We start from the raw sequence: 55,675 nt of genomic DNA, 5'->3' as shown, positions 1-55,675 counted from the left end.
CGCCCGGACGCGTTCTCCCGCTGCTCGTTCGACTCCTGCGTTCCCATCCGCGGCCTCCCTGCCGTCGTCCCGCTTGCCCGCACCGGCTCGGCGCCGCCGGTGCGGGCCGATCGTAGGGGCGCGTACATGACGGGTGGGAGACCCGCGGCGGAACACGCGGGTGACGCTGGATGTCGCAAGGGACCTGTGAGCAGGAAGCGATGACGACGCGTCGGGCCGGGACCGGTTCGTCCGGCGCGAACGGGGGACCCGTCCGGCGCGTCCCGGGCGATGTCGGTCACATCGTGGCGGCCGCGTCTCGCGCCGCCCACGGCACGCCACCGCAGGTAAACGTGTGTCAACAGTACGTAATACCTCGGTGAATCCGTATCGCCCGATGTGCGGGATCGCCTGGGCCGCGAGTAATGTCCTCACCTGCACAGACTCATACGGCATCCATCGACGGCTTCTACACCGGAGGGCCCGTTGTCCCGCTTCGCGCTCATCAAGGCAGTGCTCGGCCCGATCATGCGCCTGATGTTCCGCCCCCAGGTGGAGGGCGCGGAGCACATCCCGGCCGACGGTCCCGTGATCATGGCGGGCAACCACCTCACGTTCATCGACTCGATCGTGCTGCCGCTGGTGACCAAGCGGCAGGTGTTGTTCATCGGCAAGGACGAGTACGTCACCGGCAAGGGCCTCAAGGGCCGGCTGATGGCCTGGTTCTTCACGGGCGTCGGCATGATCCCCGTGGACCGGGACGGCGCGAACGGCGGTGTGGCCGCGCTGATGACCGGCCGCCGGGTGCTGGAGGAGGGCAAGGTGTTCGGCATCTACCCCGAGGGCACCCGCTCCCCCGACGGCCGGCTGTACCGCGGCCGGACCGGCATCGCCCGGCTCACCCTGATGACGGGCGCGCCCGTGGTGCCGTTCGCGATGATCGGCACCGACAAGCTCCAGCCGGGCGGCCGGGGCATGCCGCGCCCGGGCCGGGTCACGGTCCGCTTCGGCGAGGCGATGGAGTTCTCCCGGTACGAGGGCATGGACCGGGACCGCTACGTGCTGCGGGCGGTGACCGACTCGGTGATGGCGGAGGTCATGCGGCTGTCCGGGCAGGAGTACGTGGACATGTACGCCACGAAGGCGAAGAAGGCCGCGTAAGGCGCGGGGTTCCGGCAGGGGGGCAGTCCCTGGGCCTGTCACCCGGGAGCCCGTTGACCGGCCTCCGACACGGCGGGCCGCTCCTTCTTGGAGCGGCCCGTTCTCCGTGCTGGGGCGTTCCCCTGGCATGCCACGGCCGCGCCGCCGCCCGGGGCCCGTGCCTCAGGGGTGCCGGCTCCCGCCCTCCAGGCGCTGCCCGCGCAGCAGGAACCAGGCCGCGACGGCCGTGGCCAGCAGGACGGCGGCGCCCACGCCCGCCGCGAGCGTCAGCCCGTCGACGAAGGACTGCCGGGCCGCGTCCAGCAGGTCCGCGGAGGTGTCCGCGGGCAGGTGCGCGGCGGCCTCGACGGCTCCGCCCAGCGACTCGTGTGCCTGCGCCGGGGTGCCCGCCGGGCCGGTGAAGCCCCGGTAGACGCCGGTCACCACGGAGCCGAGCAGGGCGATGCCGAGGGCCGCGCCGAGTTCGTACGCCGTCTCCGACACCGCGGACGCGGCGCCCGCCTGGTCCCTGGGCACGCTGGAGAGGATCACGTCGGCGGTCACGGTGAAGGAGAACCCGGCGCCGATGCCCACGACCAGCAGGGACAAGCCGAGCAGAGGGTAGCCCGTGGACTGGCCGACGACGGTCAGCGCGGCGAGCGCGAGGCCGACGGCGGCGAGGCCCGAGGAGACCACGGCCCGCACCGAGAACCGCCGTGCGGCCCGGCCCGCGACAAGACCGGCCGCCACCGCGCCGAGGGCGGCGGGCAGTTCGGCGAGCCCCGCCTCGAGGGGGCCCCGCCCCTGGACGAGTTGCAGGTACTGGGAGAGGAAGAACACCAACCCGGACAGTCCCAGGATGGTCAGCAGGTCGGCGAGCACCGCCCCGCTGAAGCCCCGGTTGCGGAACAGCCGCATGTCCAGCAGCGGGGCCGGGAGTGTGAGCTGACGGCGTACGAAACCGTGGAGGGCGGCGATGCCCAGCAGTCCGGCGGTCAGGGACGTCCAGGTCAGGCCGTGGGCGGCGGCCTCCTTGACGGCGTACACGACACCGACCATGCCGGCCAGGGACAGCAGGACACTGGCCAGGTCCCAGGGGCCGGGGTCCGGGTTGCGGGACTCGGGCAGCAGCCTGGCGCCGACGACGACCAGGACGGCCATCACGGGCAGGTTGATGAGGAACACCGACCCCCACCAGAAGTGCTCCAGCAGGAAACCGCCGGCGATCGGGCCGACCGCCGTACCCGCCGACGCGGTGGCTCCCCAGATGCCGACGGCGAGGCTGCGTTCGCGCGGGTCGGGGAAGAGGTTGCGGATCAGGGCGAGGGTGGCGGGCATCAGGGTCGCGCCGGCGACACCGAGCAGCGCCCGGGCCACGATCATCAGCTCGGGGGTGGTGGCGTAGGCGTTCAGCACGGATATCGCGCCGAACGCCGTGGCGCCCACCAGCAGGATCCGCTTGCGGCCGACCCGGTCGCCGAGGCTGCCCATGGAGACGAGCAGACCGGCGATGACGAACGAGTACACGTCGCCGATCCACAGCAGCTGAGCGCCGGAGGGCCGCAGGTCCTCGCTGATGTACGGGGTCGCCAGGCCGAGGACGGTCGCGTCTACGGCCACCAGCAGCACAGCGAGCACGAGGACGCACAGCGCGAGCCAGCGGCCCGGGCGCTGCACCGCCTCGGCCGGGCTCGCCGGCCGCACCGTACTGGTCATGATTCCTTCCTTCGCCGGGCGCCGCCGAGCAACAGCTCGACGATCATGTAGGTGAAGTCCTTGGGCGCGACCCTGCCCTCCGCCACGGCCCAGGCGCCGGAGGCCAGCAGGCCGTACAGCGCCTCGGTGAGCCAGGCCGGGGTGAGGTCGATACGGAACTCGCCGTCGGCCTGGCCGCGCCGGAACAGGGCGGCGATCCGCTCGTCGGTACGGGCCCAGCCGGCGTTCTGCTCCTCGCCCTCGAACAGCTGGTTCTCGCTGTAGAGGAAGGCGAGCAGCCCGGCGGCGGGCTCCATTTCCCGGACCAGCCGGTGCACGGCCTCGCTCGCGGTCCCCTCGTCCAGCCGGGCCGCGTCCAGCGCGGCCTCGCACTCGGCGATGCCGAGCGACTCCAGCGCCCGGACGAGCGCGTCCCGGCCCGCGAAGTGGCGGTGCAGGGTGGCGCGGCTGATCCCCGCAGCCCTGGCGACCTCGTCCATGGTCGCGGTGGATCTACGGGTCAGCAGGGCCGCGGCGGTGCGCAGCACGTGGTCACGATCGACAGCCATGAGACGAGGGTAGCCCATATGAGACGTGAGTGTCTCATCATGGGCATGCGTGACTCATGCGGCCTGGTGCGCGGGGGACGTGGGTGGCCGGTGCGGATCAGTGCCAGGGCAGCCTGCTGCGCCGCTCCCAGTAGGCGCGCGGCTCCTCGGCGAGGGCGGTGAGCCGGGCGAGCTGGTCGTCGTCGAGGTCGACGGCGGCGGCGTGCAGGTTGGAGGCGAGCTGGGTGACGGTCGCGGCGCCGGAGAGAACGACACCCGCCCAGGGCTGCCGCAGCACGAAGGCGAGGGCGACGGCGTCGCAGCCCAGTCCCGTCTCGCCGGCTACGTCCTGCAGTACCTGGGGCGCGTGCGGCCCGGCGAGCCGCCCGTTGGCCATGCCCTCCTTGACGAGCACGGTGAGCCCGGCGTCGTGCGCCTCGGCCAGGGCGGGGCCGGCGGAGGTCTCCAGGAGGTTGTACGTGGACTGCACAGTACGGAAGAGCGGCTCGCCGTCGACGGTGATCTCCAGGGCGGCGCGGATGGCGTCGGCCTGGGCGGGGCCGCTGGTGGAGAACCCGGCCGTGACGCCCTGGGCGGCGGCCTCGGCCAGCCGGGCGTGCAGTTCCTTGTCGGTCAGGGCCGGGCTGTCCGGGGTGACCGAGTGGATCTGGTAGAGGTCGAGCCGGTCACCGAGCAGGGCGTCCGTCTCGGCGCGCTGGCGCCGGTAGGTGGCGAGGCTGTGGTCCTTGACCTCGTGCTGCTCGGCGTCGGTGGACCAGCCTGCGGTGTAGGTGTAGCCCCATTTGCTGCCGACCACGACGTCGGTGACCTCGGGCCGGGCCGTGAGCCAGTCGGCCAGGAACTCCTCCGAGCGGCCGTAGGAGCGGGCCGCGTCGATGTACCGGACGCCCTGGGCGTAGGCGGCGTCCAGCAGCTCGTGGGTACGGGCACGCAGGGCGTCGACGGTGCGGTCGGCCGGGAGGTCCCGGTCCCGGCCGAGGTTGATGTAGCCGGGCCGCCCGACGGCGGCGAGCCCCAGCCCGAGGTGGCAGGTCGGGGTCGTCACCGAGGCGAGACGGGCGAAGGGCATCGCGGGCTCCGTTCGATCGACTGCTGTGGACCAACGTAGCGGGGGTGCGGTGGCTTGACGCGCGGGCGTCGCCCACCCACCCACCCGACACGGCCTGCCGACAGGTCGAACTCGCCCCGGGGCTCCGCCCCGGACCCCGCTGCGCCCCTGCACTCCACCGGCGGAGAGCCGGCCTCACCTCGGGAATGGGGTCCGGCGGCGGGCACGCCGAGGAGGTCCCCGGCGCCCTGCCGGCCCTCGGGGACGGGGGCCGGTACCGCGCAGGGCGTCCGCCCAGGTGCGCAGCCGGGCGGCGCGTAGGCCTCCGTAGACACGGCGAGCGCGATCTCGGCGCAGACGACGAGGCGTTGGAGGAGTGTCCGGCTCCGGCCCCGTGCCGGGTGTCGGGCCAGGGCACGCCGAGGCGGGTCGGCCTGGTCCTGGGCATATCGGGGAGCGGGCCCGGGCCCGGGGCAGCCGCCCGGGTGCAGAGGGGAGGGATTCCGTCCGGCCGTTCGGGCGGACGGGTGGGCCAAGCTCCGGCGGCACGCGAGGCGCGGTCCTCCGTGGCGGCCCGGGCCCTACCCGTCGAGAACCGCGTCGGACAACCGGGAGGGCGCCACCCCTGCCGCACCCCGTGGGCCGACAGCCCCACCGGTCATGGACCGACACCGGGCGGGGTAGCCCGGGGCGAGGCACGTCGGACAGCCGGGCGGGGCCCCCGCAAGGTACGCGCACCCCCGCGTTCAACTGCTGCCCCTCATCACGCCGAACCAACGGCCGGGACGACACCCACCGCGGGGCGCAGGGGGCGCAGCCCCGCCGGGGTCCGGGGCGGAGCCCTGGGGCGAGGTCGGCCTCTCGGCAGGCCGCGTCGGGTGGGTGGGTGGGCAAAAGGACCCCGCCGGCCTACCGCTTCGCGTTCGCCCACGCGTGCTGTGCCGCCACGTCCGCCTTCACCTCGGCCAGCTGGACGGCCACCGCACTGGGCGCCGTACCGCCGCGGCCGTCGCGGGAGGCCAGGGCGCCCGGGACGTTGAGGACCGAGCGGACCTCCGGGGTCAGGTGGGCCGAGATCTTCGCGAACTGCTCGTCGGTGAGCTCGTCGAGCTCCTTGCCCTCGGCCTCGGCGACCTTGACGCACTCGCCGGCCACCTCGTGCGCGACCCGGAACGGCACCCCCTGCTTGACCAGCCACTCGGCGACGTCCGTGGCGAGGGAGAACCCGGCGGGGGCCAGCTCCTCCATGCGCTCCCGGTGCACGGTGAGCGTGGCCATCATGCCGGTGAAGGCCGGCAGCAGGACCTCCAGCTGGTCGATGGAGTCGAAGACCGGCTCCTTGTCCTCCTGCAGGTCGCGGTTGTAGGCGAGCGGGAGGGCCTTCAGCGTGGCCATCAGCCCGGTCAGGTTGCCGATCAGACGGCCGGACTTGCCGCGCGCCAGCTCGGCGATGTCCGGGTTCTTCTTCTGCGGCATGATCGACGAGCCCGTCGAGAACGCGTCGTGCAGGGTCACGAAGGAGAACTCCTTCGTGTTCCAGATGATGATCTCCTCGGCGATCCGCGAGACATCGACCCCGATCATCGCGGTGATGAAGGCGAACTCGGCGACGAAGTCGCGGGAGGCCGTGCCGTCGATGGAGTTGGCCGCGCTGCCGTGCTCGAACCCGAGGTCCTTCGCCACCGCCTCCGGGTCCAGGCCGAGCGAGGATCCGGCCAGGGCGCCGGAGCCGTACGGCGACACCGCCGTGCGCTCGTCCCACTGCCGCAGCCGCTCCGCGTCCCGGGACAGGGCCTGGACGTGGGCGAGGACGTGGTGGGCGAAGAGCACCGGCTGGGCGTGCTGGAGGTGGGTGCGGCCGGGCATCGCCACGTCCGGGTGGGCCTCGGCCAGGCCGATCAGCGCGTCCTGCAGCTCGGCGATCAGGCCGCCGATGATCCGGGCGTGGTCCCGCAGGTACATCCGGAAGAGCGTCGCCACCTGGTCGTTGCGGGAGCGGCCCGCGCGCAGCTTGCCGCCGAGGTCGGGGCCGAGCCGCTCCAGCAGGCCCCGCTCCAGGGCGGTGTGGACGTCCTCGTCGGCGACGGTGCCCACGAAGGAGCCGTCGGCCACGTCGGCCTCCAGCTGGTCGAGCCCGGCCAGCATGCGCTGGAGCTCGTCGTCGGTGAGCAGCCCGGCCTTGTGCAGCACGCGCGCGTGCGCACGCGAACCGGCGATGTCGTACGGCGCGAGCCGCCAGTCGAAGTGGACGGACGCGGACAGCTTGGCCAGGGCCTCGGCGGGGCCGTCGGCGAAACGGCCGCCCCAGAGCCGTACGTCACCGCTGTTGCTGCTCACTTGGGTTGCTCCTAGAGAGGTACGGATGTGCCGCCGCCTCCCCACTCAGACGCAAGTGAGGAGGCGGTTGTCAGGCTAGTGCGTGTGAGGTGACCCGGCGGGTCAGGCGAGGTCGCGCTTGGCGGCGATCTTCGACGACAGGCTGTAGATGTCGATGAAGCCCTTGGCCGCGGACTGGTCGAACGTGTCGCCGGTGTCGTAGGTGGCGAGGTTGAAGTCGTACAGCGACTCCTCGGAGCGCCGGCCGGTGACGACGGCCCGGCCGCCGTGCAGGGTCATCCGGATGTCGCCGGAGACGTGCTGGTTGGCCTCGTTGACGAAGCCGTCCAGGGCGCGCTTGAGCGGGGAGAACCACAGACCGTCGTAGACCAGCTCGCTCCAGCGCTGCTCGACCTGCCGCTTGTAGCGGGCCAGCTCGCGCTCGACGGTGACGTTCTCCAGCTCCTGGTGCGCGGTGATCAGGGCGATCGCGCCGGGGGCCTCGTAGACCTCACGGGACTTGATGCCGACCAGGCGGTCCTCGACCATGTCGATCCGGCCGATGCCCTGGGCGCCGGCGCGCTCGTTGAGCTGCTGGATGGCCTGCAGGACGGTGACGGGCCTGCCGTCGATGGCGACCGGGACGCCCTCCTTGAAGGTGATGATCACCTCGTCGGCCTCGCGCGGGGTGGCCGGGTTCTGGGTGTACTCGTAGATGTCCTCGATCGGCGCGTTCCAGATGTCCTCGAGGAAGCCGGTCTCGACGGCACGGCCGAAGACGTTCTGGTCGATGGAGTACGGGGACTTCTTGGTGGTCGCGATCGGCAGGCCCTTCTCCTCGCAGAAGGCGATGGCCTTGTCGCGGGTCATGGCGTAGTCGCGGACCGGGGCGATGCACTTGAGGTCGGGGGCGAGGGCGACGATGCCGGCCTCGAAGCGGACCTGGTCGTTGCCCTTGCCGGTGCAGCCGTGGGCGACGGTGTCGGCGCCGTGCTTCTTGGCGGCGGCGACGAGGTGCTTGACGATCGTCGGCCGGGAGAGCGCCGAGACCAGCGGGTAGCGGTCCATGTAGAGGGCGTTGGCCTTGATCGCCGGGAGGCAGTACTCCTCGGCGAACTCGTCCTTGGCGTCCGCGACCTCGGCCTCGACGGCCCCGCAGGCGAGCGCGCGCTTGCGGATGACGTCCAGGTCCTCGCCGCCCTGGCCGACGTCGACCGCCACGGCGATGACCTCGGCGCCCGTCTCCTCGGCGATCCAGCCGATGGCGACGGAGGTGTCCAGACCGCCTGAGTAGGCGAGTACGACGCGCTCGGTCACGGGGTTTCTCCTCACAGTGCATTCGCTGACATGCATGAGTATGCAGGAGTCCGCATGATTCGTCAATCCGGGTCGGCGGGGCGGGTGCGATGAAGGGGGCGCGGAGAAAAATCCGGCTCCCTTTGAACATGGGCAACCGCTTTCCCGTACCTCTCGCCGAACGCAGGCGCCGCGTTTGGAAACCGACCACACCCCTGACCCGAGTGAGGCATCCGCATGTCCAGGGCTCTTCCGAAGTACAACAAGCGTCGCGTCGCGTGGATCGGCGGCGCCGCCGCGGTGGCGCTGTCCGGCACGGCGATCGCGGGCTTCGCCCTCGCCGGGGAGACGTCCAAGAGCAGCGGGACCACCGCCCGGACGCTGGCGAGCCCCGGCACGATCACCTGCCCGGACGTCAGGTCGAAGCTGCCCGCGGTCCCGGCCTCCGCCAAGGCCGAGGTCGACCGCAACCTGACCCTCCTCGACACGCAGATCCAGGAGGCCAACACGCGGCTGAAGAACACGGTCGGCCAGGGCGGCCCCAACTTCGTCCAGAACGCGATCCTCGGCCCGCTGAAGGACAAGCGCGTGGCGACGGTCAACCGCATCGCGACGGCGATCGGCCGTACGGCGGCCAAGCCGCAGGGCCTGGACGCGCTCGCGCCCTGCACCCTCAACGGGGCCGGCGGCAACGCGGGCGGCGCCCAGAACTCCGGCAAGGCCCCAGGTTCGGCCGCCGGCGGGAACAAGGGCAACGCGGGCAACGCCGGCAACGCCGGCAACAATGCGGGCAACGCCACCGCGGCCGGGACCATCACCTGCCCCGACGTGAAGTCCAAGCTGCCCGCGGTCCCGGCCTCCGCCAAGGCCGAGGTCGACCGCAACCTGGCCCTGCTCAACACGCAGATCCAGGAGGCCAACACGCGGCTGAAGAACACGGTCGGCCAGGGCGGCCCCAACTTCGTCCAGAACGCGATCCTCGGCCCGCTCGCGGACAAGCGGAAGTCGACCATCGACCGCATCGCCATCTCCATCGGCCGTACGGCGGCCAAGCCGCAGGGCCTGGACTCGCTGGCCGCCTGCACGCTCACCAAGTGACGTGACAGGCGCCGTGGCCGCCCCGCGCGAGCGCCGGCCGGGGCGGCCACGGGCGGATCCGCGCACCGGATCCCGCAATTCCTTAGACAGGCGAACTAATTGAGCTCATCATGTGGGCATGGGAAAGACGTATGAGCGCATAGACGGCAGGCTCCGTTCCTTCATCGAGGCGCAGCCCCTCTTCTTCACCGCCACCGCTCCCCTGTCCGCCGACGGCACCGTCAACCTCTCCCCCAAAGGCCTCAAGGGCTCCTTCGCGGTGCTCGACGACCGCACCGTCGCCTACCTCGACTTCGCCGGCTCCAACGCCGAGACCATCGCCCACCTGCGGGAGAACGGCCGTATCACCCTGATGTGGTGCGCCTTCCAGGGCCCGCCGAACATCGTCCGGGTGCACGGCCGCGGCGAGCCGGTCTTCCGCGACGACCCGCGCTTCGCCGAGCTCCTCGCCCGCTTCCCCGGCATCGACCCGAGCCCGCACGGCCTGCGCGCGATCATCGTCGTCACGGCGGAACTCGTCCGGGACACCTGCGGATACGCGGTGCCCTACATGGCGTACGAGGCCGAGCGCGATCTGCACGGCAAGCGCTTCTCCCGCGAGGACGACGCCTCGCTCAACGCGTACTTCACCAAGAAGGAGCACATCGCGACGAGCCTGGACGGACTGCCCGGGCTGCCGTTGCCGCTGCCGCCCTCTACGGTCTGACGCATGCGCCCCGCTGCCCTCGCCCTCGCCGTCTCCTCGCTGCTCGCGCTGGGCGGCGCTTTGCCGTCCAGGCCGCTGCCGGCCCGGATGGCGGACACCGGGGGCGGGACGCAGCTGATCACCGCGGTGGCCCCGGGACCCGCCGCCACCACGGGCACGGTCACCTGGTGGGACCTGCGGGACGGCCGGTGGGTGAAGGCCGGTTCCGCACCCGCGCGCTTCGGCGCGAAGGGACTCGTCGAGGGCACCGCCCGCAGACAGGGCACGAACACCACCCCGGCCGGGGTGTACGACCTGCCGTACGCCTTCGGCGTCAAGGCGGCGCCGCGCGGCACGACGTACCCCTACCGCCGGGTCCGGCAGGACTCCTGGTGGTGCCAGGACAACGACTCCCGCCGCTACAACCGCTGGAGCGAACCCCGGGCGGCCGACTGCCGGGCCGCCGAGGCGGAGCACCTCGTCACCTACCGCACGCAGTACGCGTACGCGTTCATCACCGGTTTCAACTACCACCGTCCGGTGCGGGGGCGCGGCGCCGGCATCTTCCTGCATGTCAACGGGCGGGGTGCGACGGCCGGTTGTGTGTCGGTGCCGGAGAAGGCCATGCGGACGATGCTCGCCTGGGCCCGTCCGGCGCGGCGGCCGCACCTCGCGATCGGCACGGTGGGCGGGGCCACGGCGATCACCCGCTACTGAGCCGCCGGTCTTCGCCGCGAGGCGCTGAACACTCCCCGGTTCCGGCACGTATCTGTGGGCCAAGGGTCAAGTCCCCACGGAGGAACCGTGACCACCACGCTCGCCGGCGGCCGTGCCGCCCGCCGACAGACGATGCGCCGCATCCGTCCACGCCGCTCCCCGGCCGTTCCGCTCGTCATCGCCCTCTGGGCGGGCGCGGCGGGCGTGCTGTGGCTGTGGTGGGACAACACGCCGTCCCTCGCGGACACCCCGAGCAAGATCCTGGCCGCGGGCCGGATCACCGGCCTGCTCGCCGGCTACCTGATGGCGCTCGTGGTGCTCCAGATGGCCCGGGTGCCCGCACTGGAACGGCGGGTGGGCTCCGACCGGGTGGCCCGCTGGCACGCCATGACCGGCCGGTACACGCTCTGCCTGGTCCTCGCCCACGTCTTCCTCACCATGTACGGCTACGCGCTGCAGGCCGGCAAGACGCTCAGCGGCGTCGTGCAGCAGACGATCGACTCCGTCAACCAGCTGCCGGACATGGGCAAGGCGGCCATCGGCACCGGTCTGCTGTTCGTCATCGGGATCCTGTCGATCGGCGGGGTCCGCCGCATGATCGGCTACGACACCTGGTACCACGTGCACCTGCTCACCTACGCGGCGGTGTACCTGACGTTCTGGCACCAGATCACCACCGGCAACGAGTTCGCCGTCGAGCCCGCCGCCAAGACCTTCTGGTACGGGCTGTACGGGGCGGTCACCGCGCTGGTGCTGTGGTACCGGATCCTCACCCCGATCCGCCTCAACCTGCGGCACCGGATGCGCGTGGAGGCGGTCTACGAGGAGACCCCGGGCATCGTGTCGGTGCTGATCGGCGGGCGGAAGCTGCACCGGATGGGCGCCGAGGCCGGGCAGTTCTTCCGCTGGCGGTTCCTCGCGCCGGGCATGCGGTTCAGCTCCCACCCGTACTCGCTGTCGGCGGCCCCCCGCCCGGACATGCTGCGGATCACGGTCAAGGCGATCGGCGACCACAGCTCCCGGCTGCGCGAGCTGACGCCCGGCACCAGGGTGTGGGCGGAGGGCCCGTACGGCGCTCTGACCGCCCAGCGCCGCAGCCGCGGCAAGGTGCTGCTGGTCGCGGGCGGCGTCGGGATCACCCCGATGCGGGCACTGTTCGAGACCCTGCCGGGCGCGGCCGGTGACATCACGCTCCTCTACCGGGCCAACAGCACCCAGGACCTGGCGCTGTGGGACGAGCTGGCGAAGATCGCCGACGAGCGCGGCGCCCGGCTGATGTACGCGGTCAACAGCCCCGACGGGGAACGCCCGGACATCTCCGCGGAGTCCCTGCAGCGGAAGATCCCGGACATCGACCGCCACGACGTGTTCATGTGCGGGCCGCCCGGCTTCGCGCAGTCGGTGTACGAGGCACTGCGCGGCGCGGGAGTCCCCGCCCGCCGTATCCACCACGAGTCGTTCGAGATGTGAGTCGCTCCCGAGGGGAGCGGCGGGACATCGACGGGCCATCAGGAGCTTGAGAAGCGATGAGGAAGAGTCACCCTGTCCGGCGTGCCGTGCTCGCAGGCGCCGCCACGGTCTCCGGGATCGTGCTGCTGCTGTCGCTGAAGCCGGCGTCCGACCCGGGCTCCGCGCAGGCGGTGGGCGGCCAGGTGCCGCCGGCCGCGGCGCAGTCGCCGCAGGGCGGTGCCCAGGCCGCGGGGTCGTCCACGGTCACCGGCGACGCGGCGCAGACCCAGTACGGCGCGGTGCAGGTCCGCCTGACCGTCAGCGGCGGCAAGATCACGCAGGCCGAGGCCGTGCAGGCCCCCAAGGGCGGCCGCAGCGACCAGATCACCCAGACCGCCGTACCCCGGCTCAACCAGGCGGCCGTCGCCGCGCAGAGCGCCGACATCGACGCCGTGTCCGGGGCGACGTACACCAGCGCCGGGTACAAGCAGTCCCTCCAGTCGGCGCTGGACAAGGTGAAGGCGGCGGCCGGGTCGGGGTCCGGTGCCCAGCAGGGGTCCGGCTCGGGTGCGGGGAGCGCGCAGGCCCGGACCGTCACCGGGAGCGCCGTGCAGACCGAGTACGGCCCGGTCCAGGTCCGGATCACCGTCAGCGGCGGCAAGGTCACCCAGGCCGAGGCCGTGCAGGCCCCCAAGGGCGGCCGCAGCGACCAGATCACCCAGACCGCCGTACCGCGGCTCAACCAGGCGGCCGTCGCCGCCGGCAGCGCGGACATCGACGCCGTGTCCGGGGCGACGTACACCAGCGCCGGGTACAAGCAGTCCCTCCAGTCGGCGCTGGACCAGGCCGGTGGCTGACACGGTGACCGACTCGGCACAGGCTCCCGCCGCGGTGCGTCACGCGGAGGAGGCGATGGGGACCGTCTTCTCCCTCGACGTCCGCGGCGGGGAACCGGGCGCGGTGCGCGCGGCCCTCGACGAGGCGGTCGCCGGGCTGCACCGGGTCGACGAGGTGTTCAGCACCTACCGCGAGGACAGCCAGGTCTCCCGGCTGGCCCGCGGGGAGCTGACCGTCGGGCAGTGCGATCCCGAGGTCGCCGAGGTGCTGGAGCTGGCGGCCGAGGCCGAGCGGACGAGCCAGGGCTGGTTCAGCACCCGCTACCAGGGCCGCCTCGACCCGACCGGCATCGTCAAGGGCTGGGCCGTCGAGCGGGCCGCCCGGCACCTGGCGGGGATCCCCGGGGTGAGCGGCGTCAGCGTCAACGGCGGCGGCGACGTCCAGCTGCTCGGCACGCCCGGCGGGCAGCGGCCGTGGCGGGTGGGGATCGCCGACCCCCTGCGCCCCGGCGGCCTCGCGGCCGTGATCTCCGCGGCCGGCACCCGGGAGCTGGCCGTGGCCACGTCCGGCACGGCGGAGCGCGGCGCCCACATCATCGACCCCCGCACGGGCCGCTCCGCGGTGACCGACCTGGTGGCCGTGACCGTGGTGGCTCCGAGGCTGACGTGGGCGGACTGCTGGGCGACGGCGGCCTTCGCGATGGGCTCGCGCGAGGGCCTGGCCTGGCTGGAGTCCCTGCCGGACGTGGAGGCCCTGCTCATCACGGCGGGCGACGAGGTCAGGTGCACGGGGGGCCTGGCCTCCCGGCTGGGCTGAGCGGAGGGCGGCCGGGCGCGCCGGGCGGTGTTCCCCCGCTCAGTGCCCGTTCTGGGCCAGCCGCAGCAGATGATCGGCCAGCGCCTGGCCCCCCGTGGGGTTACGGCTGATCAGCAGCACCGTGTCGTCACCCGCGATGGTCCCCAGGATGTCGTGCAGCTCGGCCTGGTCGATCGCGGAGGCCAGGAACTGCGCGGCACCGGGCGGCGTGCGCAGGACGACGAGGTTCGCCGAGGCCTCCGCGGAGATCAGCAGCTCCTGCGAGAGCCTGCGCATCCGCTCCTCCTTGGCCGACTCCCCGAGCGGCGCCCGGGGGGTCCGGAAACCCCCCTCGCTGGGCACCGCGTAGATCAGGTCGCCGTCGGTGTTGCGGATCTTCACCGCGTTCAGCTCGTCCAGGTCGCGGGAGAGCGTGGCCTGTGTGACGCTCAGCCCGTCGTCGGCGAGCAGCTTCGCCAACTGGCTCTGCGAGCGCACCGGCTGCCGGTTGAGGATGTCCACGATCCGGCGGTGGCGTGCGGTGCGGGTCTGCGGCACGGCAGGCCCGGCGGTCCCGTTGGTCCCGTTGTGCCCGTGGTCCTGCGCCTGGCTCATCGTCGTCTCATTCTCCGGATCGTCCGTCCCCGTTGACCGCGTCGAGGATGCCGGGCAGGGCCTGGAGGAAGGCGTCCGCCTCGTCCTCGCGGAGGTTCAGCGGCGGCATGAGCCGTACGACCTCGGGGGCGGGCGCGTTCACCAGGAACCCGGCGTCCTGAGCCGCCTTCTGCACCTGCGGCGCGAGCGGCTCGGTGAGCACGATACCCAGGAGCAGGCCCGCGCCCCGGACATGGTCGATCAATCCGTGGCCCAGGGACTCGATTCCGTCGCGCAGCCTCTCGCCCTGCCGCTTGACGTTCTCCAGCAGGCCCTCGTCGGCGATGGTGTCGAGGACGGCGAGCCCGGCGGCGCAGGCCACGGGGTTCCCGCCGAAGGTGGTGCCGTGCTGCCCGGGCTGCAGCAGCTCCGCCGCCCGCCCGAAGGCGACCGTCGCGCCCAGCGGCAGCCCGCCGCCGAGCCCCTTGGCGAGGGTGACGACATCCGGCAGGACACCCTCGTGGGCCTGGTAGGCGAACCAGTGCCCGGTACGGCCGACGCCGGTCTGCACCTCGTCCAAGACGAGCAGCGCGCCCGCGTTGGCGGTGATGGCCCGGGCCGCCTTCAGATAGCCGGCCGGGGGCACCACGACCCCGTTCTCGCCCTGGATCGGCTCGATGACGACCAGGGCCGTCTGCTCGGTCACGGCCGCCGCGAGCGCCTGGGCGTCGCCGTACGGCACATGCGTGACGTCCCCCGGCAGCGGCAGGAACGGCTCCTGCTTGCCGGGCTGGCCGGTGAGGGCCAGGGCGCCCATGGTGCGGCCGTGGAAGCCGCCTTCGGTGGCGACCATGTGGGTGCGTCCGGTGAGCCGGCCGATCTTGAAGGCGCCCTCGTTGGCCTCGGCGCCGGAGTTGCAGAAGAAGACCTTGCCGTCGCGGCCGAAGAGCTGCAGCAGGCGTTCGGCGAGCGCGACCGGCGGCTCGGCGACGAACAGGTTGGAGACGTGCCCGAGGGAGGCGATCTGCCGGCTCACCGCCTCCACGACCGCCGGGTGGGCGTGGCCGAGGGCGTTGACCGCGATGCCGCCGACGAAGTCGACGTAGGCGGTGCCGTCGGCGTCCCACAGCCGGGCGCCCTGCCCGCGCACCAGGGCCAGTCGCGGGGTGCCATAGTTGTTCATCAGCGCGCCCTGCCAGCGCGCCGCGAGTTCCTCGTTGCCCGTCATGCCTCGTCCCCCTCCTGCGCGTCGGGCACGACCATCGTGCCGATGCCCTCGTCCGTGAAGATCTCCAGCAGGATCGAGTGCTGGACCCGGCCGTCGATGACCCGGGCGGTGTGGACGCCGTTGCGCACGGCGAACAGGCAGCCCTCCATCTTCGGCACCATGCCGGAGGACAGCTCCGGCAGCAGTTTTTCCAGCTGGGACGCGGTGAGGCGGCTGATCACCTCGTCGGAGTTCGGCCAGTCCTCGTAGAGTCCCTCGACGTCCGTGAGGACCATGAGGGTCTCGGCGCCCAGTGCAGCAGCGAGTGCCGCAGCCGCCGTATCAGCATTGACGTTGTAGACATGGTGGTCGTCCTGGGAGCGGGCGACGGACGAGACGACCGGGATCCGGCCGTCGGCCAGCAGCGCCTCGATCGCGCCCGTGTCGATGTGGGTGATCTCGCCGACCCGCCCGATGTCGACGGGCTCGCCGTCGATCTCGGGCTGGTGCTTGGTGGCGGTGATGGTGTGCGCGTCCTCGCCGGTGATGCCGACGGCCAGCGGCCCGTGCCGGTTGAGCAGCCCGACCAGCTCGCGCTGCACCTGCCCGGCCAGCACCATGCGGACGACGTCCATGGCGTCCTCGGTGGTGACGCGCAGGCCGGCCTTGAACTCGCTGACGATGCCGTGCCGGTCGAGGGCGGCGCTGATCTGTGGGCCGCCGCCGTGCACGACGACGGGCTTGAGGCCGGCGTGGTGCAGGAAGACGACGTCCTGGGCGAAGGCGGCCTTCAGCTCCTCGTCGACCATGGCGTTGCCGCCGAACTTGATGACGACGGTCTTGCCGTTGTGCCGGACCAGCCAGGGCAGCGCCTCGATGAGGATCTGGGCCTTGGGGAGGGCGGTGTGTTTCCGCGTGGGAGTGGTCATGAGGAGTAGGCGCTGTTCTCGTGGACGTAGTCGGCGGTGAGGTCGTTGGTCCAGATGGTCGCGGTCTGGGAGCCGGCGGCGAGGTCGGCGACGATGTGCACCTCGCGGTAGCGCATGTCGACCTTCTCGCGGTCCTCGCCGACGCCGCCGTTCTTGCAGACCCACACGCCGTTGATGGCGACGTTGAGCCGGTCCGGCTCGAAGGCGGCTTTGGTGGTGCCGATCGCGGACAGCACGCGGCCCCAGTTGGGGTCCTCGCCGTGGATGGCGCACTTGAGGAGGTTGTTGCGGGCGATGGAGCGGCCCACCTCGACGGCGTCGTCCTCGGTGGCGGCGTTGATCACCTCGACCTTGATGTCCTTGCTGGCTCCCTCGGCGTCACGGATCAGCTGCCGGCCGAGGTCGTCGCAGACCTGCCGTACGGCGTCGGCGAACTCCTCGTAGTCCGGGGTGATGCCGGACGCCCCGGAGGCGAGCAGCAGCACGGTGTCGTTGGTGGACATGCAGCCGTCGGAGTCGACCCGGTCGAAGGTGACCCGGGTGGCGGCGCGCAGGGCCTTGTCCAGGGCGGCGTTGTCGAGGTCGGCGTCGGTGGTCAGGACGACGAGCATGGTGGCGAGGCCGGGGGCGAGCATGCCGGCGCCCTTGGCCATGCCGCCCACCGTCCAGCCGTCCTTCGTCACCACGGACGTCTTGTGGACGGTGTCGGTGGTCTTGATGGCGATGGCGGCCTTCTCCCCGCCGTGCTCGGACAGCTGGGCGGCGGCCGTCTCCACGCCGGAGAGGACCTTGTCCATCGGGAGCAGCACCCCGATCAGCCCGGTGGAGCAGACGGCCACCTCGATGGCGCCCCGGCCGAGCACCTCGGCGACCTTCTCGGCGGTGGCGTGGGTGTCCTGGAAGCCCTTGGGGCCCGTACAGGCGTTGGCGCCGCCGGAGTTGAGGACGACGGCGGAGACCTGGCCGCTCTTGACGACCTGCTCGGACCACAGCACCGGCGCGGCCTTGACGCGGTTGGCGGTGAAGACGCCCGCGGCGGCGCGGCGGGGCCCGTTGTTGACCACGAGGGCCAGGTCCGGGTTGCCGTTCTCCTTGATGCCTGCTGCGATGCCACAGGCGGTGAAGCCCTTGGCGGCGGTGACGCTCACGGCGCGACTCCGATCGTGGAAAGTCCGGTGGTCTCGTCGAGACCCAGGGCGATGTTCATGCTCTGGACGGCACCGCCCGCGGTGCCCTTGGTCAGGTTGTCGATGGCGCTGATCGCGATGATGCGCCCCGCGGCGGCGTCGTGGGCGACCTGCACCTGAACGGCGTTGGACCCGCAGACGGACGCGGTGGCGGGCCACTGCCCCTCGGGGAGCAGGTGGACGAAGGGCTCGTCGGCGAAGGCCTTGTCGTAGGTCTCCCGCAGTGACTCGGCCGTGACGCCGTCCCGCGCCTTCGCACTGCACGTGGCGAGGATCCCGCGGGGCATCGGCGCGAGCGTCGGGGTGAAGGAGACGGCGACCCGCTGTCCGGCCGCCGCGCTGAGGTTCTGGATCATCTCGGGGGTGTGCCGGTGCCCGCCGCCGACACCGTACGGGGACATGGAGCCCATGACCTCGCTGCCCAGCAGGTGGGGCTTGGGCGTCTTGCCCGCGCCGGAGGTACCGGAGGCGGCGACGATCACGGCCTCGGGCTCGGTCAGGCCCGCCGCGTACGCCGGGAACAGCGCCAGCGAGACGGCGGTCGGGTAGCAACCGGGCACCGCGACGCGCTTGGACCCCTCCAACGCGGCGCGGGCGCCTGGCAGTTCGGGAAGGCCGTAGGGCCAGGTGCCGGCGTGCGGGGAGCCGTAGAACCGCTCCCAGTCGGCGGCGTCCTTCAGCCGGAAGTCGGCGCCCATGTCGATCACGAGCACGTCCGGCCCGAGCTGCTCGGCGACGGCGGCGGACTGCCCGTGCGGCAGCGCCAGGAAGACCACGTCGTGCCCGGCCAGGGTGTCGGCGGTGGTCTCCTGGAGCACCCGGCCGGCGAGCGGCAGCAGGTGCGGCTGCAACGCGCCGAGCCGCTGCCCGGCGTTGGAGTTGCCGGTCAGGGCGCCGATCTCGACCTCGGGGTGCGCCAGGAGCAGACGCAGCAGTTCCCCGCCCGCGTATCCGCTCGCTCCGGCCACTGCCGCACGTACCGCCATGGAATCCTCCTCTAGACGGCATGACTATACGTTTCGCTGCACGTTTATGCAATCAGTGGAGGCGGCTGCCTCTGCCCGCAGGCCCGGGGCGGACGTCGATTCCGCTTGCCCGCACGACGATCACGGGTTACGGTCCCCGGGCACGTCTCAGGGGAGCACGGCAAGCGGGGGAACATGTCGGAGAACGCGGACGGGCCTGGCAAGGCACCGAGTGCATGGGGGCAGGCCGTCGCGGCCCTCGTTCTGGTCGGGGCGCTCGGCGCCGGCCTGTGGGCCGTGCAGCAGACGTCGTCCTCGGACACCGCCGGCAGTGCTCCGCCGGCCGCCACCTGCTCCGACGGGGAGTCCCCCAAGGCGTCCCGGCATGTCACCGGGGCGCAGCTGTGCGAGGCGCTGAACCGGACCGACCTCGCCGAGCTGCTGGGCACCCCGGGGCAGGCCGCGAAGTCCGCGAGCGGCGGCGACTCCTCCTTCACGTCGGGCGGCGGCAAGGAGATCGCCACCCCGTCCGCCCAGGTCGAGTTCGACACCTACACCGTGACGCTGGCGGCCACCTACGACCGTTTCCCGGTGGCCGGGTCCGCGCGGCTGCTGGGGCCCGAGGCGCGGCAGCGGACCCTGCTGGGCCGCCCGGCCGTCCTGTACTCGAGTCGCACCGTCAGCATCGCCTTCCGCCTCGACGGGGGCGACTCCCGCAGCGAACCGGGCGTCCCGGCGCGTGTGGTGTCCGTGGCGCAGGACGCCAAGGACAGCGGCGGCTCCTTCGAGGTGAGCCTGTGGCGCGCGGACGGCGCGGTGCCGGACGACGCGGTGCTGCTGCGCGTCGCCGAGAAGGTGCTGCCGACGGTGCCGCGGTGGTCCGCCGGCGGCTGACCGCCGCGCGCCGCGCCCGGCATGATGACCACCATGACTCCGATCACCGCCCTGGATTTGACCGGCTTCACCGCACGTGAGCCCGGCGTGTGGACCGACCAGCAAGGGCTCGTCCTCTCGGTGCACTTCTTCCCGCTGGTGCCCGACCTGCCCGCCCGGCTGGACGGGCCCGAGCGGCTCAGGGCCGGTCTGGCGCGGGGCGTGGCCCGGGCCGACGGGGGCCTGATCGAGGCGGAGCTCGGCCGGGTGGACGGTGTCCCGGCGGTGCGGCAGCTCGTGAAGGTGCCGCGGCCCGGCGGGCACGGCCAGGTGTTCCTCGGGTCGTGGACGGTGCCGAAGGCCGGGTGCAGCACCGTGCTGAAGGTGCAGGCGGCGGAGGGTGCCACGACCGGGATGCGCGAGGCGATGGTCATGGCGCGGGTCGGCCCCGCCGACTACTTCCGGCCGCACCCGTACGACCCGGGGGCGGGCGGCGGGCTGCCGTACCACGTGGGCGATCACGAGGAGTGGGACGCGCAGTTCCCGGATCACCCGCTCACCCTCGTCCGGACCGCCCTGCGCCGGATCACGCCCACCGTCACGCTCGACGAGCGGTTCAAGGCCCTGCCGCCCTTCGGCGGCTGAGGCGCCGGGAGCCCTCGGGGGGCCGCCGCCCTCGGACGGCGGCCCCCCGGTCACCCCACCGTGGTCACCTCTCCTTGATCCGCAGGAAGGTGACGGAGTTGGCCGGGAAGGTGTACGTGAACGTGTCCGCGACCCCCCGGAACGTGGACGTCACCGGCGTCACCGGCGTGTCCGTCTCGGTGTTCACCGCGTCCTCGTCGGCGGCCAGCGTGGTCACCCGGGCCGTGCCGGCGACCTTGGCACCGCCCAGGTCGATCGCCGTGCGGGCCTCGGACGGCTGGGCGTTGACGACCTTGACGATCAGCTCACCGGTCCTGGTGTCCCGGGTGACGACCTGGCGGAACGGCTCGGCCGGCTTGTCGTCGGTGAAGCTGCCCCACTCCTTGCCGTCGAGGAAGAGGGTGACCTGGCGGCCGCGCACCTTGATGTGGATGTCGTAGGCGCGGCCCGTCTCGACCGAGCCGGGCTTGGAGATCAGCGTCGACTTGCCGCCGTCCACGGCCTGCTCGACGGCGGACTGGGTGTTGTTCCAGCCGCCCAGGTTCCACCAGTAGTAGTTCCCGGTGTCCTTGACGCCGAAGGCGACGAGGAAGCCCTCCTTGCCGGACTTCTTGGTGGCCTTCACCTGCAGGTCGTAGTCGTGCCAGGCCGGGTCGCCAGCGGTGACCAGGGTGTTCTCGGCGGCGGCGTCCGTCTGGACGTACTGCCCGTCCTGGACGCTCCAGCTGCCGCCGCCCACGTGCTTCCACTGGGAGGCGTCACCGGAGAAGTCGTCGCCGAGCAGCGTCGAGCCGTCGGCGGCCGTGACCTTCACGTCGTCGTACGCGGCGCTGGTCGCCCAGGTGGACAGGCCGACGGCGCCGCTGATCGGGCCGCTGACGTCCGGCGTGGTGGACGCCCTGGAGGGGACGACCCGGGTGCCGACGTTGTTCATGAACAGCTTCTGGACCTCGTAGTTGGCCGAGTTCCAGGACGCGCGGTTGTTGAACCAGATCAGGTCCGGCCGCCACTGGACGTAGTCCTCGTTGGCGAGCAGCGGGGCGTAGGAGGCGAGCTTGACGACGTCCGCGTTGCGCTCCAGGCCGGTCATGTACGCGGCCTCCGCCAGGCCGTTCTTCCAGGCGTTGCCCTGGGAGGCGTACTCGCCGAGGAAGACCTTGGGGCCGTTCCTCTCGTAGGAGTCGTAGCGGTCGTTGTTCTGCAGGAACCACTGCGGGCTGTTGTAGTAGTGCTCGTCGACCATGTCGACGTTCGCCTCGCGGTTCAGCTTCCAGGCGGTGTCGAAGGTCGCGCCGGAGTCGTCCGGGCCCGAGTTGGAGATGACGGTGATGTCCGGGTACTTCGCCTCGATCGCGGCCCGGAACTTCTGGAAGCGGGCGAAGAACTCGGCGGGCAGGTTCTCCTCGTTGCCGACCTCGATGTGGGTGAGGTGGAAGGGCCTGGGGTGGCCCATCTGGGCGCGGACCTTGCCCCACCTGGAGGTCGCCGGGCCGTTGGCGAACTCGATGAGGTCCAGGGTGTCCTGGACGTGCCGCTTCAGCAGGGCGTCGTCGTCGACGGCCTTGTTCTGGCCGCAGCCGGTCACCAGTGCCGGGACGACGGGCAGCGGCATCGCGCCGATGTCCTCGGCGAAGCGGAAGTACTCGTAGTAGCCGAGGCCGTAACTCTGGTTGTAGCCCCAGAAGTTGGCGTTGGTGGCGCGCTGCTCGACCGGGCCGATGGTGTCCTTCCACTGGTAGCTGCGCTTGCGCTGCCAGTGGGAGGCCTCGCTGTAGTCCTCCATGGAGCCGGTGTTGACCAGGCAGCCGCCGGGGAAGCGCACGAATCCCGGTTTCAGGGCGGCGATCTTCTCGGCGAGGTCCTTGCGCAGGCCGTTCGGCTGGTGCTTGTAGGTGTCGCGCGGGAACAGCGAGACCATGTCGAGGGCGGCCGCCTGTGTGGTGGCGACGGTGAGGCGGCCGCGGTTGCTGGTGCGGGTCGCGGTGAAGGTGGCCCGGTACTTGGCCCAGCCGCCCTGCACGGCCACCTGGCGGGCGGGGGCCAGCGCTCCCGCGGCGTCCTTCAGGGAGACGGTGAGGGTCGTGCCGGCCTCGGCGCGGGCCCACACCGAGAAGTCGTACGCCTTGCCCTGCTCGACGCGGATGCCGGTGTTGTAGCCGGCGTTCGTGACGGACGCGCCGGCGCCCAGGGAGAGGTAGCTGCGGTTGCGCTCGTTGAGGCGGCCGGAGTCGTCGGCGACGCGGGCCGTCCCCGTGACCGTCCAGGAGGTCAGCGGGGTGTAGGAGCCGTTGTCGGCGGTGGAGTACTCGAAGGACCGGTTCTGCACGAGCTCGGCGTACAGGCCGCCGTCGGCGGCGCGGTTGATGTCCTCGAAGAACACGCCGTACATCGTGCGGTCGATCGCGGCACCCTTCGCCTGCGGATCGACGGTGATCGTGTAGTCGGTGACGGACTCGGCGTGCGCGGGGACGGGGACGAGGGCGGCGGCCGTCAGGAGGGCGGTGGCGGTGAGGCCGAATCTCCAGCGGGTGCCGGTGGTGCGTGACATGGATACTCCGCGGCTCGAGGGAGTGGAACGCGAGTCGTTCGATATATCAAACATTGGTCAGCACTTCGAACGGCAAGATAGGGAGGGGGCCACGGGGAGTCAATGGGGCGGACGGCGGCGGACGAGGAGAAGTGCGAGGCGCGATGGGCGAGTTCTGGCCGGTGCCGGATGCGCTGGCGTATCTGGCGGGTACCTGGCAGGTCGAGCGGACGGTGCGGGACCGGGCGAGCGGGCAGCGGGGCACCTTCCGCGGGACGACGGTTTTCGGCCCGCTGGAGGGCGGCGGCCTGCTGCACCGGGAGTCCGGCACGTTCGTCTGGCAGGGCGTGGCCCGCCCCGCCGAGCGGACCCTGCGCTTCCTGCCCGGCCCGGGCGGCACGGCCGACGTGCGGTTCGCGGACGGCCGCCCCTTCCACGACCTGGACCTGACCGCGGGGCACCACACGGCCGACCACCCCTGCGCGGCGGACCTCTACCGCGGGGAGTTCACCGTCCTCGACCAGGACCACTGGCGGACGGTGTGGCGGGTGCGCGGCCCCGCCAAGGACCTGGTGCTCACCACCGGCTACGCGCGGGCGGGCTGAGCGAAGGCCCCGTCGAAGCGCAGGTTCCAGCGGCCCGCCCGGCCGGTGACGGTGGTCGTCGACAGGGGGCGCACATCGATGTTCCAGTACGTCAGGGGCGGTGCCTTCAGGACGTACACCAGGGCGGCACGGATCACCGAGGGCTCGGCGACCGCCACGATCCGGCAGCCGTCCTCGACGGGCCGGGTGTCGAGCCAGCCGCCGACCCGGGCGATGAAGGCGTGCAGCGACTCCCCGCCGTGCGGGGCCGCGAGCGGGTCGGTGAGCCAGGCGTCCACCTCCTCCGGCTCCCGGGCCATCGCCTCGCCCAGCGTCAGCCCGCGCCAGCGGCCCATGGCGCAGTCGCGCAGGGCGAGTTGCGCGAGGGGGGCGTAGCCGAGGGCGTCGCCGGTGGTACGGCTGCGCGGAGTCGGCGAGCAGTACCGCAGCTCGGCGGCGGCGAGGGGCAGCAGGTCGCCGGCGGCCCGCTGCACCTCCTCCCAGCCGGCCTGGTCCAGCGGCCGGTCGTCCTCGAAGCGCTCGGCGAGCTGGGGGGAGCTGCGCGCGGCGGCGACGAACGTGACCCGAAGTGGCATGCGTGGATGGTGCGGCGCGACAACTGCGCAGGTCAAGAGGCGTTACCGGGGAGTTACCCGGGTCGCGTCCGGCCTCACTCGCCGAAGTGCAGCGCCATCCACCGGTCGGGACGCTCCAGCGCGCGGAAGCCGACCTGCTCGTACACCCCGTGGGCGTCGTGCGTCGCGAGCAGGACGCGCCGCAGTCCGTACGGCCGCAGGTGCTCCCGTACGGCCGCCACCAGCGCCGTACCGAGCCCCTTGCCGCGCACGCCCGGGTCGACGTAGACGTCGCACAGCCAGGCGAAGGTCGCCCGGTCGGTGACGACCCGCGCGTAGGCCACCTGCTCCCCCGACACCGACGCGTACACCCCGAAGTTGAGCGAGCCCTCGATCGCCCGGTCCTGCTTCTCGCGGCTGCGGCCCAGCGCCCAGTAGGCGTCGGTGGACAGCCAGTGGTGCACCCGCGCGGCGTCGATGCGGGCGGGGTCGGCGGAGAACTCGTAGCCGTCGGGCAGGCTCGGGGTGTCGTTCATGCGGGGATGGTGGCAGCGCGGGCCGCTCACGTCGAACGATTTCCGCCGAGCGCCTCGTCGCAGGCCTCACGCAGCCGCCGTACCCCTTCCGCGATCTCCCCGGTGCCCGCGACCGCGGCGAAGCTCAGCCGGACGTGGGCGGCGGGGGGCTCGGCGCTGAAGTACGGGCGGCCCGGGGTGATGGCCACCCCGGCGCGCAGAGCGGCGGCCGTCAGGGCCGTCTCGGCCATGCCCTCGGGCAGCCGCAGCCACAGGTGGTAGCCGCCCGACGGGACGTGCGGCAGGGCGAGTTCGGGCAGGCGGAGCCGGAGCGCGGCGGTCATCGCGTCGCGCCGGGCCTTCAACTCGGCGGAGATCGCGCGCAGATGACGTGGCCAGGCCGGCGAGCCCACGAGCTCCAGGGCGGCTTCCTGAAGGGGCCGGGGCACGAAGAAGGTGTCGACGACCTGGATGGCGCGCAGCCGCTCCAACACCGGCCCGCGGGCGGCGAGCGCGCTCACCCGGAAGCTGGGCGAGGTCGCCTTGGTCAGGGAGCAGACGTGGACGACGACACCGTCGGGGTCGTCGGCGGCGAGCGGGCGCGGCAGAGGCCCGGCGTCCTCGTGCACGAGCCGCCGTACGAAGTCGTCCTCGACGACGAACGCCCCGGCCTCGCGCGCGATGCGCAGCACCTCGCCGCGCCGCTCGGGGACGAGCACGGCCCCGGTCGGGTTCTGGAACAGCGGCTGGCAGACCAGGACCCGGGCGCCGGTGGCCCGGAACGCGTCGGCGAGCAGCTCCGGGCGCAGCCCGTCGGCGTCCACGGGGACGGGCACCGGGCGCAGTCCGGCGGCGCGGGCGATGGCCAGCATGCCGGGGTAGGTGGGCGATTCGACGAGGACGGGCGCGCCGGGCGGGGCGAGCGCGCGCAGCGCGGTGGTCAGCGCGGACTGGCCGCCCGCCGTGACCAGCACCTCGGCGGCCGTGACCGTCCCGCCGGGTCCGCCGATGCTCCGCGCGAACCACTCCCGCAGCTCCGGCAGCCCCTCCATGGGCGGCCGGCCCCAGGCACCGGGACGGCGTCCCGCCCGGGCCAGGGCGGCCGACATCGCCCGCTCCGGCTGCAGGGAGGGGTGCAGATAGCCGCCGTTGAACTCGATCACCTCGGGCGGCGGCGCGGCGAGCGAGACCAGCACGCCGGAGGCGTCCACCGAGCGCGGGACGAGGTCGGCGGCGCCGTCGGCGCTGAGCGCGACCTCCTGCCAGGAGGTGTCACCGGCCGGGGCGGCCGCCTCGCGGGGCCGGGCGCGGAACGCCCCGGCGCCGGGCCGGGTGACCACCAGCCCCTCGGCGGCCAGGTGCGCCAGGGCCCGCGAGACGGTCACGGGACTGACCCGGAACCGTTCGACGAGGGCCCGGCTCGACGGCAGCTTTCCTCCCGGTGGGTAGCGGTCGAGCTCCCGCCGTAGCCGTTCCGCCAGCTCACCCACACTGCTACGCTCGTGCATGAGAGCACAGAGTAGCGCTACTGCCCCCTCGCCGATAGCGGTCACCACCGGCTCGGAGTCGGCCCGTCCCCGCTTCGGCACCCTCCAGGCCGCCCTCGGCGTCACCGCCTTCTCCCTCACCTTCCCCGCGACGGCCTGGGGGCTGGAGGGCTTCGGGCCCTGGTCCCTGGTCGCCGTGCGCAGCGTGCTCGCCGCCCTCGTCGCGGGGACCTGCCTGCTGGCGCTGCGGGTGCCGCTGCCCGCCCGCCGGCACTGGCCGGGCCTGGCGGTGGTCGGAGGGGGCGTGGTCTTCGGTTTCCCGATGCTGACCACCCTGGCGCTGGAGACCTCCACCGCTGCCGCTGACCACGGCCCTGCTGTCCGCTCTGCGCGTCGGCGCCCGCCCCTCGCGCACCTTCTGGGCGGCGGCCCTCGCGGGCGCGGCGGCGGTGCTGACGTTCACGGTCCAGGAGAGCGGCGGCGCCCTGACCACGGCCGACCTGTACCTCTTCGCCGCGCTGCTGGTCTGCGCGGCCGGCTACACCGAGGGCGGCCGGCTGGCCCGGGTGATGCCCGGCTGGCAGGTCATCGGCTGGGCGCTGGTGCTGTGCCTCCCCCTGGCCCTGCCCGCCGCCGCGCTCGCGCTGTCGCAGGAGCCCGTACGGCTGACCGCGCACAGCGTGGCCGGAGTGCTGTGGGTGGCGGCGGGCTCGCAGTTCCTCGGCCTGGTGGTCTGGTACCGGGGCATGGCGGCCATCGGCATTCCGAAGGCCAGCCAGATCCAGCTGGCCCAGCCCCTGCTCACCCTGGTGTGGTCGGTGCTGCTGCTGGGCGAGCACCTGACGGTGGCCGCCCCGCTGACGGCCGCGGCGGTACTGGTGTGCATCGCCGTGACCCAGCGGGCACGCGGCTGAGCGGGCCGGCCGACCCCACCGGTGGTACGGAAGCCTTTCCCGGCCGGGCCGGACGCCCGGCCGGCCACCCACCCGCCCGCCTGCCGACCCGCGCCCCGCGCCGTAGACTCAAGGCCACGGACCGCTGCTCCCGCACATGGTGAGGAGGCCCCACACGATGCGTGCAACCGTGGGCGACCAGCTTGTCCAGCACGGCAGGGTGGTCGGACAGCACGACAAGGTCGGCGAGATCGTCGAAGTGCTGGGCCAGGAGGGCAACCCGCCCTTCCGCGTCCGTTTCGAGGACGGTCACGAGGGCATCTGCTCCCCCGGCCCGGACACCGAGATCCGCCACAGGGCGACGCAGCCGCAGCAGTAGATCAGCGCGGGGGCCTCGCCGGCTGCCGGTAGTGGTCGGCGACCACCCGCGCCATCGCCCCGATCCGGTCGGCCGCCACGTCCTTGGCGGCGAAGTAGACGTGCCCGCGCACCTGCGGGAGGTCCTGGGCGAGGGTGAGGTGCCGGGACAGCTCCGCCGGGTCCTGCCAGGCGACGGGCTGCGCCGGGTCCCCGGCCTTGTACAGCGCCTCACCCACGTACAGCCGCGTGGCGCTGCCCTGCGCGACCCGCGCCCACCAGGAGAGCAGCTTCGCGTAGTCGGCGGCGGCGAAGCCGATGTTCCAGTACAGCTGCGGGCACACGTAGTCGATCCAGCCCTCCCGCACCCACCGGCGGGTGTCCGCGTGCAGGTCGTCGTAGGTCTGGACGCCCGCCCGCGTGTCGGAGCCCAGCGGGTCGGTGGTGGCGTTGCGCCAGACGCCGAACGGGCTGATGCCGAAGCGCGCGGACGGCCGGATCTTCCGCACGGCGGCGGCCGTCTCACGCACGAGCCGGTCGATGTTGTCCCGCCGCCAGGCGGCCCGGTCCGGGAAGGCGGCGCCGTACCGGGCGTAGGCCTCGTCGTCGTCGAAGGTCTGGCCCGCCACGGGATACGGGTAGAAGTAGTCGTCGAAGTGGACCGCGTCGACCGGGTACTTCGCCACGGCGTCGAGCATGGCGTCCTGCACGAACGCCCGGACCTCGGGCAGCCCCGGGTTGTAGTACAGCTTCCCGCCGTACGTCACCACCCACTCCGGGTGCCTGCGCGCCGGGTGGGAGGCGGCCAGCCGAGCCGGGTCCGCGTGGGTGGCGACCCGGTACGGGTTGAACCAGGCGTGCAGCTCCAGGCCCCGGGCGTGGGCCTCCTCGACGGCCGTGCCGAGCGGGTCCCAGCCGGGGTCCGCGCCCTGGGTCCCGGTGAGGTACTGCGACCACGGCTCGTGGGGCGAGGGCCACAGCGCGTCGGCCGCGGGCCGCACCTGGAGGATGACGGTGTTCAGGCGGTTGCTCACGGCACGGTCGAGGTGGGCCAGGAGCTCGGCCCGCTGCTGGGCCGCCGTCAGCCCCGGCCTGGACGGCCAGTCCCGGTTGGCCACGGTCGCGAGCCACACGCCCCGCATCTGCGCGGGCGCCCGCCGGCCCCGGGGTGCGGCCGACGCCTCCGGCACCATCGTCAGCGCCGACAGCGCCGCCAGCGCGAACGCCCTGCGTGTGACCCGTCCCATCCGCAACTCCCTGCAACGCTGTGGATCCGCCTGGTCACGGATCGCTGCCGGCACAGCCCGTCGCCCACAGAATGCCCGACGGATGCCCGCCCCAGGCGATCGATCATCGATACTTGGGAGTAACGTGCACGAACGGAGCAGGCACCGAACACGGCGGACCTGCCACTGTGGAACAGCAGCGAAAGGGACGATGTGACGGACACCCCATCGGGCACCCCCTCGGGAGACATCGCACGCGTCGGAGTGGTGGGCTGCGGTCAGATGGGCGCGGGCATCGCCGAGGTGTGCGCCCGGGCCGGTCTGGACGTGAAGGTCGCCGAGACCACCGGCGAGGCCCTGGAGATCGGCCGTACCCGGCTGTTCAACTCCCTGTCCAAGGCGGAGGAGCGCGGCAAGATCTCCGCGGCGGAGCGGGAGGCCACCCAGACGCGCCTGAGCTTCACCACCGACCTCGGCGAGTTCGCCGACCGCGACCTGGTGATCGAGGCCGTCGTCGAGAACGAGCAGGTCAAGACCGAGATCTTCCAGGTGCTGGACCAGGTCGTGACGCGGCCGGACGCGATCTTGGCGTCCAACACCTCCTCCATCCCGCTGGTGAAGCTGGCCGTCGCGACCTCGCGGCCCGACCAGGTCATCGGCATCCACTTCTTCAACCCGGCCCCGGTGCAGCAGCTCGTCGAGCTGATCCCCGCCCTGACCACCTCCGAGGGCACGATCAGCCGGGCGCAGTTGTTCACCGAGAAGGTGCTGGGCAAGCACTCCATCCGCGCCGTGGACCGCTCGGGGTTCGTCGTCAACGCGCTGCTGATCCCGTACCTGCTCTCCGCGATCCGGATGTTCGAGTCGGGCATCGCCAGCCGCGAGGACATCGACAACGGCATGGAGATGGGCTGCGCCCACCCGATGGGCCCGCTGAAGCTGTCCGACCTCATCGGCCTGGACACGGTCGCCTCGGTCGCGCAGTCGATGTACGAGGAGTACAAGGAGCCCCTGTACGCCGCTCCCCCGCTGCTGCAGCGCATGGTCGACGCGGGCCGCCTGGGCCGGAAGACGGGCTCCGGCTTCTACACCTACGGCTGATTACAGACGGTCAGATTTCGGCCAGTTGACGGGCCCGGCACCGGAAAGGGTGCCGGGCCCGTGCCTTTCACACACCGTGTGCGCGGCGGGCTCGCATATGCCACGCACACACGCTCCCCACGCGCCCACCAGGCGAGTTGACTCAGCATGCGCATGCAAGGGACGTGATTCGACCACGGAAAGGAGCGGACTCGTGACCGCCGATCCCGAGCATCCCGTCGTCCACGGAGAACTCGCAGAGTTACGACGCCGCCTCGACGTCGCCTACGCCCGCGTCGAAGGCGGACTCGCACTGCTCAGCCACCGCACCGAGGAGACGGCCAAGGAACTGGACGAACTGAACAACCGGATCGTCACGCTGGAACACGCCCGCTGGCCGCTGCCGTCCCTCGCGGCTCTGACGGCCATAGGCGCGCTCGTGGTGGCGTTCTGGCAGGCGTTCGGCCGCTGAGGAGGCCTGTCACCGGCCGGCCCGGACGCGGTGGGGCATCAGGGCAAGGTGTCCTGTCCGAGCCGGAGATGGTGCAGCAGGAGTAACGCGGCCGCCATGTTGGCGGCCGGGACCTCCCCGCGGGCGACCAGGTCGGGGACGAGCTTGAGGGGGACCCATTCCCGGCGGTCCGACTCGAAGTCGTCCACGGGGTGTCCGACGTACTCGCCCTCGTCGGCCCAGTAGATGTGATGCCGGGCGTCGGTGAGGCCGTTGGACGGCTCCACGCTCATGAGGTGGCGCAGGGGTCCCGGCCGCCAGCCGGTCTCCTCCTCCAGTTCCCGGGCCGCCGCCACGGCGATGTCCTCGCCGTCCTCGACCACCCCGGCCGCCAGTTCCCACCCCCAGCTGTCGGTGATGAAACGGTGCCGCCACAGCAGCAGGACCTCGTTGGCCTCGTTCACCACCGTGGCCACGGCGACGGGCCGCAGCCGGATGAGGAAGTGGTCGAGATGCCGGCCGTCCGGCAGCTCCACATCCGCGAGATTGACGCTGAACCAGCGGTTTGAGTACACCGTTTGCTCGTTCTGTTTCGTCCACTGCACGGTTCTGCCACCTTCCGTCGGGTAAGGGGCAATATCGCAGGGGAAACCGTGAGTGGGTGGAGTTCGCGCGTCCGGTTCGCGGCCCGGCCACGGCGGCGGGCGCAGCGTTCTACAGCGGTACGCGCAGCGCTCCGTCGATGAGTTCGGCGGCCTCGGACGTGCCCGCACAGCCGCTGCGCACCAGGTGCTCGCGGACCGCGCGGAGTCTGTCACGCAGCCGATGGGACTCCATTCCCCGGGCCTGTTCGGCCATCTGCACGGCGATGGCGACGGCCTTGTCGGCGTTGCCCTGCCGCAGTTCGATCGTGCTGAGCATGGCCAGCCGGTGCACCCGGCCCCGGTCGTGGGCGGGGTTGTCGACGGCCGCCGCGGCATGCTCCCGGGCGGCCTGGATCTCACCGAGGCTGAGCAGCGCCTCCGCCACCTGGACGTTGACGAGCCCGGGCTGGACATAGCCGGTCTCGTCGGGTTCGTACCCGCGCCGGATGCGTTCGGCGGCCTGCTCGGCCCGGCGGATGCAGGACAGCGCGCTCGTACCGTCGCCGAGGTGCGCGTACGCCTTCGCCTGCATCGCGTACAGGTCGGAGGCGAGGGCCGGGGTGATGTGCCGGCCGGCGGCGCGCAGCGCGGCCTCCGCGAAGGCCACGGCCTGCCGGTGCTCCCGCATGAACAGCGACTGGTTGACCAGCAGGGCGATGACATACGCCCCGAGCCCCCGGTCCCCGCTGGCCTTGGCCAGGCGCAGCGCCTGGTGGAAGTACCGCTGGGCGAGCCCGTGCGCGTCGGAGTCGTAGGCGCAGATGCCCGCGATGGCCACCAACCCGCCGGTGGCGCGGTGCAGTTGACGGCCGGTCGCGTCGGTGTAGCCACCGCGCAGCAGCGGGGCGGCCTCGGCGTTGAGGAAGCCGACGATGCGGGCGCGGGTCGCGATGCCGCCGGCCTTGCGGTACATCTGCTCGTAGTGCGTGCGGGCGGCGCGCAGCATCTCGATGTCCGACGGGGTGACCCGGTGCCGTCCGCCGCGCGAGACGTCCACGTCCTCCGGCGGGTTCTCCCACTCCCACACGGGCATCACGGCGGGCGTGCCGGTGAGCGCGGGGGCGCCCAGGATGTGCGGGCGCTGCTGCTGGTCGGAGCGCCACAGGGCGGTCGCCCGCTCCACGAACCCGGACAGCGAGCCGGTGTGCGAGGCGGCCGGCTCGCCGGGCACGCCGAGGCCGATGTCGTCGAGGGTCACCGGCCGCTGCAGCCGGGCGGCGAGCACCTCGCAGATCAGGTCGGGCACCTGGCCGCGGGGCCGCTGCCCTTTCAGCCAGCGGGCGACGGCGGTGTGTTCGTAGCGCAGCGCGAGCCCGCGTCTGCGGCCCGCCTGGTTGACGTGCGCGGCCAGCCCGGCGTGGGAGATCCCGGCCTCGTCCAGGATCGCGTCGAGCAGAGTGTTGGGCTGCATGGGAGGCCCCCCGGTGGCTCGGTGCCGACAGAGTAGTGGGTCCGCCTTCACACGGGGTGTGAAGCAAGTGCTCGAATCCGTAGGGTGCGCGCGCTGTCGCGCTGTGTTTCCAGCCGGTTGACTGAAATGCCTCGCAAGAGGCCGGCCGGGCCGCCGGCTCCCCCTCGTACAGTGCGGCGGCCCGCCTTCGCCGTCCGCCGGGCTGCCTGCCCGACACTCCGTGGCCGGGCGGACGGCGACTCGTCACCGTTGCGGCTACCGGTGGGGGGCCGGCTGCGGGTGGGCGCCGGCCGGCCACGCCGCGGCGGCGGAGCCGGCCCTGTCACAGCCCCGCGGGCCCGGGGGCAGGCCCCGGCTGTTCGTCAGCACCAGCAGGGCGACGTCGTCCGCGGGCGCGCCGCGGGTGTGGTGCATCAGGGCGCCGAACACCCGGCGCAGCACGGTCTGCGAGGACAGCGGCTGCTCCCGTACGGCGGCCGCCAGCACGGCGGCCAGGGGGAAGAACCGGCCATGGGCGTCCCGGGCGTCCTCCACCCCGTCCGTGTAGAGGACGAGCGCGTCGCCGGGCAGGAGCTGCCCCAGGGGTACGGCCGGCAGTTCGGGCGGGAGCGGAAACGGACCGAGGGGCGGATACGGCTCATCGGCGGCGAGTTGCTCCACCCGCGTGTCACTGAGCAGGTACGGCCACGGGTGCCCGCAGTTCAGGGCGTGCGTCTGCCCGTCGGGGCGGATCTCCACCAGCAGCAGTGTCACGAACTCCTCGGCGACCGACCCGTCGGGCACCAGACCTGACGAGGGGTGTTCGGCCAGGGCCCGTTCGCGCAGGTGGCGGGCGAGGGCCCGCTCCAGCCGGCGCAGCACGCCGCCGAGGTCGGGCTCGTCGTGCGCGGCCTCGCGGAAACTGCCGAGCACGGCCGCGACGGTGGCCAGGGCGCCGAGCCCGTGTCCCCGGACGTCACCCATCACGGCCCGTACGCCGTGCTCGGTGGCGACCACCTCGTACAGGTCGCCCCCGACCGCGGCACCGCGGTCGGCGGAGAGCTGGGCGGCCGCGACGGTCAGCCCGGCGACGCGGGGCGGCAGCGGCCGCAGCAGCACGCTCTGGGCGGCACCCGCGACCCGGCGGGCCTGGCGCAGCTCACGCAGCAGCGCCCGCCGGGCATGGACGACGATCCCGGCGCCGACCGCGAGAAAGACGGCGCTTGTGGCGATCCGCGCTCCGGCCCCCTGCTGCTGGGCGAGCGGGCAGGCCAGTTTGTACGCCACCGCCGTCGCACCCCCCAGGGCGGGCAGCCCGAGCGCGCGCATCCGGGACCCTGCTGCACGGGGCGGGCGGGGAACCTCAGCCTTGGTGCGGATCATGCCGATGGCCCCCCAATAGGCCCTCGCAGAAAGCAGACGGACCGGCCTCGAAAGGCCGGTCCGATTCTGTCGACCGCGTGACCCGAAAGGGCGGATCACCCCGACTTCTCACCCGAACGAGTGAGGTGACCGGGGAGGCACCCCCAAGGGGTGGGGCGCCCCGGCAGCGGGTGCGGGGCTAGCTCCGCAGCACCGCACCCGTCCGCTCGCCCGCCAGGGCCACCGCCGCGTCCCTGGCCGCGGACGCCTCGTCCACCGTCAGCGTCCGGTCCGCCGCACGGAACCGCAGCGCGTACGCCAGCGACCTGCGTCCCTCGCCGAGCTGCTCGGCGTTCTCGTAGACGTCGAACAGCCGGATGGACTCCAGCAGTTCACCGGCGCCCTCGCGCAGCGCCGCCTCCACCTCCGCCGCCGGGACGAACGCGTCGACGACCAGGGCCACGTCCTGCGTGGCGACGGGGAACGCCGAGATGCCCGGCGCCTGCACCGTGTCGTGGCCGACCTGCTCCAGGACGTCCAGGTCCAGCTCCATCGCGCAGGTGCGGGGCGGCAGACCGAGGGCCTTGAGGACCCGCGGGTGCAGCTCACCGGCGTGGCCGACGACCTGCTCCGTGCCGTCCACGGCGACCGCCAGCTCGGCGCAGCGGCCCGGGTGCCACGGCCCGTACTGCCCCTTGCGGACGATCAGTTCGGCGCCCGCCTCACGGGCGACGGTCCGCGCCGCCTCGACGGCGTCGGCCCAGTCGGCCGGGCGGCCCTTGCCCCACCAGCCGGCCTGCTCGCGGGCACCGGCGAGGACGACGGCGACGTGCCGCGGCTGATCGGGCAGCGCGGCGTCGAGCTCCGCGATCTCCGCGTCGGTGGGACGCCGGTCGACCGGCAGCCGGACGGCGGTCTTCTGCTCCTCGCGCGGGTGGAAGACCAGGCCCGTCTCGAACAGCGCCAGATCGTGCGAGCCCCGGCCGTCGTTGCGGCGCAGGGCACCCAGCAGGCCCGGCAGCAGCGAGGTCCGCAGCGCGGGCTCCTCGTCGCTGAGCGGGTTGGTGAGCTTGACGACGCGCCGGGCCGGGTCGTCGGCCTCCAGGCCGAGCTGGTCGAAGACCTGCTCGCTGACGAACGGGTAGGAGGGCGCCTCGACGTAGCCCGCCCCGGCCAGCGCCCGGCCGACGCGGCGGTGCAGCCGCTGCCGGCGGGTCAGGCCACGGCCGGCCGGCGGCCTGGGCAGGGTGGAGGGCAGGTTCTCGTAGCCCTCCAGGCGGATGACCTCTTCGGCCAGGTCGTTCGGGTCGCGCAGGTCGGGCCGCCAGGACGGCACGGTGACGATCAGCTCGTCCTGCCCGTACACGTCGCAGCCGATCTCCTGCAGCCGCCGGACCACGGTCTCGCGGCCGTATGCCACGCCCGCCACCTTGTCCGGGTGGTCGGCCGGGATGGTGATGGTCCGGGGCGCGGACGGGGCGATGACCTCGGTGACACCCGCCTCGGCGGTACCGCCGGCCAGCAGCACCAGCAGGTCCACCGTGCGCTGGGCGGCGGCCGCGGCGGCCTGCGGGTCGACGCCCCGCTCGAAGCGGCGGGACGCCTCGGAGGACAGCTTGTGGCGGCGGGCCGTGCGCGCGATCGACACCGCGTCGAAGTGCGCGGCCTCGATCACCACGTCCGTCGTGGCGTTCCCGCCGTTCTCGGCGGCGTCGTGGTCGGCGATCTCGGTGTTGGCGCCGCCCATCACGCCGGCGAGACCGATGGGGCCGCGCTCGTCGGTGATGACCAGGTCGTCCGGGTCGAGGGTGCGCACCACGCCGTCGAGGGTGGTGAGCTTCTCGCCCGGCTCGGCGCGGCGCACGCCGATCGCGCCCTGGACCAGGGTGCGGTCATAGGCGTGCAGCGGCTGGCCGAGCTCCATCATCACGTAGTTGGTGACGTCGACGGCGAGCGAGATCGGGCGCATGCCGACCTTCTGCAGGCGGCGCTGGAGCCAGATCGGGGAGCGCGCCTCGGGGCTCAGGCCGGTCACCGTACGGGCGGTGAAGCGGTCGCAGCCCATCGGGTCGGAGATCCGCACCGGGTAGCCGTACGCGTTGGGCGCGGGGACGTCGAGCAGCGCCGGGTCGCGCAGCGGCAGGCCGTAGGCGATGGCGGTCTCGCGGGCGACGCCGCGCATCGACAGGCAGTAGCCGCGGTCGGGCGTGACGGCGATGTCGAGGACCTCGTCGACCAGTTCCAGCAGCTCGATGGCGTCCTTGCCGACCTCGGTCTCCGGCGGCAGCACGATGATGCCGTGGCTGCCGTCCTCGCCCATGTTCAGCTCGTCGCTGGAGCAGATCATGCCGCGCGACATCCTGCCGTAGGTCTTGCGCTCGGCGATCTGGAAGTCGCCGGGCAGGATGGCGCCGGGCAGGGCGACGACGACCTTGTCGCCGACGGCGAAGTTGCGGGCGCCGCAGATGATCTCCTGCGGTTCGCCGGTGCCGTTGGCCTGGCCGACATCGACGGTGCAGAAGCGGATCGGCTTCTTGAACTCCGTCAGTTCCTCGATGGTCAGCACCTGGCCCACGACGAGCGGGCCCTTCAGGTCGGCGCCGAGCTGCTCGACGGTCTCGACCTCCAGACCGGCCGAAATGAGCTTGGCCTGTACGTCACGGCCGGTCTCCGTCGCCGGCAGGTCGACGTACTCCCGCAGCCAGGAAAGCGGGACCCGCATCAGATCTCCATCCCGAACGGCCGGGTGAACCGGACGTCACCCTCGACCATGTCTCGCATGTCCTCGACGTTGTGGCGGAACATCAGCATCCGCTCGATGCCGAACCCGAAGGCGAAGCCGCTGTACTTCTCCGGGTCGACGCCGCAGGCCGTGAGCACCCGCGGGTTGACCATGCCACAGCCGCCCAGCTCGATCCAGCCCTCGCTGGAGCAGGTGCGGCAGGGCCGGTCCGGGTTGCCGACCGAGTCGCCCTTGCACACGTAGCAGAGCATGTCCATCTCGGCGCTCGGCTCGGTGAAGGGGAAGAAGTTCGGCCGCAGCCGGGTCTTCATGCCCTCGCCGAACAGCGACTGGACCATGTGGTCCAGCGTGCCCTTGAGGTCGGCCATGGTCAGGCCCTCGTCGACGGCGAGCAGCTCGACCTGGTGGAAGACGGGGGTGTGGGTGGCGTCCAGCTCGTCGGTGCGGTACACGCGGCCGGGGCAGATCACGTAGACCGGCAGTTCGCGGTCGAGCAGGGAGCGGATCTGCACGGGCGAGGTGTGGGTGCGCAGCACGACGCCGGACTCGGTGCCGCCGTCCGGGCCCTGCACGAAGAAGGTGTCGGCCTCGCCGCGGGCCGGGTGGTCGGGGCCGATGTTGAGGGCGTCGAAGTTGAACCACTCGGCCTCGACCTGCGGGCCCTCGGCGACCTCGTAGCCCATCGCGACGAAGATGTCCTCGATGCGCTCCGACAGCGTGGTCAGCGGGTGGCGGGCACCGGCCGGGACACGGTCGTAGGGCAGCGTGACGTCCACGGCCTCCTCGACCAGCACCCGGGCGTCCCGCTCGGCCTCCAGTTCCTCCTGGCGGGCGGCGAGGGCCTTGCTGACGGCGCCGCGGGCCTGGCCGACGCGTTTGCCGGCGTCGGCCTTGGCGTGCGGGGGCAGGGCGCCGATCTCGCGGTTGGCAAGGGCCAGCGGGGAGGCGGGGCCGGTGTGGGCGACCTTGGCCTCGTGGAGCGCGTCGAGGGAGTCCGCGGCGGCGAAGGCGGCGAGCGCCTCGTCCCGCATGCGCTCGATCTCTTCCGGTTTCAACGCCTCGACCTCGACAGGGTCGTACGACTTATTGGGTGCCGACATCTCTTCCCGTGCTTCCGATTGGCTGGCTGAAGGTCCCCGTCACCGACTTCGCAGGGCCGCTTGCGGGACACAAAGGTGCCAAAGGCCGAGTCTAACGGGGTGGGGGTGGACACATGCGCCCGCGGGGCGCCGGGGCGTCTCAGCTGAGATACGCCGGTGCCGCCACGGGCAACGTAAATCGGAACCGGGCGCCGCCGCCGGGGGCGCGGCCGACCGTGATGGTGCCGCCGTGGGCCTCGACGATGCCCTTGACGATGTACAGCCCAAGGCCCGTGCCGCCGCGCTTGCTGCCCCGCCAGAAGCGGGTGAAGACGCGGTTCATGGACTCCTCCGGGATGCCGGGCCCCTCGTCGCTCACGGTGACCGACGTGCCGGTGTCCTCGCCCTCGCGGGGGGACGCCGTGGCCGTGATGTCGATGGTGACGGTTCCCTCGCCGTGCCGCACGGCATTTTCCAGCAGGTTGCTGAGCACCTGGTCGATCTTGTCGGGGTCGGCCCACAGCATGGGCAGCGGCTGCTCGATGCGCAGCAGGAACCGGTCGGCGGGCTGCCCGGCGGCGACGTAGGCCTGGATGTGGCGTCCGACGGCGGCCCCGATGTCGACGGGCTGACGGCGGACCTCCAGGCGTCCGGAGTCGATCCGGGAGATGTCGAGCAGTTCGGCGATGAGGCGGGTGACCCGGTCGGCGTCGGCGTCGACGGTCTCCAGCATCAGCCGCTTCTGGTCGTCGGTGAACCTCTCCCACTTGGCGAGGAGGGTCGCGGTGAAGCCCTTGACGGAGGTGAGCGGGGAGCGCAGCTCGTGGGCGACGGTGGCGATCAGCTCGGCGTGAGAGCGTTCGGTGCGGCGCCGGGCCTCGGTGTCGCGCAGGGTGACGACGAGGCGGCGGACCGGGCCGGTGGGCTCGCCGCGGACGTACTTCGCCGACACCAGCACCTCGCGTCCGCCGGGCAGCAGCAGGTTGCGTTCGGGCTGGCGGACCCGGATGGCGAGCCCGCCGTAGGGGTCGGTCAGCTGCCACCAGCGCCGGCCCTCCAGGTCCTCTAACGGCAGGGCCTTTTCCAGCCGCTGCCCGAGGGCGTCGGCGGCGCGGGTCGCGGTGATGCGCTCGGCGGCGGCGTTGAAGCAGATGACGCGGCCTCGCTCGTCGGCGACCACCAGGCCGTCGGGCAGCTCGTCGGGGTCGATGCCGAGCTCCGCGAGATCACCGGGCGGCCGCCGCACGTCCCGTCCCCCGGGTGCGCTGCTCGTGCCGACGCTCATCCCCGTACCCCACCTCTCAGACTCACGCAGTGGGTCCCGAGCTGGTCACCCTACTAGCTGTGGGTGACGGAACGGCACCCTGCGTCGGCGCGCTGGGCGCGCGCGGACGCGTAGAGACATACGGCGGCGGCGGTGGCGAGGTTCAGGCTCTCGGCCTTGCCGTGGATGGGGACGCGGACGACCGCGTCCGCCAGCGCGCGGGTCTCCTCCGGGAGTCCCCAGGCCTCGTTCCCGAAGACCCAGGCGGTCGGCCCGCCCATGGTGCCCTTGTCGAGCTCGTCGTCGAGGTCGCGGTCGCCCGCGCCGTCGGCGGCCAGGACGCGCACGCCAGCGGCGCGCAGCCCCTCGACGGCGCGTGCCACGGGGACGCCGACGGCGACCGGGAGGTGGAACAGCGACCCGACGGAGGCGCGGACGGCCTTGGGGTTGTACAGGTCGACGGAGGCGTCGGTGAGGACGACGGCCTCGGCTCCGGCGGCGTCGGCGCAGCGCAGCACGGTGCCGGCGTTGCCGGGGTCGCGGACGTGCGCGAGCACGGCGACGAGCTGGGGCCGGGCGCCGAGGATGTCCTCGAACGGCGTGTCGAGGAACCGGCAGACACCCACCAGCCCCTGCGGGGTGACGGTGGTGGAGATGTCCTCGATGACCTGCTCGGAGGCGAGGTGCACCCGGGCGCCGGCGTCCCGGGCCGCTGCGACGATGTCGGCGTACCGGTCGGCGGCCTCCAGGGTGGTGAACAGCTCGACGAGCGTGGCGGTGCCCTGGACCCGGTGCCCGGCCGCCTCGCGCACGGCCTGCGGCCCCTCCGCGAGGAACAGCCGTTCCTTCCCCCGGACGTTCCGCTTGGCGAGCCGCCGCGCGGCGGAGACACGCGGGGAGCGGGGGGAGATGAGCTCGGGGGTGGGCATGGGGTTCACCTGGAGGTCGGAGGGTCAGGACACGGCAGGACCCGCAGGCCTTCGCGGCCTGCGGGTCCCTTCGGTACGTCGGCTCAGGGCCGGCGCGGCGTCACGCGGCCTTGGGCGCGTTCACGTCCGCCGGCAGCGCCTTCTGCGCGACCTCGACGAGCGAGGCGAACGCGTTCGGGTCGTTGACCGCGAGCTCGGCCAGGATCTTGCGGTCCACCTCGACGTTGGCGGCCTTCAGACCCTGGATGAAGCGGTTGTACGTGATGCCGTTGGCGCGGGCAGCGGCGTTGATGCGCTGGATCCACAGCTGGCGGAAGTCACCCTTGCGCTTCTTGCGGTCGTTGTAGTTGTAGACCAGCGAGTGGGTGACCTGCTCCTTGGCCTTGCGGTACAGGCGCGAACGCTGACCGCGGTAGCCGGAGGCCTGCTCGAGGATCGCCCGGCGCTTCTTGTGGGCGTTGACTGCCCGCTTGACGCGTGCCACTTGTTAACTCCTTGTAGCGGGGCCGCGGTGATCTTCACACGGCCCGGTATCGACTGGGTCCCGGTCCTGACGTACGGCGCTCAGCGCACGGGGGCTGACGGCGCCGGGGGCGTCACTTGCCGAGAAGCTTCTTGATCTTCTTGGCGTCGCCCGGGGCCATCTCGGCGTTGCCGGTGAGGCGACGCGTCACACGGGACGACTTGCGCTCGAGCAGGTGGCGCTTGCCGGAACGCTCGCGGAGCACCTTGCCGGAGCCGGTGATCTTGAAGCGCTTGCTGGCACCGCTGTGCGACTTGTTCTTCGGCATAGCGCCGTTCTCTCCTCGTCGGTGGCGCTCCGGTGCCCGGTTCCGGGAACCGGGCACGGTGGAGCGTCGCTGCTGTTTCGGTTGCTTCCTGGGACTGGCGTCCCGGGTGGTTCCGGGTCATCCGGAAGTCCGTGCGCTCCCGAGGGGTGCGTACGTCCGGTCCGTCCGGGGTGGCCCGGGGCTCAGCGCCCCGGGATCACGCCTCGGCAGGCTCTTCGGCCGACGTCTCGGCGTCCGCAGGGTTCTGCGAGCGGCCGGGGTTGGCCTTCGCGGAAGCCTTGCGGGCCTCCTGCGCCTGACGGGCCTCGGCCATCGCCTCGGTCTTCTTCTTGTGCGGACCGAGAACCATGATCATGTTGCGGCCGTCCTGCTTCGGGTTCGACTCGACGAACCCGAGGTCCTGGACGTCCTCCGCGAGACGCTGCAGCAGCCGGTAGCCCAGCTCGGGCCGAGACTGCTCGCGACCACGGAACATGATCGTGATCTTGACCTTGTCGCCCTGCTTGAGGAACCGGACGACGTGACCCTTCTTGGTGTCGTAGTCGTGCGGGTCGATCTTCGGCCGGAGCTTCATCTCCTTGATGACCGTGTGCGCCTGGTTCTTGCGCGCCTCACGGGCCTTCATGGCCGACTCGTACTTGAACTTCCCGTAGTCCATGAGCTTGCACACGGGCGGACGGGCGTTCGCCGCGACCTCGACCAGGTCCAGGTCGTACTCCTGCGCAAGCTCCAGGGCCTTGGCAAGCGGCACGATGCCGACCTGCTCGCCACTGGGACCGACAAGTCGCACCTCGGGAACGCGAATCCGGTCGTTGATGCGGGGCTCGGCGCTGATGGATCCTCCTCGGTAGCACCACGCGACAGTCTGGCGGACAGCCGCGTAACGTCTGTGTTCGTTAGACCAACGCGCCGAAGCATCAAAAAATGCCCCGGACGATCACAGGCGGGGCTCCTCGAACTACCGGAGCACCGCCGCGATGACCGCGGGGCGCGATTTCGGGCGGAACGCCGTCGCCGGGACCGCTCCGCCTGACCGGTGACCCGCCGCCCTGAGGGTGGCCAGGTGGGAGTTCGAAAGCCTCCACTTGTGGGCCGAGCGCGCTCGTTTCGCTCAGGACGCGTCCGGCCGGTCGTCCACCAGGTTAGCAGGATCGCTTGACAAGGGCTAACCGGGACCGCTCGACAAGGGCGGGCCCGGGGGCGGCGGCGGCGACCGCCTATGGTGTGGGGCATGAGTGACACCTCCCCCTCGGGCGGTCCCGAGGCCCCCGGCAGCAACCCCGACTTCGACGCCATGACCCGCGACATCGCCGAGGTCCCGGCGGTCGAGGTGATCGTGACGGTCGCCGTCAACCTGATGAGCGCGGCCGCCGTGAAGCTCGGGCTCACCGAGGAGGGCGACAAGTACAAGGACCTGGACGAGGCACGGAAGCTGATCCACGCGCTGGCCGGTCTGCTGGACGCGTCCACGACCGAGATCAGCTCGTTCCACGCGGCGCCGCTGCGCGACGGCCTGAAGTCGCTCCAGCTGGCGTTCCGTGAGGCGTCCCTGGTGCCGGACGAGCCGGGTCAGGGGCCCGGTGAGAAGTACACCGGGCCGGTGTTCGGCTGACAGGTCATCCGCGGACGTACAGGGGCTCGCCCGGTGGCGTGGTCCCGGCCGGCAGCAGTGCCAGGTCGAGACCGTGCACCAGGCGGGCCCTGAGTGTGTCGTCGGCGGCCAGGCGCTGCGCGACCGCGCGGGCCGTCTCGGCCGGGGGCGCGGCCGGGTCGAGGACGAGGGCGAGGGTGCCGTCGGCCTGGCCCGGTCCGAGGTGGGCGCGCAGCACGCCGGGTTCCGCGGCGACGGCGTCGCGGACCGCCGTGACGACGGCCGGGTCGGCGAGCGGATCGGTCGTCGTACGGCCCTCGGCGAGGGCGAGCAGCGTGGGCCGGTTCAGCTCGAAGGGCACCGGGCCGGCGAGGTCGAGCACGATCGTGTCGGCCTTCTCGTGCGCGGCGGCCTGGATGGCCTGGGCCAGGGGCACGGCGACCGGGCGGGCGGCGGGGTCCCAGCGGGCCAGGGAGTCGGTGGAGGTGAAGGCGGGCAGGGCGGTGCGGCGGCCGGCCTTCAGGGTCGGTACGGCCATCTCGCTGGTCTTCTCGCGGCGCAAGCCGTTCTCGTCCTCCTCGACCTCGCCGAGCACGGCGACGACGGGCACGAGCAGCCGGGCGCCCCGCAGGGCCTGAAGGACCGGGCCGACGGCGTCGCGGTCCTCGGCCCAGGCGGCGAGCGCCGCGCTCAGCCGGGGGTCGGCGGAGCCGTCGTCGTCGGAGAAGCCGGAGTCGGGAATGTTCTTGTTCGCCACGGTCACCGACCCTATCGGCCGGATGCCGCCGGGCTGGTGCGGGGCCGGAAACGGCCGTGACTCTGGGGCTCTGAGGCTCTGGGGCTCTGAGGACGAAGGCTCAGCGGACGTCGTCGTACGGCCTCGGTTCGCGGCGGCCGCGCCACAGGACCACCGCCGCGACCAGCAGGACACCGCCGGCGCTGCCCGCCAGGGGGGCCGCCCAGTCGGCGGTGTCGTCGGCGGAGCGGGGGGCGTCCGGGCCCGGGCCGAAGTACCGCTCGCCGTACGCGGCCGAGTGCAGGCCCTCCGGCTTCAGGCGGCCCGCGGCGCGCAGGGCGGCGGCCGGGTCGATGAAGCCGAAGCCGCGGGAGTCGTCGCGGCCGCCGGTGGGGGCGTCCTCGGCGGTGTCCTCCAGGACCTTCTTGATCTGGGCCGGTGTGAGGTCCGGGTGGGCGGCCCTGATCAGGGCGGCCGCGCCCGAGACGAAGGCGGCGGCGGCGCTGGTGCCCCAGCCCTCGTAGTACTTGCGGTCGGGGTCCGCGATGACGATGTCGACGCCCGGGGCGCTGACCGTGGCGTACCAGCGGCGGGTGGAGAAGGCGGCCCGGGTGCCGAAACGGTCGACGGCGGTGACGGCGATGACGCCGGGGTAGGCGGCCGGGTAGGAGATGTGGTCGCCCTTCTCGCCGCCGTTGCCGGCGGAGGCGACGACGACCACGCCCTTCTTCAGGGCGTACTGGATGGCCTGGTCCTCGGTGGGTTCCGGGTGCGCGGAGGCGGAGTCGTCACCCAGGGAGAGGTTGATGACGTCGGCGCCGTGGTCGGCGGCCCACCGGATGCCCTCGGCGAGGGCGTTGCCGCGGGTGCTGCGGGCCTTGGCGCGCGCCGGGTCGCCGTCCTCCAGGATCACGCGGACGGGCAGGATCTTCGCCTCGGGCGCGACGCCCATGACCCCGTCGGCGTCGCCGGGGCCGTGTCCGTGCCCGGCGATGATGCCGGCCATGGCGGTGCCGTGCCGGGCCCAGGACCGGTCGCCGGGCTCGGCTCCGAAACCGATCAGGTCCTTGGCGGGCAGGACGTTTCCGGCGAGGTCGGGGTGGTCGGCGTCGACGCCGGTGTCCAGGACGGCGACGGTGACGCCCGCGCCCTTCGTCGTGCGCCAGGCTTGCTGGGTGTGCAGGGCGTCAAGGGCCCACTGCTTGGCGCGTATCCCGTCGGCGTACGCGGTGGTGGGCGGCAGGAGCGCGACGGCGGCGGCGAGAAGAACCCCCAGGGCGGTGGACCTGCGGGTGACGGTGGCTCTCACGACGGCTGCTCCGTGGCCGAGCGGACGTTCTTGCGCAGGGCGCGTTCGATGCGGTCGGCGAGGCCCTTGGCCTCGTGGCCGAGGCCTGCCTGGGCGGGGGCCGTGGTGGCGCCGGAGGCCATCGCGTCCTCGGCGGGCTGCGGGTCGTCGACGGTGCGGCCGTCGGCCCAGCCGGAGACGGCGTAGACGACGACCGGGGCGTCGGTGAGCACGGAGATGGTCCAGGAGGCGCGCTGCCGGGCACCGAAGCGGGCGGCCGGCGTGTCCCGCTCGGCGTACGGCAGGGGCATCAGGTCACTGCGGCGGTCCAGGCGTTCCCTCTGGAAGCGGCCGGCGAGGGAGGCCATGGCCGGGGCGTCGGCCTTGGTGAAGAGCAGGCCGACGGTGGTGACGTGGCTCTGGGTGGCGTCGGTGTAGGTGGCGCGCAGCAGGCGCCGGCAGCCCACCGGAGCGAGGGCCTTGCGCAGCAGGGGGTCGAAGGCGCCCTCGCAGCCGGTGTCGGGGGCGACGGCGATCCGGGTCCAGGTGCGGTCGGCGCCGCCGGGGCCGGCGCCCTGCCCCTCCACGGTGGGCGGGAAGAGCTGGTCGACGGGGATGCTGTGCCACAGGCTCCCGGCGGCGGAGAAGGTGCTGCGCGACTCGGCCGCGCCGGAGTCGCCGACGAGCCAGCTCCCGGTCACGGCCCCGGTGATGAGGCCCATGCCGAGGACGAGACAGACTCCGGCCGCCACGGCCTGGGACCGTCCGCGCCGCCCGAGCGGCCGGGGTCGCGCGTGCTCGTCGTACCCCTCGGGCTCCCCGAACGACACGACGGGCCGCGAGCTTCCCGGCACCCCGCCGGGCGCCATCGGTGCGCTCCACGAGAAGGCCGGGTCGGGCGAGACGCGGGAGGCTTCGCGGTCGGGCGCCGAGGCGTCTCGGGCGCCGGGCAGATCCGGGTGGGCGCCGAATCCGCCGGACCTGGTGCCGGCGGTGGACTCCGTACGCCGGCTGGGCCCGCCGGTCCCCGGTGCCGGGTGGGTCTCCTCGGGGTAGGGCGCGGCGGACCCGGCAGGGCGCGGGCGTGCGGGCATCTGCGAGGAGGCGGAGGCAGACGCGTCCGTACGGCCGGCGGCGGGGCGCCGCTCCGGCCGCGGCGGTATGCGTCCCGTTCCCGGTCCGTCGGCCGTCCCGGGCGTCTCACGCCGCATCGGCCGGCCCACCGTGGGCGGCGTGTCGGGGAAACGGGCGGAGGCGCTTGGCGGAGGCAGGGGGGAGGCGGCGTCCTGCACCGCCGGACCGCCGAAGCCCGGGAAACGCGGCCGGGAGGCCGGGCCGGCGGAGCCGGACCGGCGCGCGTCCGGCGCGCCCGGAGCGGAGTCGTGGCGGGGCTGCGGGACGTCACGCCCCCGCACAGCGCCTGGGCCGCCGGGCGAGTCGCTCTGGGCGCCCCGGGAGCCCGAACCGGCGGGACCGGACAGGCCCGCGTCCGCAGCGTCCCCAAACCGCTGAACGTCCGTCCGTCGCACGGCACGGGGACCACCGGCCGTCCCCTCCGAGAAGGGTCCGGAGCCCGAACCGCCGGCGCCGGACCGGCGCGCGTCCGGCGCGCCCGGAGCGGAGTCGTGGCGGGGGTGCGGGACGTCACGCCCCGGCACGGCGCGGGAGGACGGGTCGTCCTGGGGGTCGCTGTTCCGGGCCCGGGTGGTGGAGCCGGTGTCCGTGGCGGTGTGGGGCTGCGTCGATGGGGGGCGGCCGGCGGGCGTGCTCGGTGGCGTCCGGGGTGCCGTCGGCCTCTGGGCGGATGCGTCCGGGTCCGGCTCGGGGGCCGTGGCGGTGTCGTCCGGGGCTGCGGTGTGCCGGGGGCCGATCCGTGGTGGGGTGGTGGGGCGTGGGGGGACGGGGGCACGCCGTGCTTCCGTGCTCATGCACCCCCCGTTTCCTCGTGCCCGGGCCTCTTCCTCGTGCGCACGGACGCGTCCCGGGCACACATACCCGTACCGGGGAACCGTCATCCGGCGCGGGGCAGTCCCGGCCGGCGGTGTTCCGCCGTACGTGCGCGTCACTCTACGGCTTGTTCCTGGGCGAACGGGAACCAGTCCGCGGCGCCGGGGCATCTGCCCGGAACGTCCCCCTACCCTGCGGTAATCAGGTCTGGCAGGCTGCCTGCATGACTGCGCGCGCCGCCGACCGGGCCCGTTACGACCGGGCCACCGCCCACCTCGACGCCCCTCTCGCGATCGTGGACCTGGAGGCCTTCGACGCCAACGCGGACGACCTCGTCCGCCGCGCCGCGGGCAAGCCGATACGGGTCGCCAGCAAGTCCGTGCGCTGCCGGGCGCTGCTCGAACGGGTCCTGGCCAGGGACGGGTTCGCGGGCATCATGTCCTTCACGCTGGCCGAGTCGCTGTGGCTGGCCCGCTCCGGGTTCGACGACGTGCTGCTCGCCTACCCGTCCGCCGACCGGGCCGCCTTCGCCGAACTCGCCGGCGATCCCAAGCTCGCCGCCGCCGTCACGGTCATGGTCGACGACCCGGCCCAGCTGGACCTGATCGACGCCTCCCGCGACGGCGGGCGTGAAGTGGTGCGGGTGTGCCTGGAGTTGGACACCTCGCTGAAGCTGCTCGGCGGGCGGATCCGGGTCGGGGCCCGGCGCTCGCCGCTGCACTCCCCCGCGCAGGTCGCCGACCTGGCCCGGACGGTGGCCCGGCGGCCCGGGTTCGAGGTCGTCGGGATCATGGCGTACGAGGGGCACGTGGCCGGTGTCGGGGACGCGATCGCGGGGCGGCCGCTGCGGTCCCGGGCCGTGCGGCTGATGCAGGCCGCCGCCAAGCGGGAACTGGCCGAGCGGCGCGCCGCGGTGGTACGGGCGGTGCGGGCCGTGGTGCCCGGCCTGGAGTTCGTCAACGGCGGGGGCACCGGCAGTGTGCAGCACACCGCCGCCGAGGACGCGGTGACGGAGATCGGCGCCGGCTCGGGCCTGTACGTGCCGCGGTTGTTCGACAACTACACGTCGTTCCGGGGGCGTCCGGCCGCGCTGTTCGCCCAGCCCGTGGTACGGCGGCCGGGGGTGGGCGTGGTGACCGTCCTGGGCGGCGGATATCCGGCCTCCGGGGCGCCGGGGCGCGACCGGCTGCCGGTGCCGTACCTGCCGGAGGGGCTGCGGTACGACCCCCAGGAGGGGGCCGGCGAGGTGCAGACGCCGCTGCTGGGCTCGCCGGCCGACGACCTGCTGGTCGGGGACAAGGTGTGGTTCCGGCACGCCAAGGCCGGGGAGCTGTGCGAGCGGTTCGACGTGCTGCACCTGGTCGAGGGCGACGCGGTGACGGCGACCGTGCCGACGTACCGCGGCGAGGGCCGCACCTTCCTGTGACGCCCCGCGGGTCTACGGCCCGATGCTGCTGCCCACCCCGCCGCCGCCGGCCGCGTCGCCGGCCGGCCGGATGCCCTTGGTGATGCGGTCCATCTCCGACAGCGGCGGGCCGTCCTCGCCCGCGTCGAAGACGTAGCGGACCAGCACCGGCGACTCGGTGCCGACGCTGGAGGGGAACACCAGCGACTGCACGTAGCCGCCGGGGCCCTTGGCGGTGGTCACGCGCCAGCGCACGAAGTACCCGGCGCGGCCCGCGACCGCCACCGGCCCGGAGGCGACGGCCTGGTGGGACTCGATGCCGCCGTAGGGGTCCGTGCCGAACGCGGTGCGCTCGTAGGCGTCGTCGGCGGCGTCCGCGATGTCCCGCCGGGCGAGGACCTCGGGGGACGTCTCGTCGGTGTCGGTCACGGTGCGGGAGATGACGAGCCCGTGGCGGCACACCCCGCCGTCGCCGGGGCAGTCGTAGGTGCCGTCGGTGGTCATGACGACGTCGTCCTGGGCGATGTAGTGGGGGCGGACCCAGCCGTCCAGCAGCGGGAAGGTGATGCCGTTGAGCTGGTCCTCGACGACGGCCGGGCCGCCGGCGGACGGCCCGGAGGGGGTGGGTGCTGGTGACGGCGCCGCGGTGCGCGGTGTGCCGGACGCGGCCGTGGCCGTCGGGCCCGCGTTCGCCCGTGCGTCGCCGTCGTCCTCGCGGAGCAGCACGGCGCCGGTGACGATCGCGGCCACGAGGACGGCCCCGGCCGCGCAGAGGGCGACGGCCTTGGCCCGGCCGGTGCCGCCCGGCGGCGGGGGCACCGGCCCGCCGGGGGCCACGGGTGCGCGCAGGTGCCCGGTCCAGGCCGTGCCGTCCCACCAGCGTTCCATGTGCGGGGCCGACGGGTCGGGGTACCAGCCGGCCGGGGGTGTCATGCTCATCCCGGCACTGTAGGACGAGACACCAGGAGCACGGGCGCCCTTACAGGGGTGTGACGTACGCCCCCGCGATCCCGCCGTCCACCAGGAAGTCGGTGGCGTTGACGAAGGAGGAGTCGTCACTGGCCAGGAAGGCGACGGCGGCGGCGATCTCCTCGGCCTCGGCGAACCGGCCCAGCGGGATGTGCACGAGCCGGCGGGCCGCCCGCTCCGGGTCCTTGGCGAACAGCTCCTGCAGCAGCGGGGTGTTGACCGGGCCGGGGCACAGGGCGTTGACCCGGATGCCCTCCCGCGCGAACTGCACGCCCAGTTCGCGGGACATGGCCAGCACGCCGCCCTTGGAGGCGGTGTAGGAGATCTGCGAGGTGGCCGCGCCCATCCGCGCCACGAAGGACGCCGTGTTGATGATGGAGCCCTTGCCCTGGCGCCGCATGTAGGGGATGGCGGCCTTGCAGCACAGGTAGACGGAGGTGAGGTTGACCTCCTGGACCCGCTTCCACGCCTCCAGTCCGGTCTCCAGGATGGAGTCGTCGTCGGGCGGGGAGATGCCGGCGTTGTTGAAGGCGACGTCGACCGAGCCGTAGGTGTCGTACGCCGTCCGGAAGAGGGCCTCGACCTGCTCGGGGTCGGTGACGTCGACCTTGACGAAGATCCCGCCGACCTCCTCGGCGGCGGCCTTGCCGCGGGCCTCGTCGATGTCGCCGCACACGACGTGGGCGCCCTCGGAGGCGAGGCGGCGGGCGCTGGCGAGGCCGATGCCGCTGCCCGCTCCGGTGACGACGGCCGTACGGCCGACCAGGCGGCGGCAGATGGTGTCAGGGGTCTGCGAGGTCACTGTGCGGGGCCCTCCGTACTGATGAAGACGTTCTTGGTTTCGGTGAAGGCGGCCAGGGCGTCCGGGCCGAGTTCCCGGCCGATCCCGGACTGCTTGTAGCCGCCGAAGGGAGTCCAGTAGCGGACGCTGGAGTGGGAGTTGACGGACAGGTTGCCCGCGCGGACCGCCTGGGAGACGCGCAGCGCGCGGCCGACGTCCCGGGTCCAGATCGAGCCGGACAGGCCGTAGTCGGTGGCGTTGGCGAGGCGGACGGCGTCGGCCTCGTCGTCGAAGGGGAGCACGACGGCCACGGGCCCGAAGACCTCCTCCACGGCCACCCGCGCGTGCGGGTCGACGCCGGTGAGGACGGTCGGCGGGAACCAGAAGCCGGGACCCTCGGGGGCCTTGCCGCGGATGCCCTCGGCGCCGTCCGGGACGTAGGAGCGGACCCGCTCCAGCTGGGCGCGGGAGATGAGGGGGCCCATCTGGGTGCTCTCGCTCGCCGGGTCGCCGACCCGGACCGCCTCGATCGCGGGGGCGAGCAGCTCCAGGAAGCGGTCGTACGCCTCGCGCTGGACGAGGACGCGGGTGCGGGCGCAGCAGTCCTGGCCGGCGTTGTCGAGGAAGGACATGGGGGCGGCGGCCGCCGCGGCCTCCAGGTCGGCGTCGGCGAAGACGATGTTGGGGCTCTTGCCGCCGAGTTCCAGGGTGACGCGCTTGAGCAGGGCCGAGCCCTTGGCCCACACCTGTTTGCCCACAGCCGTCGACCCGGTGAAGACGATCTTCGCCACCCCGGGGTGCTCGACGAGGGCGTTGCCCGCGACCGGGCCGTGGCCGGGCAGCACCTGGAACAGGTCCTCGGGCAGGCCGGCCGCCAGGGCGAGTTCGGCCAGGCGCAGGGCGGTCAGCGGGGTGGTCTCGGCGGGCTTGAGGAGCACCGCGTTGCCGGCCGCGAGGGCGGGGGCGGCGCCCCAGGCGGCGATCGGCATGGGGAAGTTCCACGGGGCGATCACCCCGACCACGCCGAGCGGTTCGAGGAAGGTGACGTCGATGCCGCCGGCCACCGGGATCTGCCGGCCGGTCAGCCGCTCCACTCCCCCGGCCGCGTAGTCCAGCAGGTCGCGGACGTTGCCCGCCTCCCAGCGGGCGTTGCCGAGGGTGTGCCCGGCCTGCCGGACCTCCAGCCGGGCCAGTTCCTCGATGTGCTCGTCGACGGTGGCGGCGAAGCGGCGCAGCAGCCGGGCGCGGTCGCCGGGCGCGAGGGCGGCCCACCGGGCCTGTGCCCTGGCGGCCCGTGCGACGGCCGCGTCGACGTCGGCCGCGGTGGCGGCGGGGACGGTGGCGACGACGTCCTCGGTGGCGGGGTTCAGTACCTGCAACTGGTCGGACAAGGAGGCCTCACATGCGTTCGAAGGAGCGGCGCAGCTCCCAGTCGGTGACCGCGGCGTCGAAGGCGTCCAGTTCGACGCGGGCCATGTTGCGGTAGTGGGCGACGACCTCGTCGCCGAAGGCGGCCCGGGCGATCGGGCTGTTCTCCCACAGCTCGGCGGCCTCCCGGAGGGTGGTCGGGACGTGCGCGAAACCGGCGGTGTAGGCGTTGCCGGGGCAGGGCTCGGGCAGCTGGAGTTTCTGCTCGATGCCGTACAGGCCGGCCGCGACCAGTGCGGCCACGGCGAGGTGCGGGTTGACGTCGCCGCCGGGCAGCCGGTTCTCGAAGCGCAGGGAGCGGCCGTGGCCGACCACGCGCAGCGCGCAGGTGCGGTTGTCGTAGCCCCAGGCGACGGCGGTCGGGGCGAAGGAGCCGGGCTGGAACCGCTTGTAGGAGTTGATGTTGGGGGCGTAGAGGAGGGAGAAGTCGCGCAGGGCGGCGAGCTGTCCGGCCAGGAAGTGGCGCATGACCTCGGACATGCCGCCTTCGAGGTCTCCGGCCATGGCGTTGCGGCCGTCCTGGTCCGCCAGGGACAGGTGGATGTGGCAGGAGTTGCCCTCGCGCTCGTTGTACTTCGCCATGAAGGTCAGCGACATGCCCTCCTGGGCGGCGATCTCCTTGGCGCCGGTCTTGTAGATCGCGTGCTGGTCGCAGGTGACGAGCGCCTCGTCGTAGCGGAAGGCGATCTCGTGCTGCCCGGGGTTGCACTCGCCCTTGGCGGACTCCACGGTCAGGCCCGCGCCGGCCATCTCGTTGCGGATGCGGCGCAGCAGCGGCTCGATACGGCCGGTGCCGAGCACGGAGTAGTCGATGTTGTACTGGTTGGCCGGGGTCAGGCCCCGGTAGTGGGCGTCCCAGGCCTGCTCGTAGGTGTCCTTGAAGACGATGAACTCCAGCTCGGTGCCGACCTGGGCGGTGTACCCGAGCTCGGCCAGGCGCTCCAGCTGGCGGCGCAGGATCTGGCGGGGCGCGGGGACGACCGGCGAGCCGTCGTGCCAGGCGAGGTCGGCGATGACCAGGGCGGTGCCCTCGTTCCAGGGCACGCGGCGCAGGGTGGTCAGGTCCGGGTGCATGGCGAAGTCGCCGTAGCCGCGGTCCCAGGAGGACATCGCGTAGCCGTCGACGGTGTTCATCTCGGTGTCGACGGCGAGGAGGTAGTTGCAGCCCTCGGTGCCGTGGTGGAGCACCTCGTCGAGGAAGAAGCGGGCGGCGAACCGCTTGCCCTGGAGCCGCCCCTGCATGTCCGGGAAGGCCAGGACGACGGTGTCGATCTCACCGCCCGCGACGAGGGCGTGCAGCTCCTCGACACCGAGCGGGGGTGTGCGGTCTGCCACGGGAGGGCCTCCTTGGCTTCTTCGTCTGCCGCCGGGAGCCATAAGGTATTGCCGAGAACCATTGCTTGGGAAGGGGGCGCGGCCAGATGCGCAAGGAAAGCGGCGGTCCGGCGGGGGACCGGCTCGCGCCCGTGCTGCGGCCGGTGCGGGCGGGCAACGGCTTCGAGGAGGCGCTGGAGCAGATCCTCCAGGTCGTCCGGCTGGGCCTGGTGCCGGGCGGCGAACGGCTGCCGGCCGAGCGGGAGCTGGCGGAGCGGCTCGGGATCAGCCGGGTGACGCTGCGCGAGGTGCTGAAGGTGCTCCAGGACCAGGGACTGGTCGAGTCGCGGCGCGGCCGGTACGGCGGCACGTTCGTGCTGCCCCGCAGGCCCGACCCGGGCGGTGAGGACGAGCTGCGCCGCCGCGTCGCCGAGGTCGACCTGGAGGACGTGCTGCGCTTCCGCGAGGTGCTGGAGGTCGGCGCGGCCGGGCTGTGCGCCACGCACGGCCTGACGGACGCCCAGGCGGAGCGGCTGCGCCGGGCGCTGGCCCACACCCACGACGCGCCGCTGACCGACTACCGGCGCCAGGACACGCTGCTGCACCTGACCCTCGCCGAGCTGTGCGGGTCTCCGACGCTCACCGCGCAGTACGCGGCGGTCCGGGCGACGGTGAACGACCTGCTGGACTGCATCCCGCTGCTGGTGCGCAACCTGGAGCACTCGCAGCGCCAGCACACCGCGCTGGTCGAGGCGGTGCTGGAGCGGGACGCGGACGGGGCGCGGGAGATGATGCGCGAGCACTGCGCGGGGACGGCGGCACTGTTGCGCGGCTTCCTTGGGTAGGAGCTTCCCGGCGAGCGTTTACGACCGCTTAACGCACGGGTCTTGCTTTCCCGCCCTCCGGCACACAAAGGTATGGGCTCGATCCATTGAGCCCCGTGACCGACACCTGCTGGGGAGTCGCCCCGTGTCGCTGGAACCTTCGCCGTCCTCCGCATCCGCACCACACACCTCCGCCGCCGAGCCGGACGACTACCTGGAGCGCAGGAAACTGCGCCGCGGCAGCGCCGGCTGGCTGCTGCTGACCGGTCTCGGCGTCGCCTACGTCGTCTCCGGTGACTACTCCGGCTGGAACTTCGGCCTGGCCGAGGGCGGCTTCGGCGGCCTGGCGATCGCCATGGTGCTGATGGGCGCCATGTACACGTGCATGGTGTTCGCGCTGGCCGAGCTGTCCTCCATCCTGCCGACGGCGGGCGGCGGCTACGGCTTCGCGCGCCGCGCGCTCGGCCCGTGGGGCGGCTTCCTGACGGGGACCGCGATCCTCATCGAGTACGTCCTCGCGCCCGCCGCCATCGCCCTCTTCATCGGCGACTACGTCGAGTCGCTCGGCCTGTTCGGGCTGGAGTCCGGCTGGCCGGTCTACCTGGCCTGTTTCGTGCTCTTCATCGGCATCCACCTGTGGGGCGTCGGCGAGGCGCTGCGCTTCAGCTTCGTCGTGACGGGGATCGCGGTGGCGGCCCTGGTGGTGTTCGCGCTGGCGGCGCTGCCCTCGTTCGACGTCTCCTCGCTCGACGACATCCCGGTGGACTCCTCCGCCCTCGGCGCGAGCTCCTGGCTGCCGATGGGGCTGCTGGGGATCTGGGCGGCGTTCCCGTTCGGCATGTGGTTCTTCCTGGGCGTGGAGGGCGTGCCGCTGGCCGCGGAGGAGACCCGGGACCCGGCCCGGACGCTGCCACGGGCGATCCGCTGGTCGATGGGCATCCTCGTGGTGCTGGCCGTGGTCACCTTCGTGGCGGCGGCCGGGGCGCGCGGCTCGGCCGCGATCCAGGACGCGGGCAACCCGCTGGTGGAGGCGCTCCAGCCGGACGGCGAGGCGACCGCGCTGAGCCGGATCGTCAACTACGCGGGCCTGGCCGGCCTGGTGGCCTCCTTCTTCTCGCTCATCTACGCCGGTTCCCGTCAGCTGTTCGCGCTCTCCCGGGCCGGCTACCTGCCGAAGTTCCTGTCCCTGACCAGCAGCCGCAAAGCCCCCTACCTGGGGCTCCTGGTCCCGGGCGCGATCGGTTTCGCCCTGGCCGCGGGCACCGGCGACGGCGCCCGCATGCTGAACGTCGCCGTCTTCGGCGCCACGATCAGCTACGCGCTGATGTCCCTCTCCCACATCGTGCTGCGCCGCCGCGAGCCGGAGCTGGTGCGGCCGTACCGGACGCCGGGCGGGGTACTGACCTCCTCCACCGCCCTGGTGCTGGCCTGCGCGGCGCTGGTGGCCACCTTCCTGGTGGACGTGACGGCGGCGTTCATCGCGCTGGGGGTGTACGGGGTGGCGGTGGCGTACTTCGGGCTGTACAGCCGTAAGCACCTGGTGGCGCGGGCGCCGGAGGAGGAGTTCGCGGCTCTGGCGGCGGCCGAGGCAGAGTTGACCAGGGACTGACCCGCGTCACGAAGGAGCACGGAGCACATGGTCGCGAGGCCGCTGATCGGCGTCAGCACGTATCTGGAGTCCGGGGCGCGCTGGGGCGTGTGGGAGATGGAGGCCGCGCTGCTGCCGGCCGGATACCCGCGGCTGGTGCAGCGGGCGGGCGGGCTGGCCGCGATGCTCCCGCCCGACGCCCCGGAGCACGCCGCCGCCACCGTCGCCCGCCTCGACGCCCTGGTGATCGCGGGCGGCCCGGACGTCGAGCCGGTCCGCTACGGCGCCGAGCCCGACCCGCGCACCGGCCCGCCCGCGCGGGAGCGGGACGCCTGGGAACTGGCCCTCATCGAGGCGGCGCTTCAGGCCCGGATCCCGCTGCTGGGCATCTGCCGGGGCATGCAGCTGCTCAACGTCGCCCTCGGCGGCACGCTCGTGCAGCACATCGACGGGCACGTCGAGCTGCCGGGCGTCTTCGGCCGCCACCCGGTCAAGCCCGTGCCGGGCACGCGGTACGCCGACGCCGTACCGGAGCAGGTCTCGGTACCGACCTACCACCACCAGGCGGTCGACCGGCTCGGCGAGGGACTGGTCGTCTCGGCGTACGCGGAGGACGGCACGGTGGAGGCCGTGGAACTGCCGTCCGCCCCCTGGGTCCTGGGCGTGCAGTGGCACCCCGAGATGGGCGAGGACCTGCGGGTGATGCGCGCCCTGGTCCGCGCCGCTTCCTGAGCCTCGGCCCGCTAGCCGCGCGTCAGCGACAGCAGGTCCCGGGCCGGCCCCGTCGGGCGGTGGCCGGTGGGCCAGACCGCGCGCAGGTCGCGGGCCAGGGCGATGCCGTCCACCGGGACACGCACCAGGCGCCGCATCGCCAGTTCCTCCCCCACGGCCAGCTCGCTGAGCACCGCCGGGCCGGCGCCGCTGACCGCCGCGGCCTTCACGGCCGTGGTGGAGGACAGTTCGATCAGGGGGCGGGCCAGGCCGCCGAGGGCCGCGTCCAGGACCTGGCGGGTGCCGGAGCCCTTCTCCCGCAGGATCAGCGGGGTGGACGCCAGTTCCCGCGCCGCGAGGGCGCGCCGGCGGCGGGCCCAGGGATGGGCCGGGGCGGTGACCACGATGAGGCGGTCGTGGGCGATGACCGTGGAGTCGAGGCCGGGCGGCACCGTCAGCCCCTCCACGAAGCCCAGGTCGGCCTCGCCGGACAGCAGCCGCTGCGCCACCGCCGCCGAGTTCCCGGCGAGCAGCGACACCGCCGTGTCCGGGCGCTGGGCGCGCAGCGCGAGCAGCCAGCCCGGCAGCAGGTACTCGGCGATCGTCATGCTCGCCGCCACGCGCAGCCGGGAGTCCCGGCGGTCGCGCAGCGCCTGCGCGCCCGCGTCGAAGGCCTCCGCCGCCTCCACGATCCGCCGGGCCCAGTCCGTCACCAGCGCCCCGGCGTCGGTGAGCCGGGAACCGCGCGGCGAACGGTCCACCAGCGCCACACCGAGCTGCCGCTCCATCGACCGGATACGGCTGCTGGCCGCGGGCTGGGTGATGCCCAGTTCCCGCGCCGCACCACCGAGGCTGCCGAGCCGTGCCACCGCCAGCAGCAGCTCGAGCGCACCGAGATCCGGCACACGGTGCGCGAGCGCCCCCGAGGCCGCCGGCCGCTCCTCGGCATGCTCATCGGTCCTGCCCATAAACCCACCTTATGCCGCGCCGCACACCACCCGACCAGGGACCGCCCTGCCGAGCACCCACCCACACCGAACCGCCGCACTGGCCGCGTACTCGCCGCCCGACCGCCGCGCTGGCCGCCCGCTCGCCGCCCGACCGCCGCGCTGGCCGCCCGCTCGCCGCCCGACCGCCCCGCTGGGCGCGTGCTCGCCGCCCGACCACCGCGC

Annotated in this window: 52 protein-coding genes and 1 pseudogene (1 of these 53 cut by a window edge); 19 read left to right on the top strand and 34 right to left on the bottom strand. The window is 73.1% G+C overall.

Annotated elements, in window-relative coordinates; all coding sequences use genetic code 11:
- Nucleotides 1–47: the 5' portion of a glycerophosphodiester phosphodiesterase gene (locus AB0K80_RS31245; RefSeq protein ID WP_365675483.1), read on the bottom strand. It extends 1,120 nt beyond the left edge of the window; 47 of the gene's 1,167 nt are visible here — the first part of the coding sequence; it begins with the start codon at nt 45–47; its stop codon lies off the left edge, out of view.
- 418 nt (nt 48–465) lie between these two features.
- Between AB0K80_RS31245 and AB0K80_RS31240 the strand changes: the two genes are divergently transcribed.
- Complete coding sequence (locus tag AB0K80_RS31240; RefSeq protein ID WP_365675482.1) at nt 466–1,140, top strand: lysophospholipid acyltransferase family protein; 675 nt, start codon at nt 466–468, stop codon at nt 1,138–1,140.
- 162 nt (nt 1,141–1,302) lie between these two features.
- Here the strand turns inward: AB0K80_RS31240 and AB0K80_RS31235 are convergent, their stop codons facing one another.
- The 5 genes from AB0K80_RS31235 to AB0K80_RS31215 form a co-directional block, all read right to left on the bottom strand.
- Complete coding sequence (locus AB0K80_RS31235) at nt 1,303–2,835, bottom strand: MFS transporter (RefSeq protein WP_365675480.1); 1,533 nt, start codon at nt 2,833–2,835, stop codon at nt 1,303–1,305.
- Nucleotides 2,832–3,383, bottom strand: a complete 552-nt coding sequence (locus AB0K80_RS31230) for a helix-turn-helix domain-containing protein (RefSeq protein ID WP_365675478.1) — start codon at nt 3,381–3,383, stop codon at nt 2,832–2,834. Before AB0K80_RS31230 ends, AB0K80_RS31235 begins: the two co-directional genes overlap by 4 nt.
- Nucleotides 3,384–3,480: 97 nt before the next feature.
- Nucleotides 3,481–4,452 (bottom strand): aldo/keto reductase, encoded by a 972-nt coding sequence (locus tag AB0K80_RS31225; RefSeq protein WP_365675477.1) that lies wholly within the window; start codon nt 4,450–4,452, stop codon nt 3,481–3,483.
- 888 nt (nt 4,453–5,340) lie between these two features.
- Entirely contained in the window at nt 5,341–6,768 is a 1,428-nt protein-coding gene (argH, locus tag AB0K80_RS31220; protein ID WP_365675475.1) for an argininosuccinate lyase, read from the bottom strand.
- 102 nt (nt 6,769–6,870) lie between these two features.
- Nucleotides 6,871–8,064 (bottom strand): argininosuccinate synthase, encoded by a 1,194-nt coding sequence (locus AB0K80_RS31215; RefSeq protein ID WP_365675473.1) that lies wholly within the window; start codon nt 8,062–8,064, stop codon nt 6,871–6,873.
- 216 nt (nt 8,065–8,280) lie between these two features.
- Between AB0K80_RS31215 and AB0K80_RS31210 the strand changes: the two genes are divergently transcribed.
- From AB0K80_RS31210 to AB0K80_RS31185, 6 genes are all read left to right on the top strand, one after another.
- Nucleotides 8,281–9,141, top strand: coding sequence for a hypothetical protein (locus tag AB0K80_RS31210; protein ID WP_365675471.1), 861 nt, complete (start codon nt 8,281–8,283; stop codon nt 9,139–9,141).
- A 118-nt stretch (nt 9,142–9,259) separates the two neighbouring features.
- Nucleotides 9,260–9,847 carry a pyridoxamine 5'-phosphate oxidase family protein gene (locus tag AB0K80_RS31205; protein WP_365675469.1) on the top strand — a complete coding sequence of 196 codons (588 nt, stop codon included), beginning with the start codon at nt 9,260–9,262 and terminating at the stop codon, nt 9,845–9,847.
- 3 nt (nt 9,848–9,850) lie between these two features.
- Nucleotides 9,851–10,543, top strand: a complete 693-nt coding sequence (locus tag AB0K80_RS31200) for a L,D-transpeptidase family protein (protein ID WP_365675467.1) — start codon at nt 9,851–9,853, stop codon at nt 10,541–10,543.
- A gap of 87 nt (nt 10,544–10,630) precedes the next feature.
- The gene (locus tag AB0K80_RS31195) at nt 10,631–12,013 is read left to right on the top strand and encodes a ferredoxin reductase family protein (protein ID WP_365675465.1); all 1,383 of its coding nucleotides are present in this window, start codon (nt 10,631–10,633) and stop codon (nt 12,011–12,013) included.
- Nucleotides 12,014–12,069: 56 nt separating this feature from the next.
- Nucleotides 12,070–12,849, top strand: coding sequence for an FMN-binding protein (locus tag AB0K80_RS31190; RefSeq protein ID WP_365675463.1), 780 nt, complete (start codon nt 12,070–12,072; stop codon nt 12,847–12,849).
- A complete protein-coding gene (locus AB0K80_RS31185; protein ID WP_365675461.1) occupies nt 12,842–13,645 on the top strand; it encodes an FAD:protein FMN transferase in 804 nt (267 codons plus the stop codon). The genes AB0K80_RS31190 and AB0K80_RS31185 overlap by 8 nt, the downstream gene beginning before the upstream one ends.
- Before the next feature lie 39 nt (nt 13,646–13,684).
- On the opposite strand, the gene AB0K80_RS31180 is transcribed toward AB0K80_RS31185, so the two are convergent.
- Genes AB0K80_RS31180 through argC form a run of 5 tightly spaced genes read right to left on the bottom strand, consistent with a single transcriptional unit; the run spans nt 13,685 to nt 18,527 of the window.
- Complete coding sequence (locus AB0K80_RS31180) at nt 13,685–14,239, bottom strand: arginine repressor (RefSeq protein WP_365675459.1); 555 nt, start codon at nt 14,237–14,239, stop codon at nt 13,685–13,687.
- Between the two features lie 7 nt (nt 14,240–14,246).
- A complete protein-coding gene (locus AB0K80_RS31175; protein WP_365675457.1) occupies nt 14,247–15,446 on the bottom strand; it encodes an acetylornithine transaminase in 1,200 nt (399 codons plus the stop codon).
- A complete protein-coding gene (argB, locus tag AB0K80_RS31170) occupies nt 15,443–16,354 on the bottom strand; it encodes an acetylglutamate kinase (RefSeq protein WP_365675455.1) in 912 nt (303 codons plus the stop codon). Before argB ends, AB0K80_RS31175 begins: the two co-directional genes overlap by 4 nt.
- On the bottom strand, nt 16,351–17,502 hold the full coding sequence (gene argJ, locus AB0K80_RS31165) for a bifunctional glutamate N-acetyltransferase/amino-acid acetyltransferase ArgJ (protein ID WP_365675453.1): 1,152 nt from the start codon (nt 17,500–17,502) through the stop codon (nt 16,351–16,353). The genes argB and argJ overlap by 4 nt, the downstream gene beginning before the upstream one ends.
- On the bottom strand, nt 17,499–18,527 hold the full coding sequence (gene argC / locus AB0K80_RS31160) for an N-acetyl-gamma-glutamyl-phosphate reductase (RefSeq protein WP_365675451.1): 1,029 nt from the start codon (nt 18,525–18,527) through the stop codon (nt 17,499–17,501). The genes argJ and argC overlap by 4 nt, the downstream gene beginning before the upstream one ends.
- Nucleotides 18,528–18,701: 174 nt before the next feature.
- Between argC and AB0K80_RS31155 the strand changes: the two genes are divergently transcribed.
- Nucleotides 18,702–19,400 (top strand): DUF6215 domain-containing protein, encoded by a 699-nt coding sequence (locus AB0K80_RS31155; RefSeq protein WP_365675449.1) that lies wholly within the window; start codon nt 18,702–18,704, stop codon nt 19,398–19,400.
- 33 nt (nt 19,401–19,433) lie between these two features.
- Complete coding sequence (locus AB0K80_RS31150) at nt 19,434–20,024, top strand: hypothetical protein (RefSeq protein ID WP_365675447.1); 591 nt, start codon at nt 19,434–19,436, stop codon at nt 20,022–20,024.
- Between the two features lie 64 nt (nt 20,025–20,088).
- Here AB0K80_RS31150 and AB0K80_RS31145 read toward each other — a convergent pair whose 3' ends face one another.
- Nucleotides 20,089–22,572: an alpha-L-arabinofuranosidase C-terminal domain-containing protein gene (locus AB0K80_RS31145; RefSeq protein WP_365675445.1), complete on the bottom strand. Its 2,484-nt coding sequence runs from the start codon at nt 22,570–22,572 to the stop codon at nt 20,089–20,091.
- Nucleotides 22,573–22,715: 143 nt separating this feature from the next.
- Here AB0K80_RS31145 and AB0K80_RS31140 point away from each other — a divergent pair, with 143 nt between their 5' ends.
- Nucleotides 22,716–23,156, top strand: coding sequence for a DUF6314 family protein (locus AB0K80_RS31140; RefSeq protein WP_365675443.1), 441 nt, complete (start codon nt 22,716–22,718; stop codon nt 23,154–23,156).
- On the opposite strand, the gene AB0K80_RS31135 is transcribed toward AB0K80_RS31140, so the two are convergent.
- The 3 genes from AB0K80_RS31135 to AB0K80_RS31125 all read right to left on the bottom strand — a co-directional run bounded on the left by AB0K80_RS31135 (nt 23,138) and on the right by AB0K80_RS31125 (nt 25,733).
- Complete coding sequence (locus AB0K80_RS31135; RefSeq protein WP_365675441.1) at nt 23,138–23,731, bottom strand: histidine phosphatase family protein; 594 nt, start codon at nt 23,729–23,731, stop codon at nt 23,138–23,140. The genes AB0K80_RS31140 and AB0K80_RS31135 overlap by 19 nt on opposite strands.
- Before the next feature lie 74 nt (nt 23,732–23,805).
- Complete coding sequence (locus tag AB0K80_RS31130) at nt 23,806–24,246, bottom strand: GNAT family N-acetyltransferase (protein ID WP_365675440.1); 441 nt, start codon at nt 24,244–24,246, stop codon at nt 23,806–23,808.
- Between the two features lie 26 nt (nt 24,247–24,272).
- The gene (locus AB0K80_RS31125; RefSeq protein WP_365675439.1) at nt 24,273–25,733 is read right to left on the bottom strand and encodes a PLP-dependent aminotransferase family protein; all 1,461 of its coding nucleotides are present in this window, start codon (nt 25,731–25,733) and stop codon (nt 24,273–24,275) included.
- Between AB0K80_RS31125 and AB0K80_RS31120 the strand changes: the two are divergent.
- Nucleotides 25,732–26,626, top strand: a pseudogene (locus AB0K80_RS31120) (DMT family transporter). The gene AB0K80_RS31125 and the pseudogene AB0K80_RS31120 sit on opposite strands and share 2 nt — an antisense overlap.
- Nucleotides 26,627–26,783: 157 nt before the next feature.
- On the top strand, nt 26,784–26,984 hold the full coding sequence (locus tag AB0K80_RS31115) for a DUF1918 domain-containing protein (protein WP_365675437.1): 201 nt from the start codon (nt 26,784–26,786) through the stop codon (nt 26,982–26,984).
- 1 nt (nt 26,985) lies between these two features.
- On the opposite strand, the gene AB0K80_RS31110 is transcribed toward AB0K80_RS31115, so the two are convergent.
- Nucleotides 26,986–28,209: a family 10 glycosylhydrolase gene (locus AB0K80_RS31110; protein ID WP_365675435.1), complete on the bottom strand. Its 1,224-nt coding sequence runs from the start codon at nt 28,207–28,209 to the stop codon at nt 26,986–26,988.
- A gap of 192 nt (nt 28,210–28,401) precedes the next feature.
- On the opposite strand from AB0K80_RS31110, the gene AB0K80_RS31105 reads away from it, so the two are divergent.
- Together AB0K80_RS31105 and AB0K80_RS31100 are read left to right on the top strand one after the other, a co-directional pair.
- Nucleotides 28,402–29,289 carry a 3-hydroxybutyryl-CoA dehydrogenase gene (locus AB0K80_RS31105; RefSeq protein WP_365675434.1) on the top strand — a complete coding sequence of 296 codons (888 nt, stop codon included), beginning with the start codon at nt 28,402–28,404 and terminating at the stop codon, nt 29,287–29,289.
- A gap of 193 nt (nt 29,290–29,482) precedes the next feature.
- On the top strand, nt 29,483–29,740 hold the full coding sequence (locus AB0K80_RS31100; RefSeq protein ID WP_365675432.1) for a hypothetical protein: 258 nt from the start codon (nt 29,483–29,485) through the stop codon (nt 29,738–29,740).
- A gap of 38 nt (nt 29,741–29,778) precedes the next feature.
- On the opposite strand, the gene AB0K80_RS31095 is transcribed toward AB0K80_RS31100, so the two are convergent.
- The 10 genes from AB0K80_RS31095 to infC form a co-directional block, all read right to left on the bottom strand.
- Nucleotides 29,779–30,324, bottom strand: a complete 546-nt coding sequence (locus AB0K80_RS31095; RefSeq protein WP_365675431.1) for an NUDIX hydrolase — start codon at nt 30,322–30,324, stop codon at nt 29,779–29,781.
- Nucleotides 30,325–30,433: 109 nt separating this feature from the next.
- Nucleotides 30,434–31,774, bottom strand: a complete 1,341-nt coding sequence (locus AB0K80_RS31090) for a transcriptional regulator (protein ID WP_365675429.1) — start codon at nt 31,772–31,774, stop codon at nt 30,434–30,436.
- Between the two features lie 255 nt (nt 31,775–32,029).
- A complete protein-coding gene (locus tag AB0K80_RS31085; protein ID WP_365675427.1) occupies nt 32,030–33,082 on the bottom strand; it encodes a PP2C family protein-serine/threonine phosphatase in 1,053 nt (350 codons plus the stop codon).
- A 232-nt stretch (nt 33,083–33,314) separates the two neighbouring features.
- Nucleotides 33,315–35,837: a phenylalanine--tRNA ligase subunit beta gene (pheT, locus tag AB0K80_RS31080; protein ID WP_365675425.1), complete on the bottom strand. Its 2,523-nt coding sequence runs from the start codon at nt 35,835–35,837 to the stop codon at nt 33,315–33,317.
- Nucleotides 35,837–36,958, bottom strand: coding sequence for a phenylalanine--tRNA ligase subunit alpha (gene pheS / locus AB0K80_RS31075; RefSeq protein WP_365675423.1), 1,122 nt, complete (start codon nt 36,956–36,958; stop codon nt 35,837–35,839). Before pheS ends, pheT begins: the two co-directional genes overlap by 1 nt.
- 139 nt (nt 36,959–37,097) lie before the next feature.
- The gene (locus AB0K80_RS31070) at nt 37,098–38,222 is read right to left on the bottom strand and encodes an ATP-binding protein (RefSeq protein WP_365675421.1); all 1,125 of its coding nucleotides are present in this window, start codon (nt 38,220–38,222) and stop codon (nt 37,098–37,100) included.
- Between the two features lie 53 nt (nt 38,223–38,275).
- The gene (locus AB0K80_RS31065; protein WP_365675419.1) at nt 38,276–39,130 is read right to left on the bottom strand and encodes an RNA methyltransferase; all 855 of its coding nucleotides are present in this window, start codon (nt 39,128–39,130) and stop codon (nt 38,276–38,278) included.
- A 100-nt stretch (nt 39,131–39,230) separates the two neighbouring features.
- Nucleotides 39,231–39,614, bottom strand: a complete 384-nt coding sequence (rplT, locus tag AB0K80_RS31060) for a 50S ribosomal protein L20 (protein ID WP_365675417.1) — start codon at nt 39,612–39,614, stop codon at nt 39,231–39,233.
- Nucleotides 39,615–39,726: 112 nt separating this feature from the next.
- Nucleotides 39,727–39,921, bottom strand: coding sequence for a 50S ribosomal protein L35 (gene rpmI, locus AB0K80_RS31055; protein ID WP_365675415.1), 195 nt, complete (start codon nt 39,919–39,921; stop codon nt 39,727–39,729).
- 196 nt (nt 39,922–40,117) lie between these two features.
- Nucleotides 40,118–40,756: a translation initiation factor IF-3 gene (infC, locus tag AB0K80_RS31050; protein ID WP_365675512.1), complete on the bottom strand. Its 639-nt coding sequence runs from the start codon at nt 40,754–40,756 to the stop codon at nt 40,118–40,120.
- A gap of 396 nt (nt 40,757–41,152) precedes the next feature.
- Here infC and AB0K80_RS31045 point away from each other — a divergent pair, with 396 nt between their 5' ends.
- Entirely contained in the window at nt 41,153–41,533 is a 381-nt protein-coding gene (locus tag AB0K80_RS31045; protein WP_365675413.1) for a DUF1844 domain-containing protein, read from the top strand.
- A 4-nt stretch (nt 41,534–41,537) separates the two neighbouring features.
- Here AB0K80_RS31045 and AB0K80_RS31040 read toward each other — a convergent pair whose 3' ends face one another.
- From AB0K80_RS31040 to AB0K80_RS31030, 3 genes are all read right to left on the bottom strand, one after another.
- The gene (locus AB0K80_RS31040) at nt 41,538–42,269 is read right to left on the bottom strand and encodes an SseB family protein (RefSeq protein WP_365675411.1); all 732 of its coding nucleotides are present in this window, start codon (nt 42,267–42,269) and stop codon (nt 41,538–41,540) included.
- 100 nt (nt 42,270–42,369) lie between these two features.
- Entirely contained in the window at nt 42,370–43,557 is a 1,188-nt protein-coding gene (gene mycP, locus AB0K80_RS31035; RefSeq protein ID WP_365675409.1) for a type VII secretion-associated serine protease mycosin, read from the bottom strand.
- Complete coding sequence (locus tag AB0K80_RS31030; protein WP_365675510.1) at nt 43,554–44,405, bottom strand: hypothetical protein; 852 nt, start codon at nt 44,403–44,405, stop codon at nt 43,554–43,556. The genes mycP and AB0K80_RS31030 overlap by 4 nt, the downstream gene beginning before the upstream one ends.
- A gap of 1,301 nt (nt 44,406–45,706) precedes the next feature.
- Between AB0K80_RS31030 and AB0K80_RS31025 the strand changes: the two genes are divergently transcribed.
- Nucleotides 45,707–46,909, top strand: a complete 1,203-nt coding sequence (locus AB0K80_RS31025) for an amino acid deaminase/aldolase (RefSeq protein WP_365675407.1) — start codon at nt 45,707–45,709, stop codon at nt 46,907–46,909.
- A 12-nt stretch (nt 46,910–46,921) separates the two neighbouring features.
- On the opposite strand, the gene AB0K80_RS31020 is transcribed toward AB0K80_RS31025, so the two are convergent.
- Genes AB0K80_RS31020 through AB0K80_RS31005 form a run of 4 tightly spaced genes read right to left on the bottom strand, consistent with a single transcriptional unit; the run spans nt 46,922 to nt 51,401 of the window.
- Nucleotides 46,922–47,821 carry a DUF2510 domain-containing protein gene (locus tag AB0K80_RS31020; RefSeq protein WP_365675508.1) on the bottom strand — a complete coding sequence of 300 codons (900 nt, stop codon included), beginning with the start codon at nt 47,819–47,821 and terminating at the stop codon, nt 46,922–46,924.
- Nucleotides 47,822–47,867: 46 nt separating this feature from the next.
- Nucleotides 47,868–48,659, bottom strand: a complete 792-nt coding sequence (locus AB0K80_RS31015) for a 3-oxoacyl-ACP reductase (protein ID WP_365675405.1) — start codon at nt 48,657–48,659, stop codon at nt 47,868–47,870.
- On the bottom strand, nt 48,656–50,029 hold the full coding sequence (locus AB0K80_RS31010; protein ID WP_365675403.1) for an aldehyde dehydrogenase family protein: 1,374 nt from the start codon (nt 50,027–50,029) through the stop codon (nt 48,656–48,658). Before AB0K80_RS31010 ends, AB0K80_RS31015 begins: the two co-directional genes overlap by 4 nt.
- Before the next feature lie 7 nt (nt 50,030–50,036).
- Nucleotides 50,037–51,401: a glutamine synthetase family protein gene (locus AB0K80_RS31005; RefSeq protein ID WP_365675401.1), complete on the bottom strand. Its 1,365-nt coding sequence runs from the start codon at nt 51,399–51,401 to the stop codon at nt 50,037–50,039.
- Nucleotides 51,402–51,487: 86 nt separating this feature from the next.
- Between AB0K80_RS31005 and AB0K80_RS31000 the strand changes: the two genes are divergently transcribed.
- The 3 genes from AB0K80_RS31000 to AB0K80_RS30990 all read left to right on the top strand — a co-directional run bounded on the left by AB0K80_RS31000 (nt 51,488) and on the right by AB0K80_RS30990 (nt 54,524).
- Nucleotides 51,488–52,225, top strand: coding sequence for an FCD domain-containing protein (locus tag AB0K80_RS31000; protein WP_365675399.1), 738 nt, complete (start codon nt 51,488–51,490; stop codon nt 52,223–52,225).
- 130 nt (nt 52,226–52,355) lie between these two features.
- On the top strand, nt 52,356–53,813 hold the full coding sequence (eat, locus tag AB0K80_RS30995; protein WP_365675506.1) for an ethanolamine permease: 1,458 nt from the start codon (nt 52,356–52,358) through the stop codon (nt 53,811–53,813).
- Nucleotides 53,814–53,840: 27 nt separating this feature from the next.
- Complete coding sequence (locus tag AB0K80_RS30990; protein WP_365675397.1) at nt 53,841–54,524, top strand: gamma-glutamyl-gamma-aminobutyrate hydrolase family protein; 684 nt, start codon at nt 53,841–53,843, stop codon at nt 54,522–54,524.
- An 11-nt stretch (nt 54,525–54,535) separates the two neighbouring features.
- On the opposite strand, the gene AB0K80_RS30985 is transcribed toward AB0K80_RS30990, so the two are convergent.
- A complete protein-coding gene (locus tag AB0K80_RS30985) occupies nt 54,536–55,471 on the bottom strand; it encodes a LysR family transcriptional regulator (RefSeq protein WP_365675396.1) in 936 nt (311 codons plus the stop codon).
- Between the last annotated feature and the right edge of the window lie 204 nt (nt 55,472–55,675).

The sequence above is a fragment of the Streptomyces sp. NPDC052682 genome (assembly GCF_040678435.1).
Classification (GTDB): domain Bacteria; phylum Actinomycetota; class Actinomycetes; order Streptomycetales; family Streptomycetaceae; genus Streptomyces.
Note: the sequence above shows the minus strand (reverse complement) of the source record. Positions and strands in the feature narration are given on the sequence as shown.

Coding starts and splice junctions, on each gene's coding strand:
- AB0K80_RS31115 (WP_365675437.1), top strand. CDS start 26,784: ATGCGTGCAACCGTGGGCGACCAGCTTGTCCAGCACGGCAGGGTGGTC.
- AB0K80_RS31065 (WP_365675419.1), bottom strand. CDS start 39,130: ATGCCCACCCCCGAGCTCATCTCCCCCCGCTCCCCGCGTGTCTCCGCC.
- AB0K80_RS31000 (WP_365675399.1), top strand. CDS start 51,488: ATGCGCAAGGAAAGCGGCGGTCCGGCGGGGGACCGGCTCGCGCCCGTG.
- AB0K80_RS31205 (WP_365675469.1), top strand. CDS start 9,260: ATGGGAAAGACGTATGAGCGCATAGACGGCAGGCTCCGTTCCTTCATC.
- AB0K80_RS31045 (WP_365675413.1), top strand. CDS start 41,153: ATGAGTGACACCTCCCCCTCGGGCGGTCCCGAGGCCCCCGGCAGCAAC.
- AB0K80_RS31110 (WP_365675435.1), bottom strand. CDS start 28,209: ATGGGACGGGTCACACGCAGGGCGTTCGCGCTGGCGGCGCTGTCGGCG.
- AB0K80_RS31020 (WP_365675508.1), bottom strand. CDS start 47,821: ATGACACCCCCGGCCGGCTGGTACCCCGACCCGTCGGCCCCGCACATG.
- rpmI (WP_365675415.1), bottom strand. CDS start 39,921: ATGCCGAAGAACAAGTCGCACAGCGGTGCCAGCAAGCGCTTCAAGATC.
- AB0K80_RS31125 (WP_365675439.1), bottom strand. CDS start 25,733: ATGCACGAGCGTAGCAGTGTGGGTGAGCTGGCGGAACGGCTACGGCGG.
- AB0K80_RS31025 (WP_365675407.1), top strand. CDS start 45,707: ATGACTGCGCGCGCCGCCGACCGGGCCCGTTACGACCGGGCCACCGCC.
- AB0K80_RS31030 (WP_365675510.1), bottom strand. CDS start 44,405: ATGGCGCCCGGCGGGGTGCCGGGAAGCTCGCGGCCCGTCGTGTCGTTC.
- AB0K80_RS31230 (WP_365675478.1), bottom strand. CDS start 3,383: ATGGCTGTCGATCGTGACCACGTGCTGCGCACCGCCGCGGCCCTGCTG.
- AB0K80_RS31235 (WP_365675480.1), bottom strand. CDS start 2,835: ATGACCAGTACGGTGCGGCCGGCGAGCCCGGCCGAGGCGGTGCAGCGC.
- AB0K80_RS31140 (WP_365675443.1), top strand. CDS start 22,716: ATGGGCGAGTTCTGGCCGGTGCCGGATGCGCTGGCGTATCTGGCGGGT.
- AB0K80_RS31145 (WP_365675445.1), bottom strand. CDS start 22,572: ATGTCACGCACCACCGGCACCCGCTGGAGATTCGGCCTCACCGCCACC.
- AB0K80_RS31070 (WP_365675421.1), bottom strand. CDS start 38,222: ATGAGCGTCGGCACGAGCAGCGCACCCGGGGGACGGGACGTGCGGCGG.
- argC (WP_365675451.1), bottom strand. CDS start 18,527: ATGGCGGTACGTGCGGCAGTGGCCGGAGCGAGCGGATACGCGGGCGGG.
- AB0K80_RS30990 (WP_365675397.1), top strand. CDS start 53,841: ATGGTCGCGAGGCCGCTGATCGGCGTCAGCACGTATCTGGAGTCCGGG.
- AB0K80_RS31090 (WP_365675429.1), bottom strand. CDS start 31,774: ATGCAGCCCAACACTCTGCTCGACGCGATCCTGGACGAGGCCGGGATC.
- AB0K80_RS31180 (WP_365675459.1), bottom strand. CDS start 14,239: ATGAGCCAGGCGCAGGACCACGGGCACAACGGGACCAACGGGACCGCC.
- AB0K80_RS31085 (WP_365675427.1), bottom strand. CDS start 33,082: ATGCGCGCGCTCGGGCTGCCCGCCCTGGGGGGTGCGACGGCGGTGGCG.
- pheT (WP_365675425.1), bottom strand. CDS start 35,837: ATGCGGGTCCCGCTTTCCTGGCTGCGGGAGTACGTCGACCTGCCGGCG.
- AB0K80_RS31130 (WP_365675440.1), bottom strand. CDS start 24,246: ATGAACGACACCCCGAGCCTGCCCGACGGCTACGAGTTCTCCGCCGAC.
- AB0K80_RS31190 (WP_365675463.1), top strand. CDS start 12,070: ATGAGGAAGAGTCACCCTGTCCGGCGTGCCGTGCTCGCAGGCGCCGCC.
- AB0K80_RS31150 (WP_365675447.1), top strand. CDS start 19,434: ATGACTCCGATCACCGCCCTGGATTTGACCGGCTTCACCGCACGTGAG.
- AB0K80_RS31210 (WP_365675471.1), top strand. CDS start 8,281: ATGTCCAGGGCTCTTCCGAAGTACAACAAGCGTCGCGTCGCGTGGATC.
- AB0K80_RS30985 (WP_365675396.1), bottom strand. CDS start 55,471: ATGGGCAGGACCGATGAGCATGCCGAGGAGCGGCCGGCGGCCTCGGGG.
- pheS (WP_365675423.1), bottom strand. CDS start 36,958: ATGTCGGCACCCAATAAGTCGTACGACCCTGTCGAGGTCGAGGCGTTG.
- AB0K80_RS31135 (WP_365675441.1), bottom strand. CDS start 23,731: ATGCCACTTCGGGTCACGTTCGTCGCCGCCGCGCGCAGCTCCCCCCAG.
- AB0K80_RS31225 (WP_365675477.1), bottom strand. CDS start 4,452: ATGCCCTTCGCCCGTCTCGCCTCGGTGACGACCCCGACCTGCCACCTC.
- AB0K80_RS31155 (WP_365675449.1), top strand. CDS start 18,702: ATGTCGGAGAACGCGGACGGGCCTGGCAAGGCACCGAGTGCATGGGGG.
- AB0K80_RS31175 (WP_365675457.1), bottom strand. CDS start 15,446: ATGACGGGCAACGAGGAACTCGCGGCGCGCTGGCAGGGCGCGCTGATG.
- argB (WP_365675455.1), bottom strand. CDS start 16,354: ATGACCACTCCCACGCGGAAACACACCGCCCTCCCCAAGGCCCAGATC.
- AB0K80_RS31200 (WP_365675467.1), top strand. CDS start 9,851: ATGCGCCCCGCTGCCCTCGCCCTCGCCGTCTCCTCGCTGCTCGCGCTG.